A 55221-nucleotide genomic window follows, 5' to 3' on the forward strand; every position below is an offset into this window, starting at 1 on the left:
GCCGACGCGCTGGCCGCATCCCCCGGGCTGCTGCTCCCCCGCTCGGAGGCCCCGCTGGTCCGCGAGCTGCGCGACGAGCTCGCGGCGGGCCTGCGTCGGGCCGTGCTGGAGACCGACGACGCCGACCTGCTGCACCGCCTCGCCGGCTGCCCGGTCGGCGCCGAGGACCTCGCCGTGCACGAGCGGCTGCTGGAGCTGCTCCCGGCCGGTGACCCCCGCCGGCCCGCGGTCGCCGTCCGCCGGGACCGGTTGCAGCAGCCCTGACCACCCGGTGCGACGATCGCCGTCGTGCCACCACCTGCCCGGGGGGACCTCCCCCGGGAGGTCCGGGTCCTCGCCGTCGTCGCGTTCGTCGTCGCCCTCGGGTTCGGCATCGTCGCCCCGGCCATCCCCCTCTACGCCCGCTCGTTCGGGGTGGGGACGACGGCGGTCGGGCTGGCGATCAGCTCGTTCGCCTTCTTCCGGTTCGTCTCGGCGTTCGGCGGCGGGGCGCTGGTCGAGCGGTTCGGCGAGCGGCTGGTGCTGGCCGTCGGGCTGGGGATCGTCGCGCTGGCCACCGGCGCCGCGGGTCTGGCGCCGTCCTTCGGCTGGTTCCTGGTGCTCCGCTCGGCCGGTGGGGTGGGCAGCGCGATGTTCACCGTCGCGGCGCTGTCCCTGCTGCTGCGGGTCGCGCCGGCCCAGCACCGCGGGCGCGCGGCCTCGACGTTCCAGGGCGGGTTCATCCTCGGCGGCATCGCCGGGCCGGCCGCCGGTGGGCTGCTCGCCGAGCTGTCCCCCCGGCTGCCGTTCTTCCTCTACGCGGCGTTCCTGCTGGTGGCCGGTGCGGTCGCGATGGTGCTGCTGCGGACCCCGCGGACCGCCGTGGTGGTCGACGTCCCCGACGGGCCCGTACCGGAGCCGCTGAGCCTGGCCGCGGCGTTCCGCACCCGGGCCTACGTCGCCGCGCTGGTGGCCAACCTCGGGGTCGGCTGGATGCTCTTCGGCGTCCGCAACTCCCTGGTGCCGCTCTACGTCACCGAGGAGCTGGGCCGCACGGTGGCCTGGGCCGGTGCCGGGCTGCTGGTCGGGTCGCTGGCCCAGGCGCTGGGACTGCTCCGGTCGGGGCGGCTGGTCGACGGCTGGGGACGACGCCCCTCGCTGGTGACCGGAGCCGCGCTGGCCACCGGCTCGGTGGCGCTGCTGGCCGGGCCGCCCTCGACCGTGGTCTTCCTGGTGTCGATGGCGGTGTTCGGGCTGGCCGCCTCGCTGCTGGCCAGCACCCCGGCGGCGCTGGTCGGGGACGTGAGCCCGGCGCGCGGCGGCCGGGTGGTCGCGGTCTTCCAGATGGCCTCGGACCTGGGCGGCATCCTCGGCCCGCTGGCCGCCGGCTGGCTGACCGACCGGTTCTCCTTCCAGGTCGCCTTCGGGGTGACCGCGCTGGTGCTGGCCGCCGGGCTCGTTGCGGCGCTGCGGCTGCCGCGGGTCAGTCGCGGCCCGGGACCCGCAGGCCGTACTGGCTGATCTTGCGGTAGAGCGTGGCCCGGGAGAGCCCGAGCTCCCCGGCCGCGCCGACCACGGTCGCCCCGGGCGCGGTCAGGCAGCGCAGGATCTCGTCGCGCTCGAGCTGCTCGAGCCGGGTGAGCGACCGGGAGCCCGCGCTGAGCACGTCGGGCCGCAGGTGCCCCACGTCCACCACGTCGGTGCGGGACGACGCCTCCCGCACGACCTGGCGCAGCTCGCGGACGTTCTCCGGCCAGCTGTGCGCGGCCAGGGCCTTGACCGCCCGCGGGGTGAAGGCGATGTCGCGGTGCCGGTGCTCGCGGGCGAAGGAGCGGGCCAGCGGTTCGACGTCCTCGGGCCGGTGCCGCAGCGCCGGCACCTCGACGACGGCGTCCACCAGCGCGGCCAGCGGCTTTGGGATCGCGGCGAAGTCCGGGGCGGTGAGCACCAGGGGCCGGCCCGGTCCGGGCACCCCGGCGAGCGTCGCGACGAGCTGGTCGGCCGCCCAGGCGGGCAGCGCGTCGGCCCCGGCGACCACCACGCAGGTGTCCCGGGCGCCGAGCTCGGGCGCCCACAGCGCCAGCCAGCCGTCGACGTCCTGGGCGCTCGGGGGGCGGGCGACCAGCACCCGTTCCCGGCGGCGGCGGGCCTCCCGGGCGAGGGCGGCCACGGCGGACTTGCCGACCCCGGGCTCCCCCACCACGGCCAGCAGCCGCCCGGCGCGCACCGCGTCGCGGGCCGCGGCCACCGCGGTCGTCCAGGCCCGTGAGCCGCACGGGTCGCCGCCGGCGAGCCGGTCGGACACGACGTGGAAGACCTCACCCCGGGGCAGCGGCCGCACCGGGTGCCCCCCGGCACGCACGTTCATCAGCGCCGCGGTGTTGCCGGCCGCTGACTGCGCCAGGGCCAGCAGCAGGTCCGAGGAGGCGTCGGACCAGGTGGTCATGTTGATGCTGCCGACCAGGTCGCCACTGCGCGGGTCGAGCACCGGCACCGCCGCACAGGTGTAGGCCCGCAGCGGCGCGACGAAGTGCTCCCCGGACCGCACCAGCGCCGGCACCCGGTCGGCCAGGGCCAGGCCAAGGCCGTTGGTGCCCGCGGTCTGCTCGTTGAAGTAGAAGCCCGGCGCCAGGTGCACCCGGTCCAGCGAGCGGTTCATGTCGCGGTCGACCGACCAGCGGGCCAGCACGAGGCCCTCGTGGTCGGTGATCATCAGCCCGACCGGCTCCTGGCCCAGCGTCCCGTGCAGCTGACCGAGCACCTCGGCACCGCACTCGTAGAACAACGAGTCGGTCGCCAGTGCGCCGGTGAACACCGGCGCGACGCCCTCGGGCGACACCCCGTAGCGCTCGCTGCGCGCCCACGACGCCCGCACCCTCGGACGGGCCACCGGCACCGGAGCTCCGTGCCGACCAGGGACTTCGGCCATGACGCCTCCTCGGACGCAACGGTGCGTCGAGCACAACCTAAACCGCGGCGTCAGGAGGCGGCCAGTCCCCTCGTCTCAAAGTGAGACACGTGCGCACCCCGCCACGTGTCCGCCACCCCTAGCGTCGGCCCGGAGTGATCCAGCTCCCAACGGAGGGACCTGGGCCTGGTTCGAGGAGGAACCGTGTACAGCAAGGACGGCACCGACTACTTCGTGGTCGACGCGCACATCGCCCTCTGGGACGCCCGCGAGGAGAACCAGCGGAACATCCACGGCAAGCAGTTCATCGACTGCTTCTACGACTACCACCGCAACCTCTCGCCGGAGTCCGAGGTGTGGAGCTACGACGAGTACCTCTACCAGGGCGGCGAGCGCCTCATGCGCGACATCTTCGGCGACGGCATGGTCGACCACGCGATCTTCCAGCCCGCGCGGCTCAAGGAGTTCTACACCAAGGGCTTCGGCCAGACCGACGAGGCCTTCGCGCTCGCGCAGGCCCACCCGGACAAGCTGACCTACAACCACTACTTCGACCCCCGCGACGGCGAGAACGGCCTCGACCGGCTCCGCGAGGACGCCGAGAAGATGCACCTCAAGGGGGTCAAGCTCTACACCGCGGACTGGCACGGCGAGAGCCGCGGCTGGAAGCTCAACGACCCGATGGCCTACAAGTACTTCGAGGCCTGCCGCGAACTCGGCATCACGAACATCCACGTCCACAAGGGCCCCACCATCCGCCCGCTGGACCGGGACGCCTTCGACGTCGCCGACGTCGACGCCGTCGCCAGCGACTTCACCGACCTCAACTTCATCGTCGAGCACGTCGGCCTGCCCCGCCTCGAGGACTTCTGCTGGATCGCCACCCAGGAGCCCAACGTCTACGGCGGCCTGGCCGTGGCCATGCCCTTCATCCACACGCGTCCCAAGTACTTCGCCCAGATCCTCGGCGAGCTCCTGTACTGGATCGGCGAGGACCGGATCCTGTTCTCCAGCGACTACGCCATCTGGACGCCGCAGTGGCTGGTGGAGAAGTTCGTGGACTTCCAGATCCCGGCCGAGCTAGGCGAGTACGCGCCGCTGAGCACCGACCAGAAGAAGAAGATCCTGGGCCTCAACGCCGCCAAGCTCTACGACATCCCGGTGCCGGCTGCGCTGCAGGTGGCCGAGGCCGACGCCACCGAGACCGGCCCGCGCGACCCCGAGGCCGCCGACAAGAACCTGGCGATGGCCTGATGACGGCGGTCCTGCCTCGGCTGTCCGAGGCCGACGTCACGGCGGCGCTGTCCACCGTCATCGACCCGGAGCTCGACGAGGCGGTGACCGACCTGGGGTTCGTCCGGTCCGTCGAGGTCCGCGGCGCCGACGTCGAGGTGCACCTGCGGCTGCCCACGTCGTTCTGCGCCCCGAACTTCGCCTGGCTGATGGTGTCCGACGCCCGGGACGCGCTGCTCGCCGTCCCGGGCGTGGGGCGGGTCGTGGTGGAGCTCGACGACCACCACGACTCCGACCTGATCAACCGCGGGCTGGCCGCGGACGCCGGTTACCGGGGGACGTTCGGCCACGAGGCCGAGCTGTCCCTGGACGAGCTGCGGGCCACCTTCCAGCGCAAGGCGCACACCGCGGCGATGGAGCGGGCCCTCACCGCCTGGCTGCGGGAGGACCCCTCCCGCACCGAGCAGCAGGTCGGTGACCTGGTGCTCGGCGACCTGACCGGGGACACCACCTCGCTGCTGTCGCGGCGGGCGGCCCTCGGACTGCCGGTCGACCCGTCGTCCCCGGTGCTGCTGTCCCCCGACGGCTCCCGGCCCGACCCCGGGTCGGTCGCGACCACCCTGCGCAAGGCCCGGTCGGTGCGTATCTCCGTCGACGGCAACGCGCACTTCTGCCGCGGCCTGCTCACCACCCGCTACCCGGGCTCGGACGCCGACCAGGTGTTCCGCCCGTCCATCGACTCCCCACTCCCCCTGGAGGTCCTGAAGTGAAGGCCGTCCGCGTCACCGGCTACCACCAGAAGCTCGAGCTCACCGAGGTCCCCAAGCCCGAGGTCACCGGTCCGCACGACGTCGTCGTGAAGATCGGCGGCGCTGGGGTGTGCCGCACCGACCTGCACATCCTCGAGGGCCAGTGGGCCGAGAAGTCCCAGGTGACGCTGCCGTACACGATCGGTCACGAGAACGCCGGCTGGGTCGACGCCGTCGGCGACGCCGTCACCAACGTCGCGGTCGGGGACAAGGTGATCCTGCACCCGCTGGTCACCTGCGGGCTGTGCCGCGCCTGCCGGTTCGGCGACGACGTGCACTGCGAGGCCAACAGCTTCCCGGGCATCGACTCCGACGGCGGCTACGCCGAGTACCTCAAGACCACGGCCCGCAGCTGCGTCAAGATCGACGACTCGCTGGAGCCGGCCGACGTGGCGGCCCTGGCCGACGCCGGTCTCACCGCCTACCACGCAGTGGCCAAGGCGGCCCGTCGCCTGCACCCCGGTGACCGGCTGGTGATGATCGGGTCCGGCGGGCTGGGCCACATCGGCATCCAGGTGGCCAAGTCCCTCACCCCGGCCGAGCTCATCGTCATCGACCGCAACCCCGACGCGCTCAAGCTGGCCGAGTCGATCGGGGCCGACCGCGGGGTGCTGGCCGACGGCAGCCAGGTCCAGCAGGTCCTCGAGCTCACCGGCGGCAACGGCGCCGAGGTGGTCGTGGACTTCGTCGGGGAGAACGGCTCGACGAAGGAGGGCCTCGCGATGACCCGCCGCGGCGGGGACTACTCGATCGTCGGGTACGGCGAGAACATCGACGTCCCGACCATCGACCTGGTCTCCACCGAGGTCAACATCGTCGGCAACCTGGTCGGCTCCTACAACGACCTGGTCGAGCTCATGGCGTTGGCCGCCGCAGGCCGGGTGTCGCTGCACACCCAGAAGTACGCGCTGGACGACGTCCAGAGCGCGATCGAGGACCTGGACAACGGCCGCGTCCGCGGCCGCGCCATCCTCATTCCCTGAGAGGGAGGGGCGCAATGAAGCGTCTCGTCGCCCTGGGCATCTCCATTGGAGTGCTCGCCGGGCTGTTCACGTGGGTAGCCGGCAGCGTCACGGCGATCGGGTCGCTTGCCGCCCCCCTCGTCGTGTGGGTCGGTTTCGCGGCCTGGGCGGTGTTCTACGCCGCCGGTGGCCGGACCGCTGGTCTGGTCTCGACCCTGACGTCGACCGTCAGCGGGCTGGTCTGGGGGTGGCTGATCCTCAAGGCCACCCTGGGCATCAGCGCGGCCGGCTCGCCGGCGGTGCTCGGGCTGATGGTCGCGATCGGTGCGTTCGCGATGTGCGTCCAGGCCTCGGTCAAGCCGCTGGCGTTCATCCCGGGTGCGTTCATCGGGGCGGCGTGCTTCTTCGGCAACGCCGGCCTGTTCTGGGCCACGCTCATCTCGCTCGTCGGCGGTGCGCTGCTGGCCTACGCCTCCGAGATCCTGGGTGACGTGGTCGAGCGTGCCCTGGGCGGCTCCAGCACCGCTGCCCCGGCCGCCGGGGAGAAGGCCACGGCCTGACCCGGCACCACCCAGGCAGGGGATCCCCTCCGCACCGGACGAGCCTGATCCGGTGCGCAGGGGATCCCCTGCTGCGGTGTGGTGGCGGGACTCAGCCCTTCTCGACCAGCGGGACGACCTCGGTGCCCAGCAGCTCGATGCCGCGCAGCAGGTCGGCGTGGGCCAGGCGCGGGTTGGTCATCTGCATGGAGATCCGGTCGATGCCGCCGACCTGCTCCGAGACCCGCTTGATCTTGTCCGCGATCGACTGCGGGTCGCCCATGAAGAAGGCGCCGTCGGGGCCGGCGGTGGCGTCGAACTGGGCCCGGCTGGGCTGCCGGAAGCCACGCTCACGGCTGATCTTGGTGAACATCTCGTGCCAGCCCGGGTAGATGGTGTCCGCGGCGGCCTGGGTGCTCTCGGCGACGTAGCCGAACACGTGCAGGCCGACCTGGAGCTTCTCCGGGGCGTGCCCGGCCTGGGCGCCGGCGCGACGGTAGAGGTCGATGAGCGGGGCGAACTGGCGGGGCTCGCCGCCGATGATGGCGACCATCAGCGGGAGGCCGAGCATGCCGGCGCGGGCGAAGGACTCCGGGCTGCCGCCGACGCCGACCCAGATGGGCAGCTCGGCCTGCGCGGGCCGGGGGTAGACGCCCTGCCCGTTCAGCGCCGGGCGGTGCCGGCCGGACCAGGTGACCTTCTCCGAGTCACGGATCTTCAGCAGCAGGTCCAGCTTCTCGGTGAACAGCGAGTCGTAGTCGCTGAGCGGGAGGCCGAAGAGCGGGAAGGCCTCGGTGAAGGAGCCGCGGCCCACGACGAGGTCGGTGCGGCCCTTGCTGATCAGGTCCAGGGTGGCGAACTGCTGGAACACCCGCACGGGGTCGGCGGCCGAGAGCACGGTGACCGCGCTGCCCAGCCGGATCCGCTCGGTGCGGGCGGCGGCCGCGGCCAGGATGATCGCCGGCGCGGAGTCGTAGTACTCGGGCCGGTGGTGCTCACCGATGCCGAAGGAGTACAGCCCGACCTGGTCGGCCAGGGCGATCTCCTCCAGCAGGTCCGACATCCGCTGCTCGGCGCCGATCTCCTGACCGGTGGTCGGGTCGGTGACTGCTGCCACGAAGCTGTCGACGCCGATGTGCACGGGGTCCCTCCAGAGGGGTCGGTGGGCCACCGGGTACCGGTGACGCCTGCAGTGTAGTCAAGCGTTCAACTGTCGAGCCTGTTCCCCTGGCCTCGACGACGGCGGGCCGGGTGGTCCAGTGTCGACGACGTGACCCCCACCCACGCCGACACCGCCGTCGTCGTCGACCCGCAGACCTACGTGACCGGCCCGCCGCTGGCCGCCCTCGCCCGGCTCCGCGACACCTCACCCGCGGTGTGGGTCGACGAGCCCGACGGCCCCGGGTTCTGGCTGGTGCTCCGGCACGCCGACGTGCAGCGGGTGCTGAAGGACCCGGCCACCTTCTCCTCCTGGCTGGGCGCCACCCAGGTGCGCGACGCCGCCGACCTGCCCTTCGCCCGGCGGATGATGCTGAACCTCGACCCGCCCGACCACGCCCGGCTGCGCCGGCTGCTCACGCGGAGCTTCACCCCGCGGGCGGTCGCCACGCTCACCGCCGCGATCGAGGCCAGCGCGGCCGGTCTGGTCGACCGGGTGCTGGCCGGTCCCGACGTCGTCGACGTCGCGCGGGACGTCGCCGCGGACCTGCCGCTGCTCACCCTGGCCGAGGTGCTGGGCGTGCCGGCGCCGGACCGCTGGCTCACGTACGACTGGTCCAACCGGGTGATCGGCTGGCAGGACCCCGACTACGCGGTCTCCGCGCGCTTCGACGGCAGCGGGGGCACCGACCTCGCCCGGCAGGCGGTGGCGTTGCGCCCGCACCCGGGCCCCGACGGCGCGATGCCCGACCCGCGGACAGCCGAGGGGATGCCCGACCTCTACGGCTACGCCCGGCTGCTGGCCGAGCACAAGCGCGCCCACCCGGGGGACGACGTGATGAGCGTGCTGCTCGCCCAGGTCGACGAGGGCGGGGCGATCAGCGACGCGGAGTTCGAGTCGATGTTCTGGTTGTTCGCCGTCGCCGGGAACGAGACGCTGCGCAACGGGCTGCCCGGTGGGCTCATCGCCCTGCTGGAGCACCCGACCGCGATGGCCGAACTGCGCGCGGACCCGTCGCTGCTGCCCGGGGCGGTCGAGGAGATGCTGCGGTGGTGGACCCCGGTGATGGTGTTCCGCCGGACCGCGACCACCGACGTCGAGCTGGCCGGGGTGCCGGTGCGGGCCAGGGACAAGGTGGTCGTGTCCTTCACCTCGGCCAACCGCGACCCGTCGGTGTTCGCCGACCCCGACGCCTTCGACGTCCGCCGCTCCCCCAACCCGCACCTCACGTTCGGGCACGGTCCGCACTTCTGTCTGGGTGCGCAGCTGGCCCGGGTGCAGATGCGGGCGCTGTTCGGCCAGCTGCTCTCCCGGACGACGTCGCTGGAGCCCGCCGGCGAGCCGGCGCTGCTGCGGTCGAGCTTCCAGCGCGGGGTGAAGCGGCTCCCCGTGCGCTGGACCGCCTGACACGCAGCAGGGGCGCCACCCCGACGTGCGGGTGGCGCCCCTGCGGGCCGTGCGGGTCGATCAGGAGGTGGCGACCGTCAGGGTCGCGACGCCGATGACCAGGTTCGCCGGGATAGCGGTGACCCCGAACGTGGTGTTCAGCAGCTGAGCGGCCTCGGCCGACAGCTCGACGGTGGTGCCGGTGAGCACCGCGTTGCCCTCGGCGTCCGTGGTGACCGGCTCCAGGGTGGTGCCGTTGAGGTCGAACAGCGGGGCGGAGGGGACGGCGAGCTCACCGTTGACGCTCACGTCGCCGAACAGCCGGGCCGGCTTGCCCGGGTCCACGACGAAGTTGGACAGCTCGACCGTGGTGGCGCCGGCGGTCAGCGACAGGCCGGAGCCCTGGTGGAAGATCACGCCCTGGACGAAGGGCCGGTAGCCGGAGTCCTTGTCGTAGAGGGTCACGGTGCCGCCGGTGATCGGGAAGTCCACGGCGCCGTCGGCCAGCGTCGCGGTGCCGGTCACGCCGGGGGTGACGCCCAGGCCGGTGAGGGCGTCGAGGAAGCCCTGGTCGAGGGCGACCGAGGTGTCGCCACCGGAGATCGCGGGGACGACGGCCGCCGGGTCGGGGTTGCTGACCGAGGAGGCGGTCGAGGAGACCGAGCTGCTGCTCGAGGCCGACGCGGTGCTGTCGGTGCCGGAGCTGCAGGCGGCCATGCCGAGTGCGGCGCTCAGGGCGATGGCGGCGACGGTGGTGCGCTTGAAGGCTGCGTTCTTGAGGTTCACGGTGGCTCCCAGGTCGAGTGGTCCCCGGTGTGGGAACAGCAGGACTTCGGGGCCGTGGTCGCGTCCGGATGGGTGATGAAGGGAACCCATCCGTACTGGTACCTGGGCACGAACGTGCAGGTCACAGCTGTGCGTGCGGTGTGCGATCCGAGGTTCCGGGACCCCCCGTCCCGTCGCGTCCTGTTCACCCGTGCCCCACCTGTGCGTCGCCCGTGCCTCCCCGGGAACCCGCAGGGTCGGGTGTCAGCAGCCGCATGCGACCCGGGGAGACCACCGGCATGACGCACGACCACGCGCACCCGCACACCCACCCGCACACCCACGACCACACCCACGCCGAGGGGTCGTGGCGTGACCCGGAGGCCGACGACCGGCTGTCGGTCTCCCGCCGGGCCTTCCTGGCCGGGGCCGCCGTCGTCGCCGGTGCCGCCGCCGGGCTGGGTGGCGCGGTGGCCGGAGCGGGCCCCGCGCAGGCGACCCCGCCGCGGCCGGGACCCGGGGGCCGTCCTACTCCGGTCAACCCGTGGCGCGGCAACGCCCGCTTCCTGGCCGGGGACCACCACGTCCACACCCAGTTCTCCCCCGACGCCCAGTACGAGGTGGAGACCCAGGTGTCCAAGGCCGCCGAATACGGCCTGGACTGGGTGGTGGTCACCGACCACGGCAGCGTCGCCCACCAGAAGTTCTCCATCGACCAGGTGACGCCCCGCATCGAGGCCTCCCGCCAGGCGCACCGCGACGTGCTGGTCTACCAGGGCCTGGAGTGGAACATCCCCGGCGCCGAGCACGCGACGGTCTTCCTGCCCCCGGGGCGGAACACCGTGGACATCCTCCGGGCCTTCGAGCTGGCCTACGACGGCAGCATCCTGCAGAGCACCGGCCGGGTCACGCGCGCCACGTCCGGGGACGGCGAGCCGTTCGCCGTCCAGGCACTGCAGTACCTGGACCAGCAGGTGCTCGCCCGGCGCACCGAGATCGCGCTGATGTTCGCCAACCACCCGGCCCGGCGGGGCATCGACAGCCCGCACGAGATCCGCGCCTGGCGGGACGCCGCCCCGTCGGTCGCCGTGGGCATGGAGGGCGCGCCGGGCCACCAGGCCGCCGGCATCCCCACCGCGGCCGGCGGCCCCGGCAAGGGCCGCGGCTTCTACGAGGCCTCCCCCGGCGAGGACTCCTTCCCCGGCTACGCCCCCACCGCGACCGAGAACCCCTACCGCACCTACGGCGGCTTCGACTGGATGACGGCGAAGGTCGGCGGGCTGTGGGACTCCCTGCTCGCCGAGGGCAAGCCGTGGTGGGTGACCTCGACCAGCGACTCCCACCAGGTCTGGCAGGACACCCGGGTACCCGGCAGCTCCGACTACGCGACCACCGGCACCCGGGGCACCCCGGTCGACACCGGGCGCCCGATCAGCACCTACGGCGACTTCTGGCCCGGGCAGTACAGCTCGACGCTGGTGGTCGCCCAGCGGCCCGCCTACCTCGACGTGATGCGGGGTCTGCAGTCCGGCCAGGTGGTGGCCGTGCACGGCCGGCTCATCGAGGGCCTCGACGTGCGGGTCCGGGCCACCCGTGGGGACGGCGACGCCCGCGGGGTGACCCTGGGCGGTCGCACGTGGGTGCGCCGCGGCGGCTCGGTGACCGTGGACGTGGTCGTCGACCGGGCCGCCGGGCCGAACGCCTCGGGCCAGGTGCCGCAGCTGGCCACGGTCGACCTCATCAGCGGGCCCGTCACCGGCGCCGCCGCCGACCGGGACACGCTGTCGGCGCCGCAGACGACGGTCGTGGAGACCTGGGACGTCCAGGCCGGCCGCGGGAAGGTGCGGCTCTCGCACACCTTCTCGAACGTCCAGCAGGGCTTCTACCTGCGGCTGCGCGGCAGCGACGGCAACCAGCTCGACGCGGCCGGCAACCCGGTGATGGACGTGGCCGGCAACGAGGACCCGTTCGCCGACCTGTGGTTCTACGCCAACCCGGTGTTCGTGGACGTGCTGTGAGCGAGGGCTGGTGGGTCGGCGTCCCCGCGCCCGGGACGACCGGCGACGCCCACCTGCTGGCCACCCTGGACCGCGCGCTGGCCGGCACCGGCCGGCGCGCGGTGCAGGTCCTCACCCACGTCGACCGCAGCGCCCCGGTGGCCCGCACCACGGCGAGCTGGCAGCTGTCCCCGGGCGCGGCCGACCACCGGGACGACGGCCTGCCGGCCCGGCTGGCCGAGGCCCTGGGCGGGCCGGTGGCGACCCGCTCCGAGGCCCCGTCCGACGGCCGGGTGGTCCGCTCCCCCGGTCCCTCGTTCACCGGGCCCGTCCCGGTCGCCGACCTCGTGGAGGCGGGTCTGGTGGTGGTCGGCATCGGCGCCCCGGTCGGCGAGGACGACCTGGTGGACACCCTGGACGGCCACCTCCGCCCCGAGCGCACCCCGGACGGCGACCGGCTGCTCGTCGAGCCGGCCGGCCCCGGTCGCTGGCGACCGGCCGAGATCAGCGACCCGCACCAGTGCTGCGGCGGCGTGCACTGACCCGTCCCCTCAGACGAACCGCACGACCGCCCGGCCCACCAGCCCGACACCGACCACCCCGAGCCCGGCCAGCACGGAGGCCGCGGGCAACGAGACCGCCAGCACCAGGCAGGCGGCGAACCCGAGCCCGGGCACCCAGCGGACCGGCCGGGAGCCGCGCGGCAGGGTCCAGGCCGCGGCGTTGGCGACCGCGTAGTAGAGCAGGACCCCGAACGACGAGGCCCCGATGACGGTGGTCAGGTCACCGACCAGCACCAGGGCGCCGACCACGACCGCCAGCACCACCTGCGCGACGACCGGGGTGGCGCGACGCGGGTCGACCCGGGCCAGCGGGGAGGGCAGGTCGTGCTCGCGGGCCATCGCCAACGCGGTCCGGGTGACCCCGGCGACGAGTCCGAGCAGCGCCCCGCAGGCCGCCGTGACCGCACCGGCGGTGGCCACCCAGGCCAGCGCGGGCACCGGGCCGGACCGGACGGCGTCGGCCAGCGGGGCCACCGACCCGGCGAGACCGGCCGGGCCCAGCACCACCAGCACGACGACCCCGACGACGGCGTAGACCACCACCGCCAGGCCCAGGGCCACCGACACCGCCCGGGGGATCGTGCGCTGCGGGTCGCGCACCTCCTCGGCGAGCGTGGCGATCCGGGCGTACCCGGCGAAGGCGAAGAAGAGCAGGCCGGCCGCGGTCAGCACCCCGTTCGGCCCGCCGACGGTGGCCGTCGCCGGGGCCGCACCCGCGGGCAGGGCGGAGAGGACCACGGCGGCCAGGGCCGTGAGCGTGAGGGCCAGCAGGACCCGGGTGACCCGGGCGGTGCGGGTGATGCCGGCGGCGTCCACCGCGACCAGCAGCAGCACGGCCCCCAGGGCGACGAAGCGAGCCTGCTCCGGCCAGAGGTAGGCCCCCACGGTCAGCGCCATCGCCGCACAGGACGCGGTCTTGCCCACGACGAACGCCCAGCCGGCCAGGAACCCCGACCACGGCCCCAGGCGGTCGCGGCCGAACGCGTAGGCGCCGCCCGAGACCGGCAGGTGCACCGCCAGGGCGGCGGTGGTGGTCGCGTTGCACCAGGCGACGACGGCGGCCACGGCGAGACCGGCCAGCAGCCACCAGCCGGCGACGGCGGCCGCGGGTGCCCAGACCACGAAGACCCCGGCGCCGAGCATCGAGCCCAGTCCGACGGCCACGGCGTCCCGGGTGGTCAGCCGGCGCTGCAGACGTCCGGGTTCCTCGGTCACCCGCTGATGATCGCCTGCCCGGTGGCGCTCCCGGCCACGGGTCGCCGTCCGACACCCGTCGTCCACCTGCAGGTCACCGGGCAGTTGAACGGGACACCACCGTTCCGCTCGCGGGCGGTACGTTCGGGCCGTGCGGGGGCTGCGACGGGTCACGGGTGTGCTGGCGGGTGCCGCCGCGCTCGCCCTGGTGCCCGGCACCGCCACGGCCGCTCCGGGCGACGGCGCGGACCTGGGGTTCGACGTGTCCTACCCGCAGTGCGACACCCCGCTGCCCGCCGGCCACGGCTTCGGCATCGTCGGGGTCAACGGCGGCGTGGCGACCACGATCAACCCGTGCCTGGCCGACCAGCTGCGCTGGGCCCAGCGCGCCTCCGGTGACGTCGCCGAGCACCCCGGGCTGCAGGTCTACGTCAACACCGCCAACCCCGGCCAGTTCGAGGACGAGATCTCCACCTGGCCGCGCAGCGGCACCAGTCCGTACGGGGAGTGTGCCGGGGACGTCGACCTGGCCTGCTCCTACGTCTACGGCCAGACCCGGGCCTCGGTCGACATCCACGGGTTCCTGCTGCCCACCGCGGCCCAGGCCGGGGTCCCCGTCGTGCCCGCCGACCTGGTCTGGTGGCTCGACGTCGAGACGATGAACACCTGGCAGTCCGGCTCGGCCGCGGCCCTCGCCGCCAACCGCGCGACGCTGGAGGGGATGGCCGACTACCTCGGCTCCACCGGCGCCGAGGTGGGGCTCTACTCGACCGGCCAGCAGTGGCAGCAGATCGTCGGCCTGGTCCCGCCGTCCAGCCCGCTGTACGAGCTGGACAGCTGGCTGGCCGGCGCGCAGAGCCGCAGCGAGGCCGCCGTGCACTGCGCGGACGCCCCGCTGACGGCCGGTGGCGAGGTCGTCCTCAGCCAGTACGTGGTCGAGCGCGACGGCCGACTGCTGGACCACGACCTGCCCTGCTGACCCGGCCCCGACGGGCCGGGTCAGCAGGGGGTGCTCACGCGCCGAGCAGTTCCTTCTCGACCGCAGCGCCGATGCCCGGGTCGATCGCGCGCCAGTACTCCACGATCCGGGGCTTCATCGCCGCGGTGACCGCCGCGTCGGAGGCGTGCCCGACGATGTTGGCCACCAGGTGCTCGCGGTCGGTGTCGTCCATGACCTCCCGCACCAGGGTGCCGGCCTGGGTGGTGTCGTCGTCCTCGGCGTGCAGCGTCGCCGCGGCCCGCATGATCTCCCCCGACACGTGCCAGCCCGGCTCGGCGTAGGCGGGGTCGGCCTGGGGGCCCCCGAAGCTGTTGGGTGCGTAGACGGGGTCCGACGGGTTGCTGTAGCGCATCGCGCCGTCCTTGTTGTAGCTGTTCACCGGGGAGACCGGGGCGTTCACCGGCAGCTGCAGGTAGTTGGCGCCGATCCGGTAGCGGTGCGCGTCGGGGTAGCTGAACAGCCGGCCGATGAGCATCCTGTCCGGCGACGGGCCGATCCCGGGCACCAGGTTCGAGGGCTCGAAGGAGGACTGCTCGATCTGGGCGAAGTAGTTCTCCGGGTTGCGGTCCAGGGTCATCGTGCCGACCTCGATCAGCGGGTAGTCCTTCTGCGAGACCGTCTTCGTGACGTCGAAGGGGTTCACCTTGTAGCCGACGGCGTCCTCGAACGGCATGGCCTGCACGTACGCCGTCCAGGTGGGGAAGTCCCCGGCCTTGATCGCGTCGGCCAGGTCGCGGCGGTGGAAGTCGCCGTCCTCACCGGCCATCGCGGCCGCCTCGTCGTCGGAGAAGGTCTCGACGCCCTGGTCGGTCTTGAAGTGGTACTTGACCCAGTGCTTCTCCCCCGCGGCGTTCTCCCAGAGGAACGTGTGGCTGCCGTAGCCGTTCATGTGCCGCAGGGTCCGCGGGATGCCCCGGTCGCTCATCAGGATCGTCACCTGGTGGCTGGACTCCGGGGACAACGTCCAGAAGTCCCACTGCATGTTGTTGTCGCGCAGCCCGGTGTCGGCGCGGCGCTTCTGCGAGCGGATGAAGTCCTGGAACTTCGAGGGGTCGCGGACGAAGAAGACCGGGGTGTTGTTGCCGACCAGGTCGTAGTTGCCCTCCTGCGTGTAGAACTTCAGCGAGAAGCCGCGGGGGTCGCGCACGGTGTCGGGGAAGCCCTGCTCGCCGGCCACGGTGGAGAAGCGGGCCAGCATCGGGGTCTCGCGGCCCGGCTGCAGGAAGTGCGCCTTGGTGAGGTGGCTGACGTCGCCGGTCACCCGGAACGTGCCGAACGCGCCGGCGCCCTTGGCGTGCACCACGCGCTCGGGCACCCGCTCGCGGTTGAACTGGGCCATCTTCTGGATCAGGTAGTGGTCGGACAGCAGGATCGGGCCGTCGGCGCCGGCGGTGAGCGAGTGCTCGTCGCTGGCGGCCGGGATGCCGGCGTCGTCGGTGGTCACCCGGGTCTGGGGCGAGGCGGTCATGGGGTGGGGGTTGCCAGCGGCCCTGATCGACAAACCCGCTGGTGGGTGACGCGTGGGCGGACCGGCCGGTCCGGTGTGCCGGCGCTCTCACCGACCGGCGATGATCACCCCATGGACGACTCCTCCGCCCCGGTCCGGTTCGGCCTCGTCGGCTACGGCTTCGGCGGGCGGTTCTTCCACGCCCCGCTGCTGGCCGCCGCCCCGGGCGTCGACTTCCTGGGCGTGGTGACCACCTCGCCCGAGCGCCGGGCACAGGCCACCGCCGAGCACCCGGGGACGACGACGTTCGACTCCCTGGAGGCGCTGCGCGACGCCGGCGCCGAGGCCGTGGCGATCTCCACCCCGGCCAACACGCACAGCCCGCTGACCGACCGGGCGCTGGACCTCGGCCTGGCCGTCGTCTGCGACAAGCCGTTCGCCCTGGACCCGACGGCCGCGCTGGCGTCGGTGGAGCGGGCCGAGGCGGCCGGCCTGCCCCTGTCGCCCTACCAGAACCGCCGGTGGGACTCCGACTTCCTGACCGTGCAGCGCCTGGTCGCCGACGGAGCGCTGGGCGAGCTGCGCTCGTTCGAGTCGCGCTTCGAGCGGCTGGCGCCGGAGAACGGACCGGGCGCGGCCGGTGGCGGCACGCTGCTGGACTTCGGCAGCCACCTGGTCGACCAGGCCCTGGTGCTGCTCGGGCCGGTGTCCACCGTCTCCGCGCACTGGTCGGTGCGCGACTCGGGGCTGGACGACGACGTGCTGGTGGTGCTGGAGCACACCGGTGGCGCCCGGTCGGTGCTGGGCGGGAGCTGGCGGCAGGGCGCTCCCGGCCCGCGCTTCCGGGTCACCGGCTCGACCGGCAGCTACGTCGTCGGCGGGATCGACGGGCAGGAGGACCACCTGGTCGCCGGCAGCTCGCCGGCCACGCTCGGTGAGGAGTGGGGCGAGGAGCCGGAGTCGGCCTGGGGCGCGGTGTACCGCGGCAGCCCGGACGGCGAACCGGTGCGCACCGAGCGCGGCCGGTGGGACGTGTTCTACCCGGCGTTCGCCGACGCCGTCCGCGGCCGGGGACCGGTGCCCGTGCCCGCCCGGGACGCCGTCGCCACCGCCGTGGTGCTCGACGCCGCCCGGCGCAGCGCCACCGAGGGCACCGTGGTGTCGCTGTGAGCCTCACCGACGTCGACCGCGCGCACCTGGCGCGCTGCGTGGAGCTGGCCGCCGAGGCCCTGGAGGCCGGGGACGAGCCGTTCGGCTCGCTGCTGGTGGCCGCCGACGGCACCGTGCTCGCCGAGGACCGCAACCGGATCGCCGGCGGTGACGCCACCCGGCACCCCGAGTTCGAGCTGGCCCGCTGGGCGGCGGAGCACGTGGCCCCCGCGGACCGTCCGGGTGCCACCGTCTACACCTCCGGCGAGCACTGCCCGATGTGCTCGGCGGCGCACGCCTGGGTGGGCCTGGGCCGGATCGTCTACGCCAGCTCCTCGGCCCAGCTGGCGCAGTGGCTCGGCGAGCTGGGCGTCCCGCCCGGTCCGGTGGCCACCCTGCCGGTCACCGCGGTGGCACCGGGCATCCCGGTCGACGGCCCCGACGTGGAGCTCGCCGCCCGGGTCCGCGAGCTCCACGCCCGTCTGCACGCCCCCCGTTGACGACTCGGGTCAGATGGGCTCGACCTGGTCGGCCTGCGGGCCGCGCTCGGCGGGGGTGGCGGTGAACTGCACCCGCTGGCCCTCCTCGAGGTCGCGGTAGCCGCCACGGTCGGCGATCGCGGAGAAGTGCACGAACACGTCGGCGCTGCCGTCGTCGGGGGCGATGAAGCCGAACCCCTTCTCCGCGTGGAACCACTTCACGGTGCCCTCGCTGCCGCCCTCGAGCGGGGTGGGGACCGACCGGGCCGCGCTGCGGTTCTGCTCACGCGGGGTGGACCGGCCGGGGTCGCGGCGCATCTCCCGGCGGGCCGGGTCGCGCCGCGGGGGCGGACCGGCGGAGTCCAGCGGGCGGACGACGTCGGCCTGCGGGCCCCGGTCGCCGAGGCTGGCCGCGAACTCGACGCGCTGGCCCTCGGCCAGGTCGCCGTAGCCGCCGTCGTCCTCGATGGCCGAGAAGTGCACGAACACGTCGCGACTGCCGTCGTCGGGCTCGACGAAGCCGAAGCCCTTGTCGGCGTTGAAGAACCGCACGGTGCCCTGGGCGAGGCCCGAGCCGCCGCCGTACCCGCCGGCGTTCTGCCGCCCCTGGTCCCGGCCCTGCGAGCGGCCACCGCCACCGCCGGAGAGCGGCTGGACGTGCGTGGCCTGCATCCCGCGGTCGCCCTGGGCGGCCTCGAACTCCACCCGCTGGCCCTCCTCGAGGGAGCGGTAGCCACCGTCGTCGGCGATCGCGGAGAAGTGCACGAAGACGTCGTCCCCGCCGTCGTCGGGCTGGAGGAAGCCGAAGCCCTTCTCGCCGTTGAAGAACCGGACCGTGGCCTGCGGCAGGCCGGAGCCGGCCGCGGCCGGGGCGTCGTACCCGCCCTGGTCGTAGCCGCCGCCACCACCGGCGAGGGGCTCGACGTGGGTGGCCTGCAGCCCGCGGTCGCCCTGGGCGGCCTCGAAGAGCACCCGCTGGCCCTCCTCGAGGGAGCGGTAGCCGCCGTCGTCGGCGATGGCCGAGAAGTGCACGAAGACGTCGTCCCCGCCGTCGTCGGGGGTGATGAAGCCGAACCCCTTCTCGGAGTTGAAGAACTGCACCGTGCCCTCGGCGCCGCCCCCGGAGGACCGGGGTGCGCGGGCGGGCTCGCGGCGGGGGGCCTCGCGGCGGGGTGCGCGCTCCTCGCGGCGGTCGTCCCGCCGGTCGTCCCGGCGGGGCTCGCGGGACTGGGAGCGGTCGACCTGCACCGGCGGGCCGCCCAGCGGGGACACCCGGTCGGCCTGGAGGCCGCGCTGGCCGGGGCTGGCGTCGTACTCGACGCGCGCGCCCTCGTCCAGGCTGCGGAAGCCGCCGGACTCCTCGATCGCCGAGAAGTGCACGAAGACGTCCTCACCGCCGTCGTCGGGTCCGATGAAACCGAACCCCTTCTCGGCGTTGAACCACTTCACGAAGCCCTGCGGCATGCCCTGCTCCTGCACTCATCGAGATCACGTCCTGCAGGGCACAGCCTCCCATCCCCGGCGCCCGCGTGGGTCCGGCGGGCCGCAGGACCCACCCCGGCGGGGCACCCGGCCTAGGAGCCCGGACGTCGCTGGGGGTCGGGCTGCGGGGCGTCGAGCTCGGGCGGGTGCACCGGGCGGGGGGCGAGGACCAGGCAGAGCGCCCCGATCGCGGCCAGCAGCCACAGGCTGACGAACCGGTAGACCACGACGGCTGGCACCGCCTGGCTGGCCGGCAGGCCCGCGGCGACGAGCGCGGAGGCCAGCGCCGCCTCGACGACGCCGATGCCACCGGGGGTGAGCCGGGTGGAGGACACCAGCGCGCCCGCGGCCCAGGCCAGCACGACGCCGGGCCACGGGAGGGAGGCGCCGACCGCCAGCACGGCCAGCCCAAGGCACAGCGCGTCGAGCACCCAGTTCGCCAGCGCGTAGGCGGCGGCACCGGTGGCCTTGGCCGCACCGATCCGGATGGAGCCCAGCGAGGTGAGCACGTCGTCCACGGCGGGACCGACGACCGAGGGCCGCAGCGCACGCCACCAGCGGGCGAACGGCTTGAGCAGGTGCTGCGCCAACCGGACGACCAGGTGCTTGGCCTCGGTGCTGCGGGTGACGGCCAGCAGCACCAGCACCGGGACGACGACGGCGACCGAGGCCAGCGAGGCGATGGCGGCACCGACGGTCGACCCGGTGGCCGCGGAGCTGATCGCCACCACCGCGGCCAGGCTGACCGTCGAGCAGACCCCGGAGACGGCCAGGGTCCAGCTGACCAGCGCGGTGCTGTTGCCCAGGTCGCGCAGGCGCCGGAAGGAGTAGGCGACGCTGGCGGCCGAGCCGGCCAGCGGGAGGCCGACGGCGATGGCGTTGCCGCCGTAGACGGTGACCGTCAGGCTGCCGTGCGGCCCGAAGCCCCCGCCGGCACGCAGCAGCAGCCGTTGCTGGGCGACCAGGGCCTGCATGGAGACCAGCTGCACGGCCACGGCGAGCAGCGCCCAGCGCCACTCGACGCCGGCCAGCGTGGCGAACCAGCCGACGACCGACTGCCAGAAGACGACGACGCAGACCAGGGTCCCCACGGCCAGGAGCCCGATGGACACCGGCCGACGCCACCGCGCCACCCCGCCGGGACGGCCGGGGACGACGGGGGCCGTGGAGCCCGCCGCGCCGGTGTCCGGTCCGCTGGTCATCGGGCATGACCGTAGCGAGCCGCGGCCCCCCGGTCGTCGCCCCCACGGGGGATGCCGGCTCCGACCGGGGGATGACGCACGGTCGGTCCGCCAGGGCGCCACCCGGCAGACTGGGGCGGTGCCGCTGGACGGGGAGTACGCGCCGAGCACCGTGCCGTGGGTGCGGGCGGAGGTCGAGCAGATCGAGGCCACGGGCACCGCGGTCGACGGGCGCGCGGTGGTCCTGCTGACCCACCGGGGCGCGCGGACCGGCCTGGTGCGCAAGACCCCGCTGATGCGGGTGGAGCTCGGCGGCGTCTACGCGGCGGTCGCCTCGACCCGCGGCGGCGACGCCCACCCGCACTGGTACGCCAACGTGCTGGCCCACCCCGAGGTCGAGCTGCGCGACGGCGACACCCGCCTGGACCTGCGGGCCCGGGAGGTCACCGGGGCCGAACGGGCCCGCTGGTGGTCGCTGGCGTGCAGCACGTTCGGCTCCTACGTGACCTACCAGAGCCGGACCCGCCGACGGATCCCGGTCGTGCTGCTGGAGCCCTGACCAGGCGGGCGACACGCCAACGGACCGGAGTGTCGGTGGCACGCCGTAGCGTGAGGCCCATGAGCCGCACGCACCCCGAGTTGAAGACGCCCCCGGCCCTCCCGGAGGGAGGTCTGCGAGTCGTCGCCCTGGGTGGCCTCGGCGAGATCGGCCGCAACATGACCGTCTTCGAGTTCGACGGCCGCCTGCTGATCGTCGACTGCGGGGTGCTGTTCCCCGAGGAGCACCAGCCCGGCGTCGACGTCATCCTCCCCGACTTCACCTCCATCCGGGACCGGATGGACGACATCGAGGCGATCGTGCTCACGCACGGGCACGAGGACCACATCGGTGGTGTGCCCTACCTGCTGCGCGAGCGCCGTGACATCCCCCTGGTCGGCTCCAAGCTGACCCTGGCCTTCATCAAGGCCAAGCTCGAGGAGCACCGGATCAAGCCGGTCACCCGCGAGGTCGCCGAGGGCGACACGCTGGACTTCGGGCCGTTCTCCACCGAGTTCCTCGCGGTGAACCACTCCATCCCCGACGCCCTGGCCGTCGCCATCCGCACCGCCGCCGGCCTCGTGCTGCACACCGGCGACTTCAAGATGGACCAGTTCCCCCTCGACCGCCGCATCACCGACCTGCGCGGGTTCGCCCGGCTCGGCGAGGAGGGCGTCGACCTGTTCATGACCGACTCCACCAACGCCGAGGTGCCCGGGTTCACCCTCAGCGAGGGCGACCTGGTGCCGGCCATCGAGCGGGTGTTCCGCACCGCCCCCAAGCGGGTCATCGTCTCCAGCTTCGCCAGCCACGTGCACCGCATCCAGCAGGTGCTCAACGCCGCCCACGCGCACGGCCGCAAGGTCGCCTTCGTCGGCCGCTCGATGGTCCGCAACATGGGCATCGCGCGCGAGCTGGGCTACCTCGACGTGCCCAAGGGCCTCGTGGTCGACCTCAAGCAGATGGACAAGCTGCCCGCCGACCAGGTGTGCGTCATCTGCACCGGGTCGCAGGGCGAGCCGATGGCCGCGCTGAGCCGGATGGCCAACCGCGACCACGTCATCCGCATCTCCGAGGGCGACACCGTGCTGCTGGCCAGCTCGCTCATCCCCGGCAACGAGAACGCGATCTACCGGATCATCAACGAGCTGACCCGCTGGGGCGCCGACGTCGTCCACAAGGGCAACGCCAAGGTGCACGTGTCCGGGCACGCCAGCGCCGGCGAGCTCGTCTACTGCTACAACATCGTCAAGCCGCGCAACGTGATGCCGGTGCACGGCGAGTGGCGGCACCTCAAGGCCAACGGCGAGCTGGCGATCAAGACCGGCGTGCACCCCCGCGGGGTCGTGCTGGCCGAGGACGGCAACGTCGTCGACCTGGTCGACGGCCGGGTCCGGATCACCGGCAAGGTCAGCGCCGGCAACGTCTACGTCGACGGCGCCACCGTGGGCGGGGCGACCGAGGCCTCGCTGAAGGACCGGCGCAACCTCGCCGAGGAGGGCGTCATCACCGTCGTCGCCATCGTCGACGCCGACACCGGCCTGCTCGCCGAGACCCCGGACTTCCTCGCCCGCGGCTTCGTGCACGACGAGACGACCTTCGAGTCCGTGGTGCCGCTGATCGAGAAGGCGCTGGCCAAGGCCGCCGAGGAGGGCGTGGGCGGTGCGCTGCAGCTCGAGCAGCTCATCACCCGGGCCGTCGCCGGCTGGGCGAACCGCAACGGTCGCCGCAGCCCGATGATCATCCCGGTGGTCATCGACGCCTGAGGCACCCGCGCAACGGCCCTGTCGCTCTCGCGGCGGGGCCGTTCAGCGTGCGGGGGTGTACCAGGCGTCGAGCAGCTGCTGGCGGGCCGACGCCGGCAGCGCGCCCCAGCGCAGCAGGGCGGCGCGCGCGGGCAGCTGACTGGCCGCGGCGAGCCGGCCCAGCTCGCGCACCCGGTGCGCGGTCGGACCGACGGGGGTGCGGGCACCGACCACGCGCATCGCGGCGATCGTGGTGCACAGGGACTCGTACGCCGCCGTGATCGCGGCCTGGTGCGCGGGGTCGAACCAGTGCGGGCTCCGCCCGGTGGTCACGACAGAAGCTGCCGGAGCGCTCATGCGGATCTCATCGGCAGTCCACAGGGGAATCGTGACCACCCCGTGACCCTGTTCGGCTACAGGCCTCCGCCCGCGCCCCCGGTGATCATGGGCTCGTTGCCGGTGGACACGCCGCCGTCGGCGTGTCCACTGGCACGAAGCCCATGATCACCGTCATGGGGTGACTGGTGAACGGCGGAGGCGGCACAGCCGTAGACACACCGCAGGGACACCGGGCGGAAGGGGCGTGATGGGACGGCTGGGCAGGTCGGCGACGCCCCGCGACGTCGAGCGCTTCGACGCCCGGGAGGCCTACGCCGCGCACGGGGCCGAGCTGTACCGGTTCGCACTGCGCCAGCTCGGTGACGGCGGGGCCGCCCAGGACGTCGTCCAGGAGGTGTTCCTGCGGGCCTGGCGCGCGGCGGACTCCTACGACCCCCAGCTGGCCAGTCTGCGGACCTGGCTGTTCGCGATCGCCCGCAACGTGGTGGTCGACGAGACGCGGCGGTTCGCCGTCCGCCCGTGGCAGGGCCAGCTCAGCGACACCGCCGGTGCCGACGTCCCGGCCGGCGGGGTGCTCGACGAGCAGCTCGTGGACGCCTGGGTGGTCGAGGAGGCGTTGCGCCGACTCGGCCCGGACCACCGGACCGCGATCGTGCAGACCCACCTGCGCGGCCGGCCGCACGGCGAGGTGGCTGCCGAGCTCGGCATCCCGGTGGGCACACTGCGCAGCCGGGTGTTCTACGGACTGAAGGCACTGCGGCTGGCGATGGAGGAGATGGGGGTGGAACCGTGAGCACACACCGGGAACAGCGCGAGGCGCTCGGGGGGTACGCCCTCGGGCACGGGGACGACGCCGAACGGGCCGCCGTCCGGGCGCACCTGGACGGGTGCGCGGCCTGCCGCGCGGAGCTGGCCGCGCTCACCCCGCTGCGTGCCCGGCTCGCCGGGGTCGACCCCGACCGGCTCGACGACGCCCCCGCTCCCCCGCCCGGGCTCGGCGACGCCGTGCTCGCCCGGATCGCCGCCGAGCAGGCCACCGCGCCCGTGCCGCTGCACCGCCGCCGGTGGGCACCCGCCGTGGCCGCGGTCGGGATCGCCGCGGCCGGGGTGGTCGTGGGCTGGGCCGCCCGCCCGGTGCCCGACCCGCTGCCCCTGGAGGCCGTCGCGGTGCAGGTCGCCGATGCCGACGTCGAGGCCACCGCCGACGTCGTCCCGCACACCTGGGGCATGGAGGTCCAGCTGTCCGGTGAGGGCTTCACCGCCGGGGAGGTCTACCGGGTGCAGGTCACCGAGGTCGACGGGGACTCCGTGCCCGCCGGGGAGTTCCTCGGCATCGGCCCCGGCCAGCTGGACTGCAACCTCAACAGCTCGGTGCTGCGGGAGGACGCGACCGGGTTCGAGGTGCTCGACAGCACCGGCACCGTCGTCCTCGCGTCGGACTTCTGACCCGGGTGGGTGAACGCGGGCGCCCCCGCCCCCGTACTCCCCGGTGACCGCCACCACCGAGCACCGGGAGTCCTGCCGTGACCCGCACCCGCACCGCCCTGCTCCGCGCCTCCGTCGTCGTCGGTGCCGCCGGCGCCCTCGCGCTGACCGCCGTCGGCCCCGCCGCCGCCGAGACCGAGGTGCCCCGCCCGGCCACCTTCACCAGCGCCTTCACCGCCATGGCCACCCCCGACATGGTGATCAACAACGACGGGGTGGCCACGCCCGGCGAGCCCGGCGCCTCCGGCACGTTCACGTACATGATCAACTCCGACACCGAGGTGATCTGCTACGACATCAGCCTCACCGGGGTGACCCCGCCCTACCAGTCGCCGGCCAAGACCGCGACGCACATCCACCAGGGCGACGCCGGCCAGGCCGGGCCGCCGCGGATCGCGTTCCCGAACCCCGAGGACGACGGCTCCGGCACCCTCACCAGCTCCGGCTGCCTGCAGGGGCCCTTCACCACGGGCGTGGTCGCGAACGGCGCGGACACCGGTGCGGGCTTCACCCTCGACCAGATCGAGGCCGACCCCTCGGCGTTCTTCACCGACACGCACACCGCGGCCTTCGCGGCCGGGGCGGTGCGCGGCCAGCTGACCGCCATCCCGGTCGGCGGGGTCGAGACCGGCGCCGGTGGCACCTCGGTCCTGGCCGACGACGGGTCCACGGGGACCGTCGTCGGCCTGGTCGGCGGCTCCGCGCTCCTCGCCGCCGGCGGGGCGCTCCTGCTCCGTCGCCGCACCGCCCAGCAGTGACCTCCCGCGGGCTCCGCGGCGCCGCGCTCGGACTCGGCGCCGCGCTGGTGCTGACCGGGTGCGCGGGCGCCGCGGAGCCCGCGGCGGCCCCGAGCACCCCCGCGACGACGACACCGGCACCGGCACCGGCACCCCCGCCGCCCACGTCGTCCCTGGACCCGGCGCAGGTGCCGGAGCCGACCGCGCTGTCCATCCCGGCGCTGGGCGTCACCCGGGACCTGATCGACCTGGGCCTCGCCGCCGACGGCACCGCCGAGGTGCCGGCCGACTTCGACGACGCCGGCTGGTTCACCCCCGGCGGTCGCCCCGGGGCGCGTGGTCCGACGGTGCTGATGGGCCACGTGGACTCCACCGCCGGTCCGGCGGTGTTCTACGAGCTGCGCGACCTGCAGCCCGGGGACGCCGTCGAGCTCACCGTCGCCGACGGGACGGTCGCCGTCTACGCGGTCACCGGCACCGAGCAGGTCGCCAAGGACACCTTCCCGACCGAGGCGGTCTTCGGCGCGACCGCCCAGGACGTCGTCCGGCTGATCACCTGCACCGGCGACTTCGACGGCGGCGCCCGCAGCTACACCGACAACCTGGTGGTGACCGCCGAACGGGTGGGGTGATCGACGGTACGGTCCGCGCAGCCGACCCCAGGAGGTCACCGTGCCCGCGTTCCTCGCCGAGCCACCCGACACCCCGGCCGCCCGCGCCCTCTACGCCGAGGACACCGCCGAGCACGGCCACGTGCTGGGTCTGAGCCGGGTGTGGGCGCACCGCCCCGAGCTGCAGACCGCGCTCTTCGACCTGCTCGGCCTCGCCGGGGCGGGCCTGACGCTGCGTCAGCGGGGGCTCCTGGTCACCGCGGCGGCCGCCGCCCGCGAGGACGGGTACTGCGCACTGGCCTGGGGCGACCGACTGGCGACGGCCGCCGGGGAGGACGTCGCCGTCGCCGCGCTCACCGGCGACGACGGGCCCCTCACCCCGGCCGACCGGGCCCTGGTCCGGTTCGCAGCCCAGGCCGCCCGCGACCCCAACGGCACCACCCGGGACGACGTCGACGCGCTGCGGGCCGTCGGGTTCGACGACGCCACCGTGCTGTCGCTGACGGTCTTCCTCGGCCTGCGGATCGCGTTCGCCACGGTCAACGGGGCGCTCGGGGCGGCACCGGACGCCGAGCTCGCCGCCGCCGTCCCACCCGCCGTCCGCGCGGCTGCGGCGTTCGGGCGGCCCGTCGGGAGCTGACCGGCGCGTGTGACAGGGTCACCGGTCGTGGTGAACGTCCTGTCGATCCAGTCCCACGTGGCCTACGGGCACGTCGGCAACTCCTCCGCGGTCTTCCCGCTGCAGCGCCTCGGGCACGAGGTGTGGCCCGTGCACACCGTCCAGTTCTCCAACCACACCGGTTACGGCGCCTGGACCGGCCGGGTCTTCGACGGCCAGGCCGTCGAGGAGGTCGTGGACGGCATCGACGCCCGCGGCGTGCTGGGCAGCTGCGACGCGGTGCTGTCGGGCTACCTGGGCTCGGCCGACATCGGGCACGCCGTCGTCGGCACCGTGGCCCGGGTGCGCGCGGCCAACCCGGCCGCCGTCTACTGCTGCGACCCGGTGATCGGTGACGTCGGCCGCGGGGTGTTCGTCCGGCCGGGCATCGCCGAGTTCATGCGCGACACCGCGGTGCCCGCCGCCGACGTGGTCACCCCCAACCACTACGAGCTGGACCTGCTCACCGGTCGGACGACGACGACCCTGGACCAGGTGCGCGACGCCGTCGCCGCCCTGCAGGCCACCGGTCCGCGGGTCGTGCTGACCACCAGCCTGGACGTCGAGGACACCCCGGACGACGCGGTCGACCTGCTGGCCAGCGAGGGCGGCCGGCACTGGCGGGTGCGCACCCCGAAGCTGGACGTGTCGGTCAACGGCGCCGGCGACGCGATCGCCGCGTTGTTCCTGGCGCACTGGTCGTCCACCGGCTCGGCCGGCGAGGCGCTGGGCCGCGCCGCGGCCTCGGTGTTCGGCCTGCTGCGGACGACCGCCGAGGCGGGGAGCCGGGAGATCCTCCTGGTCGCCGCGCAGGAGGAGTTCGTCTCCCCCACCCGCACCTTCGCCGTCGACGAGGTCTGAGCGGGCCGGGTCTCAGCCCGCTGCGGCCGCGCAGACACCGCACGCGGCCGCGGTGGCCTGGAACGGCTCGCTGCCGGCGATCACGATCGCCCCGCAGACGGCGACCTCGGGCTCACCGGACAGCTCGTCGGTCGCCCGGTGCACCTCGACGGCGTGCACCAGCCCGGGGTGCGCACCCCGCAGCCGCGGCGGCCAGCAGGCGGGGCAGGCCGAGGCGACCAGCTCCGGTCGCAGGAAGGCCCTGGTGGCGGGGGCGGACGGGGGGCGGGTCAGTGCGGTGGTCACGCGTCGACCCTGCCCCGGGACGCCTCGCCACGGCGGGCGTCCTGACGGGTCCCTGACGGTGCTGCCGGCCGTCCTGACGTCGCCCTGACGGCCGTCAGTCCGGACTGCGCTGGAAGAGCCGGGACAGCACGATCTCGGTCTGCGTGCCGGTGACGTCGGGCAGCACCCGGATCCGCTGGATGACCTCCTCCAGGTGTCGGACGTCGCGGGCCTGCACGTGCACCACCGCGTCGGCGACGCCGGAGACGGTCCAGGCGCTGACCACCTCGGTGATAGCGGTGTAGTCCGCGGTCAGCCGGTCCGGGGACACCACCCCGGAGTAGGACACCTCCACGTAGGCCTCGGTCGACCAGCCCAGCGCGGCCGGGTCGACGATCGCGGCGAACCCGGAGATCGCCCCCGAGGCGACGAGCCGGTCCACGCGGCGCTTGGTGGCCGGGGCGCTCAACCCGACCTCGGCGCCGATCTCGGCGAAGGTCGCCCGGCCGTCCCGGCGGAGGAAGGCCACGATGCCGCGGTCGATGTCGTCGACGTCCACCGGCAGACCGTTGCACAGAAGGGCTCATAGACGCAACGGATCGCCACCAGGACGCAGGTGTCGCACATCGACTGCGTGAGACGCAGCCGGGAGCATGGACGTCACCACCCGCACCGCCCCAGGAGCCACCCGATGTCCGCACCCACGCTGCAGACCGCCCCCACCACGACCACGCTGCGCACCGCGCGCACCCGGCACTACGCGATGTGCCCGCCCACCCACTTCGACGTCGTCTACGCGATCAACCCGTGGATGCACCCGGGCACCCCGGTGGACGTGGACCGGGCGCTGTCCCAGTGGGCCGGACTGGTCGCGGTGTTCGAGTCCCTGGGGCACCGGGTCGACGTGCTCCCGCCGACCCCGGGCCTGCCGGACATGGTGTTCGCGGCCAACGGGGCCACCGTGGTCGACGGCCGGGCGCTGGGTGCCTCGTTCGCGCACGCCGAGCGGCGGGCCGAGGCCGACCTGCACGCCGGGTTCCTGGCCGGCCTGGGGATCGAGGTGCACCGCCCGCAGCACGTCAACGAGGGTGAGGGCGACTTCGCGGTCGCCGGCGACTGGCTGCTCGCCGGCACCGGCTTCCGCACCTCGACCGCCGCGCACGCCGAGGCCCAGGAGCTCTTCGGCCGGCCGGTGGTCACCCTGCACCTGGTCGACCCGCGCTTCTACCACCTGGACACCTGCCTGACCGTGCTCGACGACCTGCACGGCCAGGCCACGGTCGCCTGGTACCCACCGGCGTTCTCCGCGGGCAGCCAGGCCGTCGTCCGCACGCTGTTCCCCGACGCGGTCGAGGCCACCGAGGCCGACGCGCTGGCCTTCGGGCTCAACGCGGTCTCCGACGGGCGCCACGTCGTGCTGCCCCAGCAGGCCCGGCAGCTCGCTGCCGACCTGGCCGCCCGCCGCTTCGAGCCGATCGGGGTGGACCTGTCCGAGCTGCTGGCCGCCGGGGGCAGCGTCAAGTGCTGCACCCAGGAGCTGCGCGCCCGCCGGTCGGGCTGAGACGCTGGGCTGCATGAGCGCACCGAGTGGCATCGACCCGACCGTCCCGCCGAGCGGCCCGGGCTGCGTGGAGTGCGAGGCCAGCGGCTCCTGGTGGTTCCACCTGCGCCGCTGCGCGCAGTGCGGGCACGTCGGCTGCTGCGACAGCTCGCTGGGCAAGCACACCACCGCGCACGCCGAGGAGACCGGGCACCCGGTCATGCAGAGCTACGAGCCCGGTGAGGACTGGTTCTTCGACTACCGCACCCAGGACTCCGTCGCCGGGCCCGAGCTCGCCGCACCGACCAGCCACCCCGCCGACCAGCCCACCCCCGGACCGGCCGGCCGGGTGCCCGCGGACTGGGTCCAGCAGCTCGGCGGCTGAGCTCAGTCGGGGACGACGTGCACCGCGGCCTCCTCCGCCGAGGCCCCGGTGCCGTCGATCCCCCCGTCCTGCGCGCTGCCGTCCTCCCCGGCCAGCAGGCGCCCGGCCCGCCGGTCACCGACCTGGTCGTCGCGCAGCTCGCCGTCGGTGTCGGTGGAGTCGCCCAGCCCGTCGTCCCCGTCGTCCCCCGGGCCGTCGGTCAGCTCGCGGGCCAGCCGTCCGGCCAGCGGTTCCCCGGCCGACTCCTCCTCCCCCGTGGTGCCCCAGTCGGTGCTGGCCCAGGGCCGCTCCGCCGGGGACCAGCCCTCGTCGAGGACGTCGTCCACCCCGCCGTCCGGACCCGTCTCGTACAGGCTGTCGCCGGGTTCCAGGACCCCGGAGTCGTCGGCGGAGTCGGGACTGTCGGGTGAGTCGATGCGGTCCACGCCCCGATCCTGGACGGCGACCTCCCGGCCTGACCAGGGTCCTCAGTCGGGCAGTCGCTCGGCCAGCCGGCGCAGGTCGGCCGCGGTGGCGGGCTCCAGCGGCAGCTGGTCCAGCACGGCGAGCAGCTCCTCGCGCTCGAGCCCCTCGGCCAGCAGCGCGTCCAGCACCCGGGTGGTGTCCGCCGGTGGCACCGGCGTGGGCAGCCCGGCGGCATCGAGGGCGGCGTCGGCCAGGAACAGCACCCCGGCCAGCGCATCCGGAGCAGGAGCGGCCGGCGGCGGGGCGGGCGCTGCCGCCCGGGTCAGCTGCTCGGCGGCGCGCACCAGCGACAGCGGCAGCCCCTCGGCCTCCACCAGAGCCAGCGAGGTGCCGCCGATCGCGGCCAGCACCAGCAGCTCGGCCTCGGTGCGCAGCGGCGCCTCCCACTCCCCCGCCCGGACGACGGCCGGCACGTCGTCGGCGTCCTCCCCGACCTCGTCGGCCAGCTCGGCCCAGGCGGCGGGACGGGCCCGGCGCAGCCGCTCCCCGGCGCGCACGCAGGTGTCCAGCGCGAAGGGCTCCAGCACCTCGGTGTCGAAGCGGTCGGCGTAGAGCACGCCGTCCCCGTCGGTCATGTTCAGCGCGTCGGCGAAGCTGCCCGGCCGGGCGTCGCCCAGGTCGAGCCGACCGCCCTCCTCGTCGGCCAGCGGCTGGCCGTTCTCGGCGCGGATGCCGACCGTGGTGCCGGTGGCGACCAGTCGGCCGCGGCGGCGCAGGTGGTGCGGGCGGTCGCTGGCGCCGACGGCCCAGGCGCAGGCCTCGGCGACCAGGTCCGCGGTGCGTTCGCGGAGCACCTCGCGGGTCAGCAGGGCCATCTCGTGGATCTCGAACACGGGGTCCACTGTCCCCGGCGAGTCCCCGCCTGTCAGCCGACGAGTGCCCGCCGGAGCTCGGCGGCGCCGGTGCGCACCTCCGCCAGCAGCGGCGGCAGGTCGGTCTCGGTCACCCGCCGGCAGGTCAGCCCCTCGATCCGTTCCCGGGAGTGCCCGGGCACGGTCAGCCGGGAGGTGAGCTCCAGCGCACCACGGAGCAGCCCACCGGCCGCCGAGGTGGGGTCGTCGAGCTCGAGCAGCGGGTCGGCCAGGGCGTCGGGGAACCCCCAGCGGTGCATCGCGACCGCGGTCAGCTCCAGGGTGTCCACGCCGTAGCGGGCCACCTCGGCGGGACGGCGGGCCGCCGGGGTCGTGCCGCTGGCCCGCACCTCGGCGTACCCGACCGGGTCGTGGTGGCTCAGCAGTGCCACGCCCAGCTGGGCCAGCAGCCCGACGCACAGCGCGTCGGCCGGTCGTCGTCCCATCCGGGGCGCCAGCGCCGAGGCGGCCAGCGCCAGGTGGGTGCTGACGGTCCAGAAGTCCTCCGGCAGCTCGGCGGACTCCTCGGTGCCGGTGAGCGCGACGGTGGCCATCGACCGGACGACGGCGAAGCCCACGACGGTGATCCCGAACTGCAGCGAGGACACCCGCCCGCGCATCCCGTAGTAGGCGGAGTTGGCCAGCTTGAGCACCCGCCCGCTCAGCGCCGGGTCCGCCGACAGCAGCCGGGCCACCTCCTTGGCCCCGGTGTGGTCGGAGTCGGTGAGCGCGACGATCTGGGCGGCGATCGGCCGTTGCGCGGCCATCGTCTCGATGCTGGCCAGCACGTCGTCCACCGAGTGGCTCCCCACCGAGGTCAGCGGGGCCGGGCCCTCCTCCTCGTCGGTGGGCACCTCGTCGGTGACCATCTCGTCGGTGAGCACCTCCTCGCCGCTCACCGGGCACGCTCGGCGAACCAGGCGGTGGTGCTGTCGCCGTCCATGGGCCGGGCGATGCCGTAGCCCTGCAGGTGGGTGGCGCCCAGCTCGGTGAGCATGCGGGCCTGCTCCTCGGTCTCCACGCCCTCGGCGACGGAGTCCAGCCCGAGGCCGGCGGCCAGGGCGACGACGGCCCGGGTGATCTCGGGGTGCCCCGCGGACAGCTCGGCGACGAAGGACCGGTCGATCTTGAGGCAGTCCACCGGCAGCTGGCGCAGGTGGCCCAGGGAGGAGTAGCCGGTGCCGAAGTCGTCGACGGCGATGGCCACGCCCAGCGCCCGCAGGTCGGCGAGCACGGAGGCCGCCCGCTCGGGGTGCCGCATCAGCGCGGACTCGGTGAGCTCGATGCAGATCCGCTCCGCCCCGACCTCGTGCCGGGCCAGGGTGGCGGCCACCAGCGGCGGGAGGTGCTCGTCGAGCTGGAGCGCCGAGACGTTGACGTGCACGTAGCGGGGCGCGGCGAGGCCGAGGGCGTCGTCCCACGCCGCGGTCTGCCGGCAGGCCTCGTCGAGGACCAGCAGGCCGAGGGCGTCGACCAGCCCGCTCTCCTCGGCCAGCGGCACGAACACCGCCGGGCCGATCGGGCCCCGGGTGGGGTGGTCCCAGCGCGCGAGGGCCTCCACGCCCACCGGGCGCAGCGACGCGGTCTGCACCACCGGCTGGTAGGCCAGCGTGATCGCCCGGGTGTCGACGGCGGTGCGCAGATCGGCGACGAGCTGCAGCTTCTCCCGCGCCGCGGCCCGGGAGGCGTGGTCGAGCACCGACACCCGGCCCTTGCCCTCGGCCTTGGCCTGGTACATCGCGATGTCGCAGTCCCGGACCAGCTCGTCGGGCGTCAGGTGCGCCGGGGTCTGCACGGTCACGCCCACGCTGACCCGCACGCCGACGCTCACCCCGCCCAGCTGCACCGGGGCGGCCAGCGCCGTGGAGATGCGGCGGCCCAGGGACACCGCGTCGGCCTCCCCGACGTCCTCGCAGACCACCACGAACTCGTCGCCGCCGAAGCGCACCACCAGGTCGGTGGGCCGGACGACGGCGCGCAGCCGCCGGGCCACCTGCACCAGCAGCTGGTCCCCCGCGGGGTGGCCGAGGGAGTCGTTGACCACCTTGAAGTCGTCGACGTCGAGGAACAGGCAGGCCAGCCCGTCCCGGGTGCCGGGCACGAAGCGCTCGGCGACGTACTCGGCGAGCCGGGTGCGGTTGGGCAGTCCGGTCAGCGGGTCGTGGGTGGCCTGGTGGGCCAGCCGGGCCTCGAAGGCGAGCCGGTCGGTGACGTCCTCGATGGTGGCCACGAACCCGCTGCCCACGCCGGGGGTCTCCAGGTGGGAGAAGCGCAGCAGGCAGGACCGTTCCTCACCGGGGGTGCGGAGCAGCCGCGCCCGGACGTCGCCCGAGCCCCCGTCCAGCACCGCGGCCGCGGTGTCGACCAGGGCCTCGACGTCCTCGGGGTGCACGCTGGCCAGCCAGCCGGTGCCCAGCAGCTCCTCGGCCTGCCGGCCGGTGAGCCGGCAGAAGGCGTCGTTGACGTGCGCGAGCCGCATGCCGTGCTCGGAGAGCAGCGTGGGCACCGGCGACCGTTCGGTGAGGGTGGTGAAGCGCCGCTCGTGGGCGGCGGCGGAGTCGGCGAGGGCGCGCTCGGCGTCGCTGCGGGCCGGCCAGGCGCTCAGCGTCCACACCCCGGCGTCCGAGGAGGGCGTGCACAGCACGGTGACGTCGACCAGCTCCCCGGTGCGGGTGCGGGCCCGCAGGTCGGTGGTGACCGAGCGCTCCCGGCGGAACAGCGTGGCCAGACCACCGGGCGGGGGCTCGGGCAGCAGCCGGTCGACCGGCGTGCCGAGCAGGTCGCCGGTGGCGTGCCCGAGCAGCCGTTCCACCCCGGCGTTGCCCCAGCGGATCCGGGTGCCGGCGTCGTCGACCGTCACGACGAGGACGGCGACGTCGACCCGCACGGTGGCCGCGTGCACCACGGCGCGGCTGACCCGGGCGGTGTCCAGGGCGACCGCTGTCGGGACGTCCCGCCGGGACACGGGGGCCCCCGGGGCGGGGACGACGACGGACCGGGGCACGGTGTCGGTCTCGACCGGGCGCGGTGGAGCTGGAGCCGGGAGGACGCCGACCTCCCCCGTCCGGGTGGGGTGGCCCCCGCACCGGTGCGCTCCTAGCGTGGGGCATGCGCTCCTCGCCGAACCGTGTCCTGCTCGCCGGTGTGGCCGCCGGCGCGCTGTTGCTCACCGGCTGCACGTCGGGAGGGGGTGGGGGCACCGAACCCGCTGCGGCCGGTCGGGAGGCCGGCTCCCCGCTGGACTCCCTGGACCTGGACGCGCTCACCATCCCCGACCTGCAGGCGATGATGGACGGCGGCGAGCTGACCGCCGTCCAGCTCACCCAGGCGTACCTGGACCGGATCGCCGAGCACGACGACGAGGTCGGCGCCGTGCTCACCCTGAACACGCAGGCGCTGCCCGACGCGCAGGCCAGCGACGACGCCCGGGCCGACGGCGGGGCGCGCAGCGAGCTCGAGGGCATCCCGGTGCTGCTCAAGGACAACGTGGACACCGCCGACCTGCCGACCACCGCGGGCTCCCGGCTGCTGGTGGGCTCCGAGCCCGACGACGCCACGATCACCACCCGACTGCTGGAGGCCGGGGCGATCGTGATCGGCAAGGCCAACCTGTCCGAGTGGGCCAACTTCCGCGGCGACGGCAGCACCAGTGGCTGGTCTGGGGTGGGTGGGCAGACCGCGAACCCGTACGTCCTGGACCGCAACCCGTGCGGCTCGTCGTCCGGCTCCGGCGCCGGGGTGTCCGCCTCGTTCGCCCAGGTGGCGATCGGCACCGAGACCGACGGCTCGATCGTCTGCCCGGCCGGGGCCAACGGCGTCGTGGGGCTCAAGCCGACGCTGGGCCAAATCAGCCGCACCGGCATCGTGCCGATCAGCGCCGAGCAGGACACCGCCGGACCGATGGCCCGGCACACCGTGGACGCCGCGATCCTGCTGTCGGTGGTCGCCGGCGCGGACGACGAGGACGCCGCCACCGGGCTCGCCCCCGACGACGTGGACACCGCGTTCACCGACCTGGACCTCGACGCGCTGCAGGGCGCCCGGATCGGGGTGTGGTCCCCGGCCGCGGACTCCGGCGTGGACGCCGCGACCCTGCAGGTGCTCACCGACACCGTGGCCACCCTGGAGGCCGCCGGCGCCACCACGGTGCCCGTCGAGCTGCCCTACACCGAGGAGTTCGGCGCGGGTGAGACCCCGGCGCTGCTGGCCGAGTTCGACCGCGACCTCACCGCCTACCTCGAGGCCACCGACGGCGACGTCCCCGACGACCTGGCCGGCCTGGTCGCGGAGAACGCCGACGACCCGGTGGAGCTGGCCTACTTCGGCCAGGAGCTCCTCGTCGGGGCGATCGACGCCCCGGACGCGACCGCCACCCGGGAGACCATCCGCGCCCTCGCGCAGCGGTCGATCGACGAGACGCTCGCCCAGGGCGCCGGGGCCGAGGACGACCTGACCGCGGTCGTCGCGCTGACCAACACCCCGGCCTGGCTCACCCGCTACCTGTCCGTCGACGGCGTCGCCGACGACTTCCTCTACAGCTCCTCGGGCCCGGCCGCGGTGGCCGGCTACCCGTCGGTGTCCGTGCCCGCCGGGTTCGCCGGTCCGCAGGGCGCCCTCCCGGTCGGGGTCAGCTTCACCGGCACCGGCTGGGCCGACGCCGACCTGCTCGACGTCGCCGCCGACTTCGAGGACGCCGCCCAGGCCCGCCGGGCCCCGGGCTTCCTGCCGACGGTGGGTGCCTGATGGACCTGCAGCTGACCGGGAAGCGGACGCTGGTCACCGGCGCCGGCCGGGGCATCGGCCGGGCGGTCGCGCTGCGGCTGGCCGAGGAGGGCGCGCAGGTCGCGCTGCTGGCCCGGGACCGGTCGGCGCTGGAGGCGGTTGCCGCCGAGATCGGTCCGGGCGCACTCGTCGTCCCGGCCGACACCACCGACGACGCCGCCGTGCGGGCCGCGGTGGACACCGTGGTGGGTGCCTGGGGCGGGGTGGACGTGCTGGTCAACGCCGCCGCCCGGCCGGCCAGCTCCGGGCCCACCCCGTCGCTGGCCGACCTCACCGACGACGCGCTGCGGGTGGAGGTGGAGACCAAGGTGCTGGGCTACCTGCGCTGCGCCCGTGCCGTCGCCCCGCACATGACCGCGCAGGGCTGGGGCCGGATCGTCAACGTGAGCGGGCTCAACGCCCGGCGCACCGGGTCGCTGGTGGGCACCGTGCGCAACGTGGCGGTGGCCGCGATGACCGCGAACCTGGCCGAGGAGCTGGGCCGATCGGGGGTCAACGTCACGGTGGTGCACCCCGGGACGACGGTCACCGAACGCACCGCGGGCGTGGCGCAGGCCCGCGCCGAGGCCGACGGCACCACCGTCGAGCAGGCGCTCACCGCCATGGCCGCCGACACCCGGATCGGCCGGCTGGTCACCGCCGAGGAGGTCGCCGACGTCGTCGCCTTCCTCTGCTCCCCCCGCAGCGTCGCCGTCACCGGCGACGCGATCGCCGTCGGCGGCGGCGCCCGCGGCGTCGTCCACTACTGACGAGGAGCGCCTTTCTCGTCGGGGCGCGGACTCACCGGTCCACCGGGGTTACTGGCCAGTAGCAACATGTGGGATCGTCGGTCCCGACGCAACCGGCGGCACGGTCGCCGCCGGGGAAGAGAAGAGGGTCGTCCATGCAGTTGCACCTGTCGCCCGAGGACCAGGCGTTCCGGGACGAGATGCGCACGTTCTTCACCACCCAGTTCCCGAAGTCCATCCGGGACGACGTCGCCGCCCACCGCGACGTCTCCAAGGAGCAGTACGTCGAGGCCCAGCGCGTGCTCAACGCCGCCGGTCTCGCCGTCCCGCACTGGCCCGTCGAGTGGGGCGGCCGGGACTGGACCCCGCTGCAGCGCCACATCTGGCGCGAGGAGATGCAGCTGGCCGCCGTCCCCGAGCCGCTGGCGTTCAACGCCTCGATGATCGGCCCGGTCATCGCGGCGTTCGGCAACCAGGAGCAGAAGGAGCGCTTCCTGCCCAAGACCGCCAACCTCGACATCTGGTGGTGCCAGGGCTTCTCCGAGCCGGACGCCGGCTCCGACCTGGCCAGCCTGCGCACCACCGCCGTCCGCGACGGCGAGGACTGGGTGGTCAACGGCCAGAAGACCTGGACGACGCTGGGCCAGTACGCCGACTGGATCTTCTGCCTGTGCCGCACCGACCCGGGTGCGGAGAAGAAGCAGCGCGGCATCTCGCTGCTGGTCTTCCCGATGGACACCCCCGGGGTCACGCTGCGCCCGATCGAGCTGCTCGACGGCGGCTTCGAGGTCAACGAGGTCTTCTTCGAAGACGTCCGGGTGCCTGCGGAGAACCTGATCGGTGAGGAGAACCGCGGCTGGGACTACGCCAAGTTCCTGCTGGGCAACGAGCGCGTGGGCATCGCCCGGGTCGGGGCCACCAAGCGGATGATCGTCGACGCCAAGGCACACGCCCGCTCGATCACCGTCAACGGCCGGCCGCTGCTGGAGGAGCCGACCATGGCCGCCCGCATCGCCGAGCTGGAGAACGACCTGCTCGCCCTGGAGCTCACCGCGCTGCGCGTGGTGGCCAACTCCACCGACGGCAAGCCGCATCCGGCGTCCTCGGTGCTCAAGCTGCGCGGCTCGGAGCTGCAGCAGGCGGCCACCGAGCTGGTGGTCGACATCGCCGGCCCGCTGTCGCTGGCGTCCTTCGCCGACGACGCGGACACCGACGTCCCCGAGTGGGCCCGGGTGGCCACCCCGGAGTACCTGAACTACCGCAAGGTCTCCATCTACGGGGGCAGCAACGAAGTGCAGCGCACCATCATCGCCGGCTCGATCCTGGGGTTGTGACCTGACGTGGACTTCACCTTCGACAACGAACAGAACGCCCTGCGCGAGGCCGTCGCCGGCCTGCTGATGCGGGCCTACGGCGGGGACCAGCGCCGCTCGGTCACCCGCGAGGAGCCCGGCTTCGACGAGAAGACCTGGGCCCAGCTCGCCGAGATGGGCGTGCTCGGCCTGCCCTTCGCCGAGGAGGACGGCGGCATGGGCGCCGGTCAGGCCGAGGTGGCGATCGTGGCCACCGAGATCGGCCGGGTGCTCGCCCCGGAGCCCTTCGTCGAGTCCGTCGTGCTCGCCGGTGGTCTCGTCGCCGCCGTGGGCACCGCGGAGCAGCGCGCAGCCGTGCTCGGCCCGCTGGCCGAGGGCAGCAGCGTGCTGGCCGCGGCCCTCGCCGAGCCCACCGCGCGCTGGACGCCCTCGGCCGCCGGGGTCACCGCGACCGCCGATGGTGGCTCCTGGACCCTCACCGGGGTCAAGGAGCCCGTGCAGCACGGCGCCCGCGCCGACGTCCTGGTCGTCTCCGCGGCCGTGGACGGCGGCACCCGGCTGTTCCTGGTGCAGGGCGACGCCACCGGGCTGACCCGCACCGGGTACCGCACCCACGACGTGGGCCGGGCCGCCCGGGTGGTCTTCGACGGCACGCCCGCCCAGCTGCTGGGCGACTCCGACGCCGACCGCACCGCCGACGTCGAGCAGGCGTTGGCCCGGGCGACCGTGGCCTACGCCCACGAGGCGGTCGGGGCGATGGACACCGCCCTGACCACCACCGCGGAGTACCTGCGCACCCGCAAGCAGTTCGGGGTCTCGCTGAACAAGTTCCAGGCCCTGACGTTCCGCGCCGCGGACATGTACGTGACCCTTGAGCTGGTCCGCAGCACCGCGCTGTGGGCGACCATGGTGCTCGACGCCGAGGGCTCCACCGCCGACGACGTGGTGGCCGCCGCCGACCGGGCCCGGCTGCAGACCAGCCGCGCGGGCCGGCACATCGGCAAGGAGGCCATCCAGCTGCACGGCGGGATCGGCGTCACCGCCGAGTACAAGGTCGGGCACTACACCTCGCGGCTGACCGCCATCGACCACCTGCTGGGTGACGGCGACTGGGCCCGCGCCCGGCTGGCCGGCCGCGTCGGTTCCTACGACACGGTCGAGGCCGTGCCGTGACGCACTGAGCCGGACCCGACGGCCCCCGACGCAGCCCGCGTCGGGGGCCGTCGGCGTCTCAGGCGCAGGGACGGACGGCGTCGCGCTGCGCCCGGCGCTCGACCACCAGGCCGCGGAGGTCCTGCCGGCGGCGCAACGCGCGGGCCCGGTCGCTGCCGGTCCGCCGCCGGGCGTGCGGGTCGGCCTCCTCCAGCAGCTGCCGGGCAGCCAGCAGGACGGCCGACGGGCGGGTGACCGCCGCCGCCGGGGTGGTGACCACCAGCCGGTCGCCGCCACCGTCGGTCAGCGGCAAGGGGACCTGCGGGACGACCGGGAGCCCGACCTCGGGATCCAGACCCGGTGAGGGTGGTGGGGTGGGGCGCATGGTGGACCGGCCTGACCGCAGCGGTCCGGCGCGACCGGGGGGCCGACACCCGGGGAGACCGAGACGACCCGACGGTACGCCCCGGGGGCGAGCGGTCAGCCGGCCTTGATGACCGAGACGTCGAACTCGATCTGGATGCGGTCGCTGACCAGCACCCCACCGGTCTCCAGAGCCGCGTTCCACACCAGGCCCCAGTCGCTGCGCTTGACCGCCAGCGCGCCCTCGAAGCCCACCCGGACGTTGCCGAAGGGGTCCTGGGCCGAACCGGTGAGGGTGAACTCCACCGACACCTCGCGGGTGCGCCCCTTGATCGTCAGGTCCCCGGTGACCTCGTACACGTCGGCCTCGAGCTGCTCGACGGCGGTGGAGACGAACGTGACCTCGGGGAACTGCTCGACGTCGAGGAAGTCCGCCGAGCGCAGGTGCGCGTCCCGGTCGGGCTGGCCGGTGTCCAGGCTGCCGGCGTCCATCCGCAGCTCGACCCGGCTCGCCTCGGGTCGCGCGGTGTCCAGGTGCGCGGTGCCCTCGAACTCGCCGAACGTGCCGCGCACGGTGGTGACCATCGCGTGCCGGGCCCGGAAGCCGATCCGGGTGTGCGCGGCGTCGACGGTGTAGTCGCCGGTGACGTCGGTCAGGGCGGTGGTGGCGTCGTCGAAGTCGGTCGCGGCGCCTTGGCTCGCGCGGTGCTTGGCCACGGTCGACCGTCCTCCCAGGAGATGTACAACGGCAGCAGTCTGACGGGTGACTCGCCGCCGTGACCAGGCGGGTAGTCCCACACACGGCGACGGACCCCCACCTGTGGTGGTGGGGGTCCGTCGAGGGGGTGGGGTCAGCTGCCGGCGTAGAGCTCCACGATCGCGGCGTTGAACGCCGGGATGTCGTCGGGGTTGCGGCTGGTCACCAGGTTCCCGTCCCGGGCGACCTCCTCGTCGACGACGGTGGCCCCGCCGCGACGCAGGTCGCCCCGGATGCTGGGGAACGAGGTGAGCGTGCGGCCCTCGAGCACCCCGGCCTCCAGCAGCGTCCAGGGGGCGTGGCAGATGGCGGCCACGGGCTTGCCGGCGTCGAAGAAGGCCTTCACGAAGGCGAGGGCGTCCTCGTCCTGGCGCAGGGTGTCGGGGTTGACCACGCCGCCAGGGAGCAGCAGGCCGTCGTAGTCGGCGGCGGACACGTCGGCGACCAGGTGGTCGACGGGGTGCGTGCTCGCCGGGTGGATGTCGCCGTCCATGGAGGGGATGGCGCCGTCCTCGACGCCGTCCGGCACGGAGATCAGGTGGGTGGTGGCACCCGCGGCCTGCAGGGCGGCGCGGGGCTCCTCGAGCTCGACGCGCTCGACGCCCTGGGCGGCGAGCACGGCGATGGTCTTGCCGGTCAGTTCAGCCATGCCCCGGTCGTTCCCGGGCCGACCGGGGTCGGAAACGCGGAACGCTCAGTACCAGTTGTTGGCCTGCGAGTGCGCCCACGCCGAGCACGGGGAGCCGTAGACCCGGTCGATGTAGATGAGCCCGGCGTCGATCTGCCGGAACCCGTCGGAGGTCTTGGCGATCCCGGTCAGCGCCCAGGTCGAGTTGAGGAACTGGGCGATGCCGTAGGCCGTCGACGACGGGTTCTGCGCGTTCGGGTTCCAGCCCGACTCCTTGCCCCACAGGTTCTCCAGGCAGGAGAACTGCGAGGCGTCGCCACCGAGGGCGGCGAGGGCGTAGTCGTGGAAGTTGCTGGGGGTCTGCGCTGCGGCGGCCTCGGCTGCCGCGGCGGCCTCCGCGGCAGCCTGCGCCTGCGCGGCGGCCTGGGCCTCGGCCGCGGCCTGGGCGGCGGCAGCGGCTGCCTGGGCGTCGAGCTCGGCCTGGTCGGCCGCGGCCTGCGCCTGGGCGGCGGTGGCCTCGTCGGCCTCGCGCTGCGCCCGGCTGGACTCCAGCTCGCCGAGGTGGGTGCCGAGGTCGGCCGGGGACGCGTCGGCGGCGGTCAGCCCGAGCTGGTCGGCCACGCTCACCGCCTGCGAGGCGGCCGCGGAGGGCTCGGCCTGGGCGGTGCCCGGTCCGGTGCCCAGGGCCACGTTGACCAGCACGGCGCCGACGGCGACCGCGGCCAGGTACAGGGCGGGGCGACGGGCCGGGGGACGGCGGTGCCGACCGGACGCGACGGCGGCGACGGTGTCGGCGGCCGACTCGGGAGCCGGGGTCTCCGTGGCGGGGGCAGCAGGCAGTGCGGTGTGACGAGCGCTCATGCGGGTGGGACGTGTCCGTTCTTCCGTCTGGCCGCCTACCGGGTCAGCTGACGGGTTCGGGCGGGAAGACGCCCTACTCCCCCGGCCCGCGTGCAGCCAGGGGTGATTCACCCCAGTGGTTCGGTGGGTCCCCGGTTCGCCTGGGTGGATCTGGGTGGTGCTGGCGACTCGGCGGCGTCCGGCGGGGTCTCCCCGGCTGGGGAGCGGTCATCCGCACGGACGGCGCCACGCTAAGCGGACATGTCGACTGCTGACAAGCAGGGGCGTCCGGTTTCACACATCTGGTGCCGCGATCCCCGACCCGGGGTCGTCGGCCGGTCGCTCAGGGCAGTCGCCCCACCGTCGTCCGGCGGGCGCCGTCCACACCGCTGTCGACGACGTCGTACCCGGCCACCTCGACCAGCCCGCTGGGCAGCTGGCTGCGGCCGGGATCACCGACCAGCACCGTCGCGCCCCGCACCCAGGCGGTGAACAGCCAGGGCCGCACCCGGTCGGCCATCGTCAGGTCGTAGAAGACGTCCCCGGCCAGCACCACGTCGACCTCGGGCAGGTCGGCGTCCAGCACGTCGCCCACCGGCTCGAGCACGGTCACCCCGTTGGCCGCGGCGTTGAGGTCCATCACCGCAACGGCGTACGGGTCGACGTCGCTGGCCAGCACCCGGGTGGCACCGGCCAGGGCCGCCGCGATGCCCACGAGCCCGCTGCCGGCGCCGAGGTCCAGCACGGTGCGTCCGGCCACCAGCTCCGGGTGGTCGAGCACGTGCCGGGCCAGCCCCTGCCCGCCGACCCAGGCGGCGGCCCAGAACGGCGACGCCTGCCCCGGGCCCACGCCCCCGGCGGCGGCCTCGTCCTCCATCGCCTGCCAGAGCGCGGCCACGTCGCCGGCCAGGTGCAGGGCGACCTCGGGCACCAGCGGCGGCCGCTCCAGGCGGGTGTGCCGGGTGAAGAAGTCCGGGGCGACGGTCACGACCGACGTCCCACCCGGCTGCGCATCGCGGTGTAGAGCGGGGTGAGCACGACGCCGTCGGAGGCCAGCCGGTCGCGCAGCCGCCGCCGGTGCCGCCGCACCCCGGCCAGGCCGATCGCCCAGAACAGGTACTGGACGCCGAACGCGGCCTTGAACGCCCCCAGGTCGTAGGCGGTCGACGCGCCCGGGGTCTGGGCGTCCAGCACGGCACCGACGGCGAGCACGGTCAGCAGCGAGGCCGCGAACCCGCCGATGTTCACCACCCCGCTGGCGCTGCCGAGGCGGTGCACCGGGTTCCAGGTGCGGGCGTAGTCGAAGCCGATCATCGAGCCCGGGCCGTTGGAGGCCAGCACGACGACGAGCACCACCAGCAGCCACAGCGGGGCACGACCGGGCCACAGCAGCACCACCGTCCAGGCGGTGATCGTGGCCCCGGCGATCCCGAAGACCAGCACCGAGCGGCGCAGGGGCCACCGCCCGCAGAGCTTGCCCAGCAGCGGTCCCACGCCCATCCCGACCACGACGAGCAGGGTCAGCAGCCCGGCGGCGGTGCCGGTGGACAGGCCCTGCCCCAACACCAGGAACGGGTAGCCCCACAGCAGCGCGAAGACGGTGCCGGAGAACTGGGTGACCAGGTGGGTGTAGAGCCCGATCTGCGTGCCGGACTCCTTCCAGGCGCCGGCCACGTTGGCGCGGATCTCCGACCAGCCCGCGACCGGGGCCACCGGTGTGCCGGGCGGGGAGTCCTTCAGGAAGACCACGACGAGCACGGCCATCAGCACCCCTACCGCCCCGGCGCCCAGGAACGTCGTCGTCCACGAGGTGTGGTGCAGGGCCAGCACCAGCGGGTAGGCCGCCGCGATCTGGCCGACCTGGCCGAGGATGCCGGTGAGCTGGGTGACGACCGGGACGCTGGGCCCGGAGAACCAGAGCGTGACGACCCGCAGCACGCTGATGAAGGTCATCGCGTCCCCGGCGCCGACCAGCACCCGGGCGACGACGGCGGTGGGCACGTCGGTGGCCACGGCGAGCAGCACCTGACCCGCGGCCATGGTGAGCGCGCCGGTGGCGACCAGCGCCCTCGAGCCGAAGCGGTCCAGTGCGATGCCCACCGGCACCTGCAGGCCGGCGTAGACCACGAGCTGCAGGACGAGGAAGAGGCTGACCGCCGAGGCGCCGGCGGAGAACCGCTCCTGGGCGTCGACGGCGGTGACGCCGAGGGACCCGCGGTGGAAGACGGCCACCGCGTACGCGGCCAGGCCGACGACCCAGACGGTGTACGCGCGGCGGGAGTTCACGTGCAGGGTCTACACCCGTGCGCCTCCCGGCACCCCGCGCCCGGCGTGTCCCGGCCGGGTCAGGGGCAGCTGCAGCCGGGGTTGGTCTGGTGGCCGGCGGCGACCTGCTCGGCGGTCGCGGCGCAGAACCGCCGGGAGATGCGGTCGTGCTGGGCCATCGGGTGCGGGCAGACCGGGCAGACCTCCTCGACGGCTGCGTCCCCCTCGCGGGAGGTCTTGGTCGAGGGCGCGTGCTGGGCGGCCTGGACGACGGGAGCGGTCTCGTCGGTGCTCGTGGTGGTGGTCTCGGTCAACGCGGACGACCTGACTGCGCCGACGTGCGGCGCGGTGGTGAGCTCTCCCCGACCTGGGGAACCGCCCACGCTACGCGAGCCCGGGTGATCTACGACTGCCTGCGTAAACGACGTTTCAGACGAGGCGCCCGCGGACAGTCCCCCGACATGACCACTCCGAGCGACACCACCGAGACCCGCACCTTCGCCGACCTGGGCAAGGAGATGTGGTCCTACCTCACCGGCAAGGGCGCCGCCATCAACTACGAGTTCGTCGACATGACCGTCGAGGTGCCCCGCGAGATCGGCGCCGACGCCCCCCGGGCGACCTGGAAGCTCAACGGCACGCTGCGCATCACCACCGCCGAGGGCGTCTCCCAGGGATGACCGTCGGCCCGCTCGTCGTCCGGGCCGACCTCGCCCTCTCCGTCGACGGGCAGTCCGCCCGGCTGACCGGGGACGGCACCGACCTGACGCTGACGTCCTCGGACCCGGTGGGTCTGTGGCGCTCGGCGACGAGCGTGCCCTGGCCGGCCGGGGTCACCGTGAGCAGCGGTCCGCGGGCGGTCGGCGAGCTCGGTGACCTGCTCGCCGCCCACGGCCTGCACCTGGACGTCACCGGGCCGCAGGGCCGAGTCGCCGAACTCGGTCGCGGTGTGTCGTCCCCGGTGGGGCGCACCCTGACCGGTTCGGCGGGGGTCCGGCTCGGGTCCCCCCGCGTGCTCGTCGGCACCCTGGCATCCGAGCCGTTCCCGTGGCGGCCGGTCCTGGTCGCCGTGGCGGCCCTGCTGGTGGTCCGGGCGCTCCGCCGCCGCTGACTCAGCCGGTCCGCTCGAGGTCCTCGTCCCACTCCCGGGCGGCGGTCACCAGCCCCGCGACGTCGACGTCGAGGGGCACGCCGCCGCCCAGCGGGGCTCCCGACACCGGGTCGGTCCACGCCGCCGCCCCGGCCAGGTGCACCCGCAGCAGGCGACGGTCGTCCCGGGCGGCGTCGAGCACGAACGACAGCGACGGCTCGCGGAAGACCAGCCCGTCCCCCAGCAGCGGTCCCGGCGCCTCGGCCACCGTGCGCAGCCAGGACCCGGTGCGCTGGGCGTCCCACGGGGTCAGGCACGGCTCGCGGAAGACCCAGTGCCGTCCCTCCGCGGTGTGCACCTCGCCGCGGACCAGCAGCCAGGTCTCCGACCAGTCGGGCCGGTCCAGCTCGACGGCGCGCAGCTCGAGGGTCTGCCGGCGGAGCACCCGCAGGTCCACCCAGGCGCCGTCCCAGCTGGTGAGCCTCATCGGCCGAGCAGCTCCGTCATCGCCGGGAGGTCGAAGAACTCGGCGGTGGCCCGGGCGCTGGGCCGGCCGTGGTCGGGGTCGGCACCCCCGTCGAGCAGCGCCCGGACGGTGTCGGCGGACTGCTTGAACACCGCGGCGGCCAGCGCCGTCTGGCCCCGGTCGTTGACCCGGGCGTGGTCGGCCCCGTGCGCCAGGAGCATCGCCACGGTGTCGGCCCGGCCCTGGTAGGCGGCCAGGACCAGCAGGGTGTCGCCCTTGGCGTTCGTCAGGTCGGCCGGGACCCCGGCGTCGAGGTACTGCGCCAGCTCGTCGGTGGCGCCCTCCCGGGCCAGGTCGAACACCCGGCCGGCGAGCTCGATGACGTCGTCGTCCACCGGTGCGGGGTTCGGCTCGCTCACCGGTTCAGCCTAGGCAGGCCGCACCCAGTGCGCGGGCCGGACGACGTCGGACCCCAACCGGGTGCCGGCGTCGCCCCGGGCCGCCTCCAGCTGCGCACCGGTGAGGAACAGCGTGCCGCGCAGGTCGGCCCCGGACAGGTCCGCCCCGCGGGTGTCGGCCCCGGTGACGTCGGCCAGCCGGAGGTCGGCCCTGCGCAGGTCCGCGCCCAGCAGCACCGCGCCACGCAAGGAGGCCCCGCGCAGGTCGGCACCGGCCAACGTCGCCCCCGCCAGGTCCGCACCCCGCAGGTCCCGCGGTCGACGCACCGACCGCCGGGCGTGCGTGCTCGCCCGGGTCAGCAACGGGTTGACCGCGGCCCGCTCCGCGTCGACGGACAGCCCGCGCAGCTCCTCCGGCGTCCGGCGGGTGAGCGCGGCCACCCGTTCGTCGGCGTCGGCCACCTCGGCCCGCAGGTCCGCGGGCAGGTCGAGCGCCCGGGCCGCGGTGAGCAGCCAGCGCAGCTCGTGCAGCGCCCGGACGACGGGGAAGACCGTGGCGACCTGGTGCAGTTGCCCGGCGTCCCGGCGGTCCAGACCCGGGAACAGCACCTGGGTGGTGTGCTGGCCGGCGCCGAAGCAGTCGTAGACCACGCAGCCGGGGAACCCCAGCGGACGCAGCCGGTCGTGCACCCCGCAGCGGTCGTCGGCGGCCAGGTTCGGGCACGGGGTCTCGGCGCGCTTGCTGATCGCGAAGTCCGCGCCCCGGGAGAAGGCCGGGACGACGCAGCACAGCGCGGCGCAGCGGGTGCAGTCCGCGCGGAGGTCCGTGCCCTGGTCCGTGCTCAGCGGGCGGCCACCCGGTCGGTGAGGGCCAGCAGGTGCTCCCACGCGTCGGCGCAGGCCGCGGCCCACTCGTCGTGGCCGCGGTCGAAGAACGAGTGCGGCGCGCCGTCGTAGACCACGGCGTCGACCTCGGCGCCGGCCGCGCGCATCCGGTCGGCCAGGGCCTGCTGGTCGGCGACCGGGGTGGCCTGGTCGTCGCCGGCGATGAGCATCACCGTGGGCTTGGCGGCCCGGTCGGCGGCGTCACCGACGCGGCCCGGCTGCCCGTAGAACCCCACGCACCCGGCCAGGTCCAGCGTGCCGCCGGACTGCCGCCAGGACTGGCTGCCGCCGAAGCAGAACCCGACGGTGACCACCGGCAGGTCCGGGCTGGTGCGGGAGCGCAGGTACGCGATCGCGGCTGCGGTGTCGGCGTCGACACCCTCCTCGGTGGTCTGCGGGACGTGGCTCTGCCAGTCGAAGTCGTCCTCCCGGGTGCCCTGGGCAGCGACCCCCGCCGTCCGGCCGAACCAGTCGACGGCGACCGCGGCCAGCCCGGCCTCGGCCAGCCGCTCGGCCAGCGCCACGTAGTAGGGGTGCAGGCCCCGGACGTCGGGCAGCACGACCACCCCCACCCGCGGGGTGGCCGCCGGGGCGGCGTAGGCGGCCGAGAGGTCGGTGCCGTCGGCGGCGGTGAGGGTCAGCGTGCCGCGCTCGGCGACGTCGCCGGTGCGGGGAGGGGACGGCGGGCGGCTGTCGTGGTCGTGGCACATGGGTGCTGTCTACCCCGGTGCGTCCGGCCCCACCCGGGTCAGGTGGCTGAGGAGTCGTCGGAGGACTCGGCGCGGCCACCCAGCGCGGCCGCGGCGACCTCGCGACGGGCGTCGGCCAGCCACCGGTGCTGCCGGTCGGCCTGCCGGATGAGGTCGTCGAGCAGGGCCCGGTCCAGCCGCGGGTCCTCGGCCGCCAGTCCGAGCAGGGTCTCGAAGCCGGCCCGCTTGAGCAGCACCGCGCCGCTGAGGAACTCGAACTCGACCACGGACGACAGCGGGGACCGCCGGAGGAACCGCCCGTTGGGCTTGAGCCGGGACAGCTTCTCGCCCACCCACACCGCGACCGGCTTGAACCGGCGGACCGGGAGCCCCAGCGCGCGCATCATGGCGGTCAGCCCGGTGCGCTCCTCCAGCAGCTCGCCCCGCAGCCGGTGCAGTCGCTGCTCGTACACCGTGCCCGCGTGCACGCCGATCATCCGCTCCACCAGCTCGATGCCCCCGGCCGCGGCGGCGAGGTGGTCGTTGCAGTAGACGCCGAGCAGTTCGACGTCGCGCACGGCTCCGCTGGACTGGGGCACAGGAGCTCCTCGGGGTGGCGGTGCGGGATCGGACGGGACACATCATGTCGCGGCTCCGGTGCCACGGCTCCATCTCACCTGTGAGATACCGTCGCGGGCGATGACGCTCACCGAAGAAGCCACCGGTCAGTCCCTGCGCCAGATCGGCACCCTGGTCCGCGACGCCCGCCGCCACCACGGTCTCACCCAGAGCCAGCTCGGCGAGCGCCTGGGCACCAGCCAGAGTGCGATCGCCCGGATCGAGCAGGGCAACCAGAACCTCACCCTGGAGCTGCTCGGCCGCCTGTCGGCCGCCCTGGACAGCGAGCTGATCACCGTCGGCTCCCCCGCCACCACCGGCCCCACCCACCTGCGGGTCTCCGGCGGCCGCCCGCTGGCCGGCTCGGTCACCGTGAAGTCCAGCAAGAACGCCGCGGTCGCGCTGCTGTGCGCCTCGCTGCTCAACCGGGGGACGACGACGCTGCGCAACGTCGCCCGGATCGTCGAGGTCGAGCGGATCCTGGACGTGCTGCGCTCCATCGGCGTCGTCGCCACCTGGGACGAGGCCGGCCGCGACCTGACCATCGTCGTCCCGGAGCAGCTGGACCTGGCCGCGATCGACGCCGACGCCGCCCGGCGGACCCGCAGCATCATCATGTTCCTGGGCCCGCTGATCCACCGGGAGCCCGACTTCCGGCTGCCCTACGCCGGCGGCTGCGACCTGGGCACCCGCACGATCGAGCCGCACATGATCGCGCTGCGGCACTTCGGCCTGGAGATCGAGGCGCACGCCGGGGAGTACCAGGCCACCGTCACCGAGCCCGAGGCCCGCGACCGCAGCATCGTGCTCACCGAGCGCGGGGACACCGTGACCGAGAACGCGCTGCTGGCCGCCGCCCGGCACGACGGCCGGACCACCATCCGCAACGCCAGCTCCAACTACATGGTCCAGGACCTCTGCCTGTACCTGGAGCTGCTCGGCGTGCAGATCGACGGCTTCGGCACCACCACCCTGGTGGTGCACGGGCGGCCGGTGCTCGACGCCGACGTCGACTACACCCCCAGCGAGGACCCGGTCGAGGCGATGAGCCTGCTCACCGCCGGCATCGTCACCGGCTCCGAGCTCACCGTGTGCCGCGCACCGATCGAGTTCCTGGAGATCGAGCTGGCCATCCTCGAGGAGATGGGGCTGCGCTTCGACCTCTCCGCGGAGTACCCGGCCGAGAACGGCCGCACCCGGCTGGTGGACGTCACCATCCACCCCAGCGAGCTCAAGGCACCCATCGACAAGGTGCACCCGATGCCCTTCCCGGGGCTCAACATCGACAACCTGCCGTTCTTCGCCGTGATCGCGGCGACCGCGACCGGCGGGACGTTGATCCACGACTGGGTCTACGACAACCGGGCCATCCACCTCTCCGACCTCACCCGGCTGGGTGCCGACGTCCGGCTGATGGACCCGCACCGCGTCCTGGTCACCGGGCCCACCCGCTGGTCGGGGGCGGAGATCGTCTGCCCGCCCGCGCTGCGCCCGGCGGTCTGCATCCTGCTGGCCATGCTCGCGGCCAAGGGCGACTCGGTGCTGCGCAACGTCGACATCATCGCCCGCGGCTACGAGGGCCTTTACGAGCGGCTGGTGGAGATGGGCGCCCAGATCGAGGTCTTCCATTAAGGACCTCGTCTCCCCCCAGGACACGCTGCGCGCGCCCCGGGACCCTGAGACGAGGCCAATCCAGCACGTCACCCCCTGAGCAGCACCGCGACGCCGGCGCAGGCGACGGACCACAGGACGCTGGTCAGGGTGCCGATGATGAAGCGCTCGGCGGCGGCCGAGGCCTTCAGCTCGGCGAAGCGGCCCAGGCCCTTCACGGCCAGCACGACGGGGAGCCCCTCGGGCCAGCCGGCGAGCAGGGTGCCGGCGACGGCCACCCGCTCCAGGACGCCGATCCAGGCCCCGCCGCGGAGCACCTCGGGGTCGCCCACCCCGCCGGCGGCTGCGGCGCGGGTGGGGTCGGCGGCGGTGAGGACGGCGGCGGCCACCGGTCCCCCGCCCAGCCCGGCCGCCAGCACCGCGAGGACCGTGCCCGCCGCGACCACCGCGGCCTCGGCCGGACCGGCGGACCAGGCCAGGACGGCGGCGACCGCCAGCAGGCCCAGCAGTCCTGCCGCACCGGCCCAGGCGCGTCGTCCCCTCGCCGTCCGGGCCGGCGCGCGGGAGCGACCGCCGGGCTGGAGCACCAGCACCCCGCCCAGCAGGGCGGCCAGGCCGAGGAACACCAGGACGAGCAGCGTCACCGCCCCTCCCCCTCGGCGCGGGCCAGCAGGCGGGCCAGGGTCGGGTGCAGGTCCTGCTCGACGTCCCACAGCCCGGCGGCCAGCCGTTGTCCGACCGCCTGCCGGCTGACCCCGAGCCGGAGCGCGGTCTCGGCCTGGGTGTGCCCGGCGGCGACCAGGTCGATGGCCTCCCAGGCCTGCGGGCTGCGCCGCTGCACCAGCACGGTGAGCGCTGTCGCCACGGCCTGGGCGTCGGCGGCGGCCTCGGTGTCCTGCCCGCGCACCGCGACCCGGGCAGGGCGTTGCTTGGCGGCGTCGATGGCCCGCCGGGCGCAGAGGAACGCCGTCCCGGTGGCCGCCCGGGTGGAGTCCGGCAGCGGCGTCTGCACCGGGCCGGCTCCGATCCCGACGCTCCAGTTCCCGTCGCGGACCAACCGGGCCAGCACGGCCACCACGACGGCGGCGTCGTCCAGCACCCCCTGGAACTCGTCCCCGGCGGTGCGCTCGAAGCCGAGCACCGCCGGGGTGCCGGCGAGGCTGTCGAGCACGTCGGGGACCCGGTCGGGTCCGGTGCGGCTGGACCGTTGGTCCACGGTCAACACGAAGGGCACCCCGCAAGCGTGACAGCTTGCTCAGCCCAGAGCAAGGACTGAGCCTTGGCGCGTCTCGGACGGGTCAGTCGACGGCCAGCTCGGGCGGGAACCCACCGGTCGCGATCGGACCCCAGCGCACCGGGGTGACCCGGATGAGCGACTTGCCCTGGCGCACCATCGCCGCCCGGTACTCGTCCCAGTCGGGGTGCTCCCCCGAGATCGACCGGAAGTACTCCACCAGCGGCTCGACCGACTCGGGCAGGTCGAGCACCTCGGCGGTGCCGTCCACCTGCACCCACGGACCGTCCCAGTCGTCGGAGATCACCACGACGCTCACCCGCTCGTCGGCCCGGGCGTTCGCGCTCTTGGCCCGCTGCGGGTACGTCGAGACGACGATCCGGCCCTCGGTGTCGACCCCGCAGCTGACCGGGGAGATCTGCGGCTCCCCGTCGCTGCGTCGGCGGGTGGCGAGCAGGGCCTTGTGACGGGGACGGAGGAAGGCGACGAGGCCCTCGCGGTCGACGCGGTCGGCGGTGGCGGTCTTCGGCATGCCGCGACGCTACGACGGCCCACCGACAGACACCGCACCGACAGTCGGCTGCCCCACACCGGGTGGGGTCCAGCGGGTGGACGGGCCTCTGGTGTGCTCCGATGTCGGCATGGCCGACGCGCAGCAGGACGACGACAGCGTCGACACCCGATCCGACAGCGGGGCCACGGCGGCCGCCACGGTCGAACGCACGGGCTCCACGAAGATGCCCCCGGCGGACTTCCACGACGACTCCGGCGAGCCGCCCTCGGAGACCGGCGCCCCGGCCCCGGGCCCCGAGCGCAGCGCCCGGCTCAGCGCCGCCACCCGCGTCCTGGCCACCTTCTCCTGGCGCCTGCTGCTGATCACCGGCGCCGTGGTCGTCATCGGCTACGTCCTCGGCGTGCTGTGGTCCTCGGTGCTGCTGCCCGTCGTCCTCGGTCTGCTGTTCGCCACGGTGATGTGGCCGCTGGCCAAGGTGCTGCGCCGGGCCAAGTTCCCCCCGGCGCTGGCCGCCCTCACCTCCGTGCTGCTCTTCCTGGCCGCGTTCATCGGCATCATCGCCGCCATCGCGCCCCCGGTGGTCGCCCAGGTCAACGACTTGGCCGACGGCGTCAGCTCCGGCCTGCAGAGCGTGCAGGACTGGCTGACCGGGCCGCCGTTCAACCTGGGCACCGAGGAGATCGGCACCTACGTCGACCAGGCCATCAACAGCCTGCAGGCCAGCGCCGGCTCGGTCGCCGAGTACGCCCTGACCGGGGTCGGCGCCGTCGGCACCGGCCTGGTCAACCTGGTCCTGGCCCTGGTGCTGACCTTCTTCTTCCTCAAGGACGGCCCGCGCTTCCTGCCGTGGATGGCCGCCCAGACCGGCCCCAAGGCCGCCCCGCACGTCGCCGAGCTCTCCCATCAGAGCTGGCGCACGCTGTCGGAGTTCATCCGGCAGCAGGCCCTGGTCGGGCTGATCGACGCCGCCGGCATCGGCCTGGGGCTGCTCGTCCTCGGCGTCCCGCTGGTGCTGCCGCTGGTGGTCATCACCTTCTTCGCCGCGTTCGTCCCGATCATCGGTGCCTTCGTGGCCGGCGGTTTCGCCGTCCTCATCGCCCTGGTCAGCGACGGCTTCGGCACCGCGCTGTGGGTGCTGGCGATCGTGGTCGTCGTGCAGCAGGTGGAGGGCAACGTCCTCCAGCCGATCCTGCAGGGCCGGGGCCTCAAGCTGCACGCCGGCGTCGTCATCCTCGCCGTGACCGCGGGCACCGGGCTTGCCGGCATCATCGGCGCGTTCCTCTCCGTCCCCGTGGCCGCGCTGATCGCGGTGCTCTACCGCTACGGCCGCGACCAGCTCGACGGTCGACACCCCGAGCGCGACGAGCAGGGCCGGGTGCCCGAGCTCGTCGGCGACGAGAAGGGTGCCCGGCTCACCATGAGCAAGGACCCGGTCGAGGACCCCGCACCTCGCTGAGGCAGCTCAGTCCGCGCGGGGCCGGCGCACCCGCACCGGCCCGCGCGCGGTCGCCACGTCGACGACCACGCCCTTCTGGGTGACCTCCACCTCCCCGGCGGCGGCGAGCCGACCGGCGGCGGCGCGGGCCGCGGGCATGAGGTCGCGCCAGTCGTCGTCCCCGACGGCACGGGCGGCGTCCGAGGGGCAGATGGACGACGTCGCGGCGCGGGCGTCCAGCAGCTCCCCGATGACCCGCTCCAACCGCGTGTCGACGTCCTCTGCCATGCCCGACAGCGTCGACCTCCGGCGCGCCGCGCGCCAACGGAGGACGATGGCGTCTGGCCGGGAATGGAGCGGGCCCCCGTGGGGCTGCTCCTGGAGACAGGGCCACCCGGCCGCCGTCGACCCCAGGAGGGACCCACCGTGCCGCTGCACCCCGAGGACCTCGTCGAGGTGTTCCCCGAGGCCGACCGCCTCGTCGAGCGCACCGCTGCCGACGAGCTGGTGCTCGTGCACGACCTGGCCGGCGAGTACGACGCCGCGCACGCCAGCGCGCTCGCCGGGTCGCACCTGCTGGCCAGCCTCAGCCACGAGGTGGTCGCCCGCTTCGACGCCGACGCGCTGGTCGACTACCGCGGCCACCGGCCGCGGATCACCTTCTCCGGCGACCGCTACGAGAGCTTCGCCGCTCCGGAGATCACCCTCTACGCGGTCGAGGACGACGGCGGCACCCCGTTCCTGCTGCTCCACGGCACCGAGCCCGACTTCGCCTGGGAGCGGTTCACCCGCTCGGTGCTCGGTCTGGTGGAGCGGCTCGGGGTGACCCGGATGGTGATGCTGCAGGCGATCCCGATGCCGGTGCCGCACACCCGCCCGGTCACCGTCACCGCGCACGCCACGCGGCGCGAGCTGATCGAGAGCTACCCGGTCTACTGGGGAGAGATGCGCATCCCGGGCAGCGCCGGCGCCCTGCTGGAGCTGCGCGCGGGCGAGGCCGGGGTCGACGCCCTGGGCATCGCCGCCCACGTGCCGCACTACCTCTCGCAGGCCACCTTCCCGGCGGCGTCGCTGACCCTGCTGGAGCACCTGGAGACCCTCACCGGCCTGCACGTGCCCACCGAGACCCTCCGCGAGGCCGCCGAGGCCAACCGCACGGAGATCGACGCCCAGATCGGCCGCTCCACCGAGAACACCGCCGTCGTCGCGCAGCTGGAGACCCAGTACGACGACTTCACCGCCGCCCGCGAGGGCACCGGCCTCCTGAGCGCCTCCGGCGAGATGCCCAGCGGCGAGGAGCTCGGCGACCAGATCGAGGCCTTCCTGGCCGAGCAGGACCGCCGCAAGGACTGACGGTGCGCCGGTTGCGCTCGAGGCGGCCAGAACACGCTTTCTCCTGGCCGCCTGGGGCTCAACCAGCGACTCCGCGCTCGTGCAGGCGGCGAGCCACGACGGCGGCGATCTCGCGGCGGCAGCCACCGGGGTCCTGCGTCATGCGCTCGTAGCTGTAGCGCAGCACCACCCACCCGAGGACGGAGAGACCCGCGTCCCGCCGCATGTCCCGCTCGCGGTCCTGACGACTGCTGTGGAAGCGGTGCCCGTCCATCTCGACCACCACCCGCGCAGCCGGCCAGGCGGCGTCGAGGAACACCCGTCGGCCGTCCGGCAGCCTCACCCGGTGCTGGTGCACGCACCCGGGAAGCCCCGGGAGCTGCAGCACGTGCAGGAGACCGAACACCTCGAGCTCGCTCTGACACCCCCGCTCCACGAGGTCCAGCAGCGCCTCCAGGGCCCGGACGCCCGGATGCCGGCCGTGCACCGCGGAGGCGGTCCGTACCTCGTCGGTCGTCACGCGCCGCTCGCGGACCGCCGCGATGACCGCCTGCCGGACGGCGGCCACGTCCCGGACTGCGCGTGGGTTCCAGCCGGGTGCGTGTGCCCAGGCCCAGGCGTCGACCAGGCTCGTGGCCACGGCGGTGACCAGGAGGCCGTGCGCGGCGGCCAGACGGAGCCGGCCCGAGGTGCGGTGGACGACGACCCGGGAGGCGCCCCGGGGTGTCTGCTCGATGTTCACGAGGACGTGCAGCGGGGCCGTGTCCCTGGACAGCAGCCCGTGGGCGATCAGCGCCGAGCCGTGGCTGAGGGCGCCGCCGGTCCAGGTGAGTGCGGCGTGCGCCCGGACGTCCCACTCGGGGGCCCGCTGCGGCCGTACGACGACACCGGGGTGGACCTCCACCAGGTCTCCCGCGCCCAGCCACCGGCGCACGCTGCGCTCGCTGGTGAGCTCGGCGAGGTCCGTGCGGCCCAGGACGCCTCGCGGCAGGAGGAGGTCGAGGTCGTGCACCCGGGCAGCCTGCCGCAGTGGGGCCACCGGTGGAGGCGGGTGCCACCACCCTGTGGACGGCCGCGCCCGGTTGCGCCCCAGACGGCCAGAACCCGCCGCGCTCTGGCCGCCTCAGGCGCAACCGCGGCGCGCGGGTCAGACGCGGGTGCGGGTCACCGCGAAGGCGAGCGCGCCCAGGGCGCCGACGACGGCGAAGAGGTAGAAGCCCCAGGGGAAGGCGATGCCGGCGGTGACCAGGCCGCCGGTGAGCAGCGGCCCGGAGATCGCCCCCACGCGGCCCACACCGGCCGACCAGCCCAGCGCGGTGGCCCGGACGTGCGGCGGGTGGTTCGACGAGGTGAACGCGTACACCAGCACCTGGGCGCTGAACACGAAGCAGCCGGTCAGGAAGACCATCG

At 74.5% G+C, this 55221-nt stretch carries 63 protein-coding genes, 4 pseudogenes and 1 riboswitch (2 of these 68 cut by a window edge); of the genes and pseudogenes, 31 read left to right on the forward strand and 36 right to left on the reverse strand.

Annotation, left to right across the window (positions count from 1 at the left end; genetic code table 11):
* Together ASG36_RS16615 and ASG36_RS16620 are read left to right on the forward strand one after the other, a co-directional pair.
* Positions 1-264, forward strand: partial view of a GAF domain-containing protein gene (locus ASG36_RS16615; RefSeq protein WP_055766494.1) — the 3' portion only. It extends 1245 nt beyond the left edge of the window; only the last 264 of its 1509 coding nucleotides appear in the window; its start codon lies beyond the left edge, outside the window; the stop codon is at positions 262-264.
* Between the two features lie 24 nt (positions 265-288).
* Entirely contained in the window at positions 289-1500 is a 1212-nt protein-coding gene (locus tag ASG36_RS16620; protein ID WP_055766497.1) for an MFS transporter, read from the forward strand.
* Here the strand turns inward: ASG36_RS16620 and ASG36_RS16625 are convergent.
* Entirely contained in the window at positions 1463-2869 is a 1407-nt protein-coding gene (locus tag ASG36_RS16625) for a helix-turn-helix domain-containing protein (RefSeq protein WP_235495154.1), read from the reverse strand. The genes ASG36_RS16620 and ASG36_RS16625 overlap by 38 nt on opposite strands.
* A gap of 222 nt (positions 2870-3091) precedes the next feature.
* On the opposite strand from ASG36_RS16625, the gene ASG36_RS16630 reads away from it, so the two are divergent.
* Genes ASG36_RS16630 through ASG36_RS16645 form a run of 4 tightly spaced genes read left to right on the forward strand, consistent with a single transcriptional unit; the run spans position 3092 to position 6451 of the window.
* Entirely contained in the window at positions 3092-4141 is a 1050-nt protein-coding gene (locus ASG36_RS16630) for an amidohydrolase family protein (RefSeq protein WP_055766501.1), read from the forward strand.
* Positions 4141-4890: a metal-sulfur cluster assembly factor gene (locus tag ASG36_RS16635; protein WP_055766503.1), complete on the forward strand. Its 750-nt coding sequence runs from the start codon at positions 4141-4143 to the stop codon at positions 4888-4890. The genes ASG36_RS16630 and ASG36_RS16635 overlap by 1 nt, the downstream gene beginning before the upstream one ends.
* Complete coding sequence (locus ASG36_RS16640) at positions 4887-5912, forward strand: NAD(P)-dependent alcohol dehydrogenase (RefSeq protein WP_055766506.1); 1026 nt, start codon at positions 4887-4889, stop codon at positions 5910-5912. The genes ASG36_RS16635 and ASG36_RS16640 overlap by 4 nt, the downstream gene beginning before the upstream one ends.
* 14 nt (positions 5913-5926) lie before the next feature.
* A complete protein-coding gene (locus ASG36_RS16645; RefSeq protein ID WP_082523232.1) occupies positions 5927-6451 on the forward strand; it encodes a DUF1097 domain-containing protein in 525 nt (174 codons plus the stop codon).
* 91 nt (positions 6452-6542) lie between these two features.
* On the opposite strand, the gene ASG36_RS16650 is transcribed toward ASG36_RS16645, so the two are convergent.
* Positions 6543-7571: an Atu2307/SP_0267 family LLM class monooxygenase gene (locus ASG36_RS16650; protein WP_055766511.1), complete on the reverse strand. Its 1029-nt coding sequence runs from the start codon at positions 7569-7571 to the stop codon at positions 6543-6545.
* A gap of 129 nt (positions 7572-7700) precedes the next feature.
* On the opposite strand from ASG36_RS16650, the gene ASG36_RS16655 reads away from it, so the two are divergent.
* On the forward strand, positions 7701-8996 hold the full coding sequence (locus ASG36_RS16655; RefSeq protein ID WP_055766514.1) for a cytochrome P450: 1296 nt from the start codon (positions 7701-7703) through the stop codon (positions 8994-8996).
* 60 nt (positions 8997-9056) lie between these two features.
* Here the strand turns inward: ASG36_RS16655 and ASG36_RS16660 are convergent, their stop codons facing one another.
* A complete protein-coding gene (locus ASG36_RS16660) occupies positions 9057-9761 on the reverse strand; it encodes a hypothetical protein (protein WP_200944533.1) in 705 nt (234 codons plus the stop codon).
* A 278-nt stretch (positions 9762-10039) separates the two neighbouring features.
* On the opposite strand from ASG36_RS16660, the gene ASG36_RS16665 reads away from it, so the two are divergent.
* Both ASG36_RS16665 and ASG36_RS16670 read left to right on the forward strand, forming a co-directional pair.
* Positions 10040-11758, forward strand: coding sequence for a PHP domain-containing protein (locus ASG36_RS16665; protein WP_055767699.1), 1719 nt, complete (start codon positions 10040-10042; stop codon positions 11756-11758).
* Positions 11755-12279, forward strand: a complete 525-nt coding sequence (locus tag ASG36_RS16670; RefSeq protein ID WP_055766517.1) for a hypothetical protein — start codon at positions 11755-11757, stop codon at positions 12277-12279. Before ASG36_RS16665 ends, ASG36_RS16670 begins: the two co-directional genes overlap by 4 nt.
* Positions 12280-12288: 9 nt before the next feature.
* Here the strand turns inward: ASG36_RS16670 and ASG36_RS16675 are convergent, their stop codons facing one another.
* Entirely contained in the window at positions 12289-13515 is a 1227-nt protein-coding gene (locus tag ASG36_RS16675) for an APC family permease (protein WP_055766519.1), read from the reverse strand.
* A 130-nt stretch (positions 13516-13645) separates the two neighbouring features.
* On the opposite strand from ASG36_RS16675, the gene ASG36_RS16680 reads away from it, so the two are divergent.
* Complete coding sequence (locus ASG36_RS16680; RefSeq protein ID WP_157498889.1) at positions 13646-14473, forward strand: hypothetical protein; 828 nt, start codon at positions 13646-13648, stop codon at positions 14471-14473.
* Positions 14474-14507: 34 nt separating this feature from the next.
* On the opposite strand, the gene ASG36_RS16685 is transcribed toward ASG36_RS16680, so the two are convergent.
* A complete protein-coding gene (locus ASG36_RS16685) occupies positions 14508-15962 on the reverse strand; it encodes a catalase (protein WP_055766525.1) in 1455 nt (484 codons plus the stop codon).
* Positions 15963-16073: 111 nt separating this feature from the next.
* Here ASG36_RS16685 and ASG36_RS16690 point away from each other — a divergent pair, with 111 nt between their 5' ends.
* Positions 16074-17111 carry a Gfo/Idh/MocA family oxidoreductase gene (locus ASG36_RS16690; RefSeq protein WP_055766527.1) on the forward strand — a complete coding sequence of 346 codons (1038 nt, stop codon included), beginning with the start codon at positions 16074-16076 and terminating at the stop codon, positions 17109-17111.
* Positions 17108-17590 carry a nucleoside deaminase gene (locus tag ASG36_RS16695; RefSeq protein WP_055766529.1) on the forward strand — a complete coding sequence of 161 codons (483 nt, stop codon included), beginning with the start codon at positions 17108-17110 and terminating at the stop codon, positions 17588-17590. The genes ASG36_RS16690 and ASG36_RS16695 overlap by 4 nt, the downstream gene beginning before the upstream one ends.
* 9 nt (positions 17591-17599) lie before the next feature.
* Here the strand turns inward: ASG36_RS16695 and ASG36_RS22030 are convergent, their stop codons facing one another.
* The 6 genes and pseudogenes from ASG36_RS22030 to ASG36_RS16705 all read right to left on the reverse strand — a co-directional run bounded on the left by ASG36_RS22030 (position 17600) and on the right by ASG36_RS16705 (position 20253).
* Positions 17600-17791, reverse strand: a complete 192-nt coding sequence (locus ASG36_RS22030; protein WP_235495260.1) for a cold-shock protein — start codon at positions 17789-17791, stop codon at positions 17600-17602.
* A gap of 144 nt (positions 17792-17935) precedes the next feature.
* Positions 17936-18121 (reverse strand): annotated as a pseudogene (locus ASG36_RS22750) (cold-shock protein); the annotation flags it as partial.
* A gap of 108 nt (positions 18122-18229) precedes the next feature.
* Positions 18230-18508, reverse strand: a pseudogene (locus ASG36_RS22385) (cold-shock protein); the annotation flags it as partial.
* A pseudogene (locus ASG36_RS22040) lies at positions 18485-18670 on the reverse strand (cold-shock protein); the annotation flags it as partial. The pseudogenes ASG36_RS22040 and ASG36_RS22385, both read right to left, overlap by 24 nt.
* 162 nt (positions 18671-18832) lie before the next feature.
* Positions 18833-19033 (reverse strand): annotated as a pseudogene (locus tag ASG36_RS22045) (cold-shock protein); the annotation flags it as partial.
* A 110-nt stretch (positions 19034-19143) separates the two neighbouring features.
* Positions 19144-20253 carry a YbhN family protein gene (locus ASG36_RS16705; RefSeq protein ID WP_055766535.1) on the reverse strand — a complete coding sequence of 370 codons (1110 nt, stop codon included), beginning with the start codon at positions 20251-20253 and terminating at the stop codon, positions 19144-19146.
* Positions 20254-20371: 118 nt separating this feature from the next.
* Here ASG36_RS16705 and ASG36_RS16710 point away from each other — a divergent pair, with 118 nt between their 5' ends.
* Together ASG36_RS16710 and ASG36_RS16715 are read left to right on the forward strand one after the other, a co-directional pair.
* Positions 20372-20791: a nitroreductase/quinone reductase family protein gene (locus ASG36_RS16710; protein WP_055766538.1), complete on the forward strand. Its 420-nt coding sequence runs from the start codon at positions 20372-20374 to the stop codon at positions 20789-20791.
* A 59-nt stretch (positions 20792-20850) separates the two neighbouring features.
* Positions 20851-22536, forward strand: coding sequence for a ribonuclease J (locus tag ASG36_RS16715; RefSeq protein ID WP_055766541.1), 1686 nt, complete (start codon positions 20851-20853; stop codon positions 22534-22536).
* 42 nt (positions 22537-22578) lie between these two features.
* On the opposite strand, the gene ASG36_RS16720 is transcribed toward ASG36_RS16715, so the two are convergent.
* Positions 22579-22848, reverse strand: a complete 270-nt coding sequence (locus tag ASG36_RS16720; RefSeq protein ID WP_055766544.1) for a hypothetical protein — start codon at positions 22846-22848, stop codon at positions 22579-22581.
* A 253-nt stretch (positions 22849-23101) separates the two neighbouring features.
* Here ASG36_RS16720 and ASG36_RS16725 point away from each other — a divergent pair, with 253 nt between their 5' ends.
* The 6 genes from ASG36_RS16725 (at position 23102) to pdxY (ending at position 27206) form a co-directional block, all read left to right on the forward strand.
* Positions 23102-23647 (forward strand): sigma-70 family RNA polymerase sigma factor, encoded by a 546-nt coding sequence (locus tag ASG36_RS16725; protein ID WP_055766547.1) that lies wholly within the window; start codon positions 23102-23104, stop codon positions 23645-23647.
* Positions 23644-24300, forward strand: a complete 657-nt coding sequence (locus ASG36_RS16730; RefSeq protein ID WP_055766550.1) for a zf-HC2 domain-containing protein — start codon at positions 23644-23646, stop codon at positions 24298-24300. The genes ASG36_RS16725 and ASG36_RS16730 overlap by 4 nt, the downstream gene beginning before the upstream one ends.
* Before the next feature lie 77 nt (positions 24301-24377).
* Positions 24378-25097: a CHRD domain-containing protein gene (locus tag ASG36_RS16735; RefSeq protein WP_200944534.1), complete on the forward strand. Its 720-nt coding sequence runs from the start codon at positions 24378-24380 to the stop codon at positions 25095-25097.
* Complete coding sequence (locus ASG36_RS16740; protein ID WP_200944535.1) at positions 25094-25708, forward strand: class F sortase; 615 nt, start codon at positions 25094-25096, stop codon at positions 25706-25708. The genes ASG36_RS16735 and ASG36_RS16740 overlap by 4 nt, the downstream gene beginning before the upstream one ends.
* 40 nt (positions 25709-25748) lie before the next feature.
* A complete protein-coding gene (locus ASG36_RS16745) occupies positions 25749-26327 on the forward strand; it encodes a hypothetical protein (protein ID WP_055766553.1) in 579 nt (192 codons plus the stop codon).
* A 27-nt stretch (positions 26328-26354) separates the two neighbouring features.
* Complete coding sequence (gene pdxY / locus ASG36_RS16750; RefSeq protein WP_200944536.1) at positions 26355-27206, forward strand: pyridoxal kinase PdxY; 852 nt, start codon at positions 26355-26357, stop codon at positions 27204-27206.
* Between the two features lie 12 nt (positions 27207-27218).
* Here the strand turns inward: pdxY and ASG36_RS16755 are convergent, their stop codons facing one another.
* Positions 27219-27491, reverse strand: coding sequence for a hypothetical protein (locus ASG36_RS16755; protein WP_055766556.1), 273 nt, complete (start codon positions 27489-27491; stop codon positions 27219-27221).
* 94 nt (positions 27492-27585) lie between these two features.
* Entirely contained in the window at positions 27586-28029 is a 444-nt protein-coding gene (locus ASG36_RS16760; RefSeq protein ID WP_055766559.1) for an Lrp/AsnC family transcriptional regulator, read from the reverse strand.
* A gap of 132 nt (positions 28030-28161) precedes the next feature.
* Between ASG36_RS16760 and ddaH the strand changes: the two genes are divergently transcribed.
* Positions 28162-29031 (forward strand): dimethylargininase, encoded by an 870-nt coding sequence (gene ddaH, locus ASG36_RS16765; RefSeq protein ID WP_200944537.1) that lies wholly within the window; start codon positions 28162-28164, stop codon positions 29029-29031.
* 13 nt (positions 29032-29044) lie between these two features.
* Positions 29045-29395 carry a UBP-type zinc finger domain-containing protein gene (locus ASG36_RS16770; RefSeq protein ID WP_055766562.1) on the forward strand — a complete coding sequence of 117 codons (351 nt, stop codon included), beginning with the start codon at positions 29045-29047 and terminating at the stop codon, positions 29393-29395.
* Positions 29396-29397: 2 nt separating this feature from the next.
* Here the strand turns inward: ASG36_RS16770 and ASG36_RS16775 are convergent, their stop codons facing one another.
* Genes ASG36_RS16775 through ASG36_RS16790 form a run of 4 tightly spaced genes read right to left on the reverse strand, consistent with a single transcriptional unit; the run spans position 29398 to position 33715 of the window.
* Positions 29398-29820 (reverse strand): DUF5709 domain-containing protein, encoded by a 423-nt coding sequence (locus ASG36_RS16775; RefSeq protein ID WP_055766564.1) that lies wholly within the window; start codon positions 29818-29820, stop codon positions 29398-29400.
* Between the two features lie 42 nt (positions 29821-29862).
* Positions 29863-30693 carry a hypothetical protein gene (locus tag ASG36_RS16780; RefSeq protein ID WP_055767713.1) on the reverse strand — a complete coding sequence of 277 codons (831 nt, stop codon included), beginning with the start codon at positions 30691-30693 and terminating at the stop codon, positions 29863-29865.
* Between the two features lie 32 nt (positions 30694-30725).
* Positions 30726-31610: an HDOD domain-containing protein gene (locus ASG36_RS16785; RefSeq protein ID WP_235495156.1), complete on the reverse strand. Its 885-nt coding sequence runs from the start codon at positions 31608-31610 to the stop codon at positions 30726-30728.
* Positions 31607-33715, reverse strand: coding sequence for a bifunctional diguanylate cyclase/phosphodiesterase (locus tag ASG36_RS16790; RefSeq protein WP_157498891.1), 2109 nt, complete (start codon positions 33713-33715; stop codon positions 31607-31609). The genes ASG36_RS16785 and ASG36_RS16790 overlap by 4 nt, the downstream gene beginning before the upstream one ends.
* A 104-nt stretch (positions 33716-33819) precedes the next feature.
* Between ASG36_RS16790 and ASG36_RS16795 the strand changes: the two genes are divergently transcribed.
* The 4 genes from ASG36_RS16795 (at position 33820) to ASG36_RS16810 (ending at position 38707) form a co-directional block, all read left to right on the forward strand.
* Positions 33820-35454 carry an amidase family protein gene (locus ASG36_RS16795; protein WP_082523234.1) on the forward strand — a complete coding sequence of 545 codons (1635 nt, stop codon included), beginning with the start codon at positions 33820-33822 and terminating at the stop codon, positions 35452-35454.
* Complete coding sequence (locus ASG36_RS16800; RefSeq protein ID WP_055766567.1) at positions 35454-36242, forward strand: SDR family NAD(P)-dependent oxidoreductase; 789 nt, start codon at positions 35454-35456, stop codon at positions 36240-36242. The genes ASG36_RS16795 and ASG36_RS16800 overlap by 1 nt, the downstream gene beginning before the upstream one ends.
* Positions 36243-36376: 134 nt before the next feature.
* Complete coding sequence (locus ASG36_RS16805) at positions 36377-37555, forward strand: acyl-CoA dehydrogenase family protein (protein ID WP_055766571.1); 1179 nt, start codon at positions 36377-36379, stop codon at positions 37553-37555.
* A 6-nt stretch (positions 37556-37561) separates the two neighbouring features.
* On the forward strand, positions 37562-38707 hold the full coding sequence (locus ASG36_RS16810) for an acyl-CoA dehydrogenase family protein (protein ID WP_055766574.1): 1146 nt from the start codon (positions 37562-37564) through the stop codon (positions 38705-38707).
* Between the two features lie 58 nt (positions 38708-38765).
* On the opposite strand, the gene ASG36_RS16815 is transcribed toward ASG36_RS16810, so the two are convergent.
* The 7 genes from ASG36_RS16815 to ASG36_RS16845 form a co-directional block, all read right to left on the reverse strand.
* The gene (locus ASG36_RS16815) at positions 38766-38999 is read right to left on the reverse strand and encodes a hypothetical protein (protein ID WP_055766576.1); all 234 of its coding nucleotides are present in this window, start codon (positions 38997-38999) and stop codon (positions 38766-38768) included.
* 167 nt (positions 39000-39166) lie between these two features.
* On the reverse strand, positions 39167-39766 hold the full coding sequence (locus ASG36_RS16820) for a YceI family protein (RefSeq protein ID WP_055766579.1): 600 nt from the start codon (positions 39764-39766) through the stop codon (positions 39167-39169).
* A gap of 134 nt (positions 39767-39900) precedes the next feature.
* Positions 39901-40455 (reverse strand): type 1 glutamine amidotransferase domain-containing protein, encoded by a 555-nt coding sequence (locus ASG36_RS16825; protein WP_055766582.1) that lies wholly within the window; start codon positions 40453-40455, stop codon positions 39901-39903.
* A gap of 45 nt (positions 40456-40500) precedes the next feature.
* Complete coding sequence (locus ASG36_RS16830) at positions 40501-41295, reverse strand: transglycosylase SLT domain-containing protein (RefSeq protein ID WP_055766585.1); 795 nt, start codon at positions 41293-41295, stop codon at positions 40501-40503.
* Between the two features lie 18 nt (positions 41296-41313).
* Positions 41314-41479, reverse strand: a riboswitch (cyclic di-AMP (ydaO/yuaA leader).
* Positions 41480-41617: 138 nt separating this feature from the next.
* Positions 41618-42262 carry a methyltransferase gene (locus tag ASG36_RS16835; protein WP_055766588.1) on the reverse strand — a complete coding sequence of 215 codons (645 nt, stop codon included), beginning with the start codon at positions 42260-42262 and terminating at the stop codon, positions 41618-41620.
* Positions 42259-43560 (reverse strand): nitrate/nitrite transporter, encoded by a 1302-nt coding sequence (locus ASG36_RS16840; protein WP_157498893.1) that lies wholly within the window; start codon positions 43558-43560, stop codon positions 42259-42261. The genes ASG36_RS16835 and ASG36_RS16840 overlap by 4 nt, the downstream gene beginning before the upstream one ends.
* A 59-nt stretch (positions 43561-43619) precedes the next feature.
* Complete coding sequence (locus ASG36_RS16845) at positions 43620-43853, reverse strand: RGCVC family protein (protein ID WP_055766594.1); 234 nt, start codon at positions 43851-43853, stop codon at positions 43620-43622.
* 147 nt (positions 43854-44000) lie between these two features.
* On the opposite strand from ASG36_RS16845, the gene ASG36_RS16850 reads away from it, so the two are divergent.
* Both ASG36_RS16850 and ASG36_RS16855 read left to right on the forward strand, forming a co-directional pair.
* The gene (locus ASG36_RS16850; protein WP_055766597.1) at positions 44001-44219 is read left to right on the forward strand and encodes a hypothetical protein; all 219 of its coding nucleotides are present in this window, start codon (positions 44001-44003) and stop codon (positions 44217-44219) included.
* Positions 44216-44650: a hypothetical protein gene (locus tag ASG36_RS16855; RefSeq protein ID WP_055766600.1), complete on the forward strand. Its 435-nt coding sequence runs from the start codon at positions 44216-44218 to the stop codon at positions 44648-44650. Before ASG36_RS16850 ends, ASG36_RS16855 begins: the two co-directional genes overlap by 4 nt.
* A gap of 1 nt (position 44651) precedes the next feature.
* On the opposite strand, the gene ASG36_RS16860 is transcribed toward ASG36_RS16855, so the two are convergent.
* The 5 genes from ASG36_RS16860 to ASG36_RS16880 are packed head-to-tail and all read right to left on the reverse strand — an operon-like array spanning position 44652 to position 47666.
* The gene (locus tag ASG36_RS16860) at positions 44652-45116 is read right to left on the reverse strand and encodes a hypothetical protein (RefSeq protein ID WP_055766603.1); all 465 of its coding nucleotides are present in this window, start codon (positions 45114-45116) and stop codon (positions 44652-44654) included.
* A complete protein-coding gene (locus ASG36_RS16865; protein WP_200944538.1) occupies positions 45113-45514 on the reverse strand; it encodes an ankyrin repeat domain-containing protein in 402 nt (133 codons plus the stop codon). The genes ASG36_RS16860 and ASG36_RS16865 overlap by 4 nt, the downstream gene beginning before the upstream one ends.
* Positions 45515-45523: 9 nt before the next feature.
* Entirely contained in the window at positions 45524-46381 is an 858-nt protein-coding gene (locus ASG36_RS16870; protein ID WP_235495159.1) for a pentapeptide repeat-containing protein, read from the reverse strand.
* Positions 46336-47088 (reverse strand): dienelactone hydrolase family protein, encoded by a 753-nt coding sequence (locus tag ASG36_RS16875; protein WP_055766609.1) that lies wholly within the window; start codon positions 47086-47088, stop codon positions 46336-46338. Before ASG36_RS16875 ends, ASG36_RS16870 begins: the two co-directional genes overlap by 46 nt.
* Before the next feature lie 38 nt (positions 47089-47126).
* Positions 47127-47666, reverse strand: coding sequence for a hypothetical protein (locus ASG36_RS16880; RefSeq protein WP_055766611.1), 540 nt, complete (start codon positions 47664-47666; stop codon positions 47127-47129).
* A gap of 100 nt (positions 47667-47766) precedes the next feature.
* Here ASG36_RS16880 and ASG36_RS16885 point away from each other — a divergent pair, with 100 nt between their 5' ends.
* Positions 47767-49317 carry a UDP-N-acetylglucosamine 1-carboxyvinyltransferase gene (locus ASG36_RS16885; RefSeq protein WP_055766614.1) on the forward strand — a complete coding sequence of 517 codons (1551 nt, stop codon included), beginning with the start codon at positions 47767-47769 and terminating at the stop codon, positions 49315-49317.
* Between the two features lie 68 nt (positions 49318-49385).
* On the opposite strand, the gene ASG36_RS16890 is transcribed toward ASG36_RS16885, so the two are convergent.
* The 3 genes from ASG36_RS16890 to ASG36_RS16900 form a co-directional block, all read right to left on the reverse strand.
* A complete protein-coding gene (locus ASG36_RS16890) occupies positions 49386-49940 on the reverse strand; it encodes a hypothetical protein (protein ID WP_055766616.1) in 555 nt (184 codons plus the stop codon).
* Positions 49937-50530 (reverse strand): hypothetical protein, encoded by a 594-nt coding sequence (locus ASG36_RS16895; RefSeq protein ID WP_055766619.1) that lies wholly within the window; start codon positions 50528-50530, stop codon positions 49937-49939. The genes ASG36_RS16890 and ASG36_RS16895 overlap by 4 nt, the downstream gene beginning before the upstream one ends.
* 64 nt (positions 50531-50594) lie before the next feature.
* Positions 50595-51062 (reverse strand): PPOX class F420-dependent oxidoreductase, encoded by a 468-nt coding sequence (locus ASG36_RS16900; protein ID WP_055766622.1) that lies wholly within the window; start codon positions 51060-51062, stop codon positions 50595-50597.
* A 109-nt stretch (positions 51063-51171) separates the two neighbouring features.
* Between ASG36_RS16900 and ASG36_RS16905 the strand changes: the two genes are divergently transcribed.
* Positions 51172-52500: an AI-2E family transporter gene (locus tag ASG36_RS16905; protein WP_157498895.1), complete on the forward strand. Its 1329-nt coding sequence runs from the start codon at positions 51172-51174 to the stop codon at positions 52498-52500.
* 6 nt (positions 52501-52506) lie between these two features.
* On the opposite strand, the gene ASG36_RS16910 is transcribed toward ASG36_RS16905, so the two are convergent.
* Positions 52507-52767 (reverse strand): DUF3253 domain-containing protein, encoded by a 261-nt coding sequence (locus tag ASG36_RS16910; protein ID WP_055766626.1) that lies wholly within the window; start codon positions 52765-52767, stop codon positions 52507-52509.
* A 138-nt stretch (positions 52768-52905) separates the two neighbouring features.
* On the opposite strand from ASG36_RS16910, the gene ASG36_RS16915 reads away from it, so the two are divergent.
* Positions 52906-53832: a proteasome assembly chaperone family protein gene (locus ASG36_RS16915; protein ID WP_200944539.1), complete on the forward strand. Its 927-nt coding sequence runs from the start codon at positions 52906-52908 to the stop codon at positions 53830-53832.
* A 58-nt stretch (positions 53833-53890) separates the two neighbouring features.
* Here the strand turns inward: ASG36_RS16915 and ASG36_RS16920 are convergent, their stop codons facing one another.
* Positions 53891-54823 (reverse strand): DUF559 domain-containing protein, encoded by a 933-nt coding sequence (locus tag ASG36_RS16920; protein WP_157498897.1) that lies wholly within the window; start codon positions 54821-54823, stop codon positions 53891-53893.
* 135 nt (positions 54824-54958) lie between these two features.
* Positions 54959-55221 carry the final stretch of an aromatic acid/H+ symport family MFS transporter gene (locus tag ASG36_RS16925; RefSeq protein ID WP_055766632.1) on the reverse strand. Its footprint extends 1015 nt past the window's final position, so 263 of the gene's 1278 nt are visible here — the last part of the coding sequence; its start codon lies beyond the right edge, outside the window; its stop codon occupies positions 54959-54961.

Source organism: Geodermatophilus sp. Leaf369 (assembly GCF_001424455.1).
Classification (GTDB): Bacteria; Actinomycetota; Actinomycetes; order Mycobacteriales; family Geodermatophilaceae; genus Klenkia.

Excerpts from the sequence above, each read along its gene's own strand:
- ASG36_RS16635 (WP_055766503.1), top strand. The coding sequence starts at position 4,141 with ATGACGGCGGTCCTGCCTCGGCTGTCCGAGGCCGACGTCACGGCGGCG.
- ASG36_RS16645 (WP_082523232.1), top strand. The coding sequence starts at position 5,927 with ATGAAGCGTCTCGTCGCCCTGGGCATCTCCATTGGAGTGCTCGCCGGG.
- ASG36_RS16665 (WP_055767699.1), top strand. The coding sequence starts at position 10,040 with ATGACGCACGACCACGCGCACCCGCACACCCACCCGCACACCCACGAC.
- ASG36_RS16685 (WP_055766525.1), bottom strand. The coding sequence starts at position 15,962 with ATGACCGCCTCGCCCCAGACCCGGGTGACCACCGACGACGCCGGCATC.
- ASG36_RS16690 (WP_055766527.1), top strand. The coding sequence starts at position 16,074 with ATGGACGACTCCTCCGCCCCGGTCCGGTTCGGCCTCGTCGGCTACGGC.
- ASG36_RS16705 (WP_055766535.1), bottom strand. The coding sequence starts at position 20,253 with ATGACCAGCGGACCGGACACCGGCGCGGCGGGCTCCACGGCCCCCGTC.
- ASG36_RS16715 (WP_055766541.1), top strand. The coding sequence starts at position 20,851 with ATGAGCCGCACGCACCCCGAGTTGAAGACGCCCCCGGCCCTCCCGGAG.
- ASG36_RS16725 (WP_055766547.1), top strand. The coding sequence starts at position 23,102 with ATGGGACGGCTGGGCAGGTCGGCGACGCCCCGCGACGTCGAGCGCTTC.
- ddaH (WP_200944537.1), top strand. The coding sequence starts at position 28,162 with ATGTCCGCACCCACGCTGCAGACCGCCCCCACCACGACCACGCTGCGC.
- ASG36_RS16770 (WP_055766562.1), top strand. The coding sequence starts at position 29,045 with ATGAGCGCACCGAGTGGCATCGACCCGACCGTCCCGCCGAGCGGCCCG.
- ASG36_RS16795 (WP_082523234.1), top strand. The coding sequence starts at position 33,820 with ATGCGCTCCTCGCCGAACCGTGTCCTGCTCGCCGGTGTGGCCGCCGGC.
- ASG36_RS16800 (WP_055766567.1), top strand. The coding sequence starts at position 35,454 with ATGGACCTGCAGCTGACCGGGAAGCGGACGCTGGTCACCGGCGCCGGC.
- ASG36_RS16805 (WP_055766571.1), top strand. The coding sequence starts at position 36,377 with ATGCAGTTGCACCTGTCGCCCGAGGACCAGGCGTTCCGGGACGAGATG.
- ASG36_RS16825 (WP_055766582.1), bottom strand. The coding sequence starts at position 40,455 with ATGGCTGAACTGACCGGCAAGACCATCGCCGTGCTCGCCGCCCAGGGC.
- ASG36_RS16830 (WP_055766585.1), bottom strand. The coding sequence starts at position 41,295 with ATGAGCGCTCGTCACACCGCACTGCCTGCTGCCCCCGCCACGGAGACC.
- ASG36_RS16850 (WP_055766597.1), top strand. The coding sequence starts at position 44,001 with ATGACCACTCCGAGCGACACCACCGAGACCCGCACCTTCGCCGACCTG.
- ASG36_RS16855 (WP_055766600.1), top strand. The coding sequence starts at position 44,216 with ATGACCGTCGGCCCGCTCGTCGTCCGGGCCGACCTCGCCCTCTCCGTC.
- ASG36_RS16860 (WP_055766603.1), bottom strand. The coding sequence starts at position 45,116 with ATGAGGCTCACCAGCTGGGACGGCGCCTGGGTGGACCTGCGGGTGCTC.
- ASG36_RS16875 (WP_055766609.1), bottom strand. The coding sequence starts at position 47,088 with ATGTGCCACGACCACGACAGCCGCCCGCCGTCCCCTCCCCGCACCGGC.
- ASG36_RS16885 (WP_055766614.1), top strand. The coding sequence starts at position 47,767 with ATGACGCTCACCGAAGAAGCCACCGGTCAGTCCCTGCGCCAGATCGGC.
- ASG36_RS16900 (WP_055766622.1), bottom strand. The coding sequence starts at position 51,062 with ATGCCGAAGACCGCCACCGCCGACCGCGTCGACCGCGAGGGCCTCGTC.
- ASG36_RS16905 (WP_157498895.1), top strand. The coding sequence starts at position 51,172 with ATGGCCGACGCGCAGCAGGACGACGACAGCGTCGACACCCGATCCGAC.
- ASG36_RS16910 (WP_055766626.1), bottom strand. The coding sequence starts at position 52,767 with ATGGCAGAGGACGTCGACACGCGGTTGGAGCGGGTCATCGGGGAGCTG.